The organism is Pseudomonas sp. D4002 (assembly GCF_013385665.1).
Classification (GTDB): domain Bacteria; phylum Pseudomonadota; class Gammaproteobacteria; order Pseudomonadales; family Pseudomonadaceae; genus Aquipseudomonas.
The window spans coordinates 244,108-301,778 of sequence record NZ_JACAPN010000012.1 but is presented as its reverse complement, the minus strand read 5'-3'; the positions used below and the strand labels follow the sequence as shown (position 1 = coordinate 301,778).

The 57,671-nt window shown below is 62.7% G+C and carries 43 protein-coding genes (1 of these 43 running past the window's edge); 16 read left to right on the top strand and 27 right to left on the bottom strand.

Annotated elements, in window-relative coordinates:
• Window positions 1-158: 158 nt before the first annotated feature.
• The 6 genes from HX824_RS06295 (at window position 159) to HX824_RS06270 (ending at window position 12,333) form a co-directional block, all read left to right on the top strand.
• Window positions 159-1,469 (top strand): MdtA/MuxA family multidrug efflux RND transporter periplasmic adaptor subunit, encoded by a 1,311-nt coding sequence (locus tag HX824_RS06295; protein WP_003207498.1) that lies wholly within the window; start codon window positions 159-161, stop codon window positions 1,467-1,469.
• Complete coding sequence (locus HX824_RS06290; RefSeq protein ID WP_087692387.1) at window positions 1,466-4,567, top strand: MdtB/MuxB family multidrug efflux RND transporter permease subunit; 3,102 nt, start codon at window positions 1,466-1,468, stop codon at window positions 4,565-4,567. The genes HX824_RS06295 and HX824_RS06290 overlap by 4 nt, the downstream gene beginning before the upstream one ends.
• Entirely contained in the window at window positions 4,564-7,671 is a 3,108-nt protein-coding gene (locus tag HX824_RS06285) for an efflux RND transporter permease subunit (protein ID WP_177054320.1), read from the top strand. The genes HX824_RS06290 and HX824_RS06285 overlap by 4 nt, the downstream gene beginning before the upstream one ends.
• A complete protein-coding gene (locus HX824_RS06280) occupies window positions 7,668-9,146 on the top strand; it encodes an efflux transporter outer membrane subunit (protein WP_003207503.1) in 1,479 nt (492 codons plus the stop codon). Before HX824_RS06285 ends, HX824_RS06280 begins: the two co-directional genes overlap by 4 nt.
• 274 nt (window positions 9,147-9,420) lie before the next feature.
• The gene (locus HX824_RS06275) at window positions 9,421-11,514 is read left to right on the top strand and encodes a bifunctional diguanylate cyclase/phosphodiesterase (RefSeq protein ID WP_177054319.1); all 2,094 of its coding nucleotides are present in this window, start codon (window positions 9,421-9,423) and stop codon (window positions 11,512-11,514) included.
• Between the two features lie 72 nt (window positions 11,515-11,586).
• Window positions 11,587-12,333: an SDR family oxidoreductase gene (locus HX824_RS06270; RefSeq protein ID WP_008435175.1), complete on the top strand. Its 747-nt coding sequence runs from the start codon at window positions 11,587-11,589 to the stop codon at window positions 12,331-12,333.
• A gap of 49 nt (window positions 12,334-12,382) precedes the next feature.
• Here the strand turns inward: HX824_RS06270 and HX824_RS06265 are convergent, their stop codons facing one another.
• The 4 genes from HX824_RS06265 to HX824_RS06250 all read right to left on the bottom strand — a co-directional run bounded on the left by HX824_RS06265 (window position 12,383) and on the right by HX824_RS06250 (window position 16,363).
• The gene (locus HX824_RS06265; RefSeq protein WP_008435173.1) at window positions 12,383-12,754 is read right to left on the bottom strand and encodes a hypothetical protein; all 372 of its coding nucleotides are present in this window, start codon (window positions 12,752-12,754) and stop codon (window positions 12,383-12,385) included.
• A 188-nt stretch (window positions 12,755-12,942) separates the two neighbouring features.
• Window positions 12,943-14,352 carry a GntR family transcriptional regulator MpaR gene (gene mapR / locus HX824_RS06260; protein ID WP_003207510.1) on the bottom strand — a complete coding sequence of 470 codons (1,410 nt, stop codon included), beginning with the start codon at window positions 14,350-14,352 and terminating at the stop codon, window positions 12,943-12,945.
• 171 nt (window positions 14,353-14,523) lie between these two features.
• Complete coding sequence (gene ccoG / locus HX824_RS06255; protein ID WP_177028187.1) at window positions 14,524-15,939, bottom strand: cytochrome c oxidase accessory protein CcoG; 1,416 nt, start codon at window positions 15,937-15,939, stop codon at window positions 14,524-14,526.
• A 184-nt stretch (window positions 15,940-16,123) separates the two neighbouring features.
• On the bottom strand, window positions 16,124-16,363 hold the full coding sequence (locus HX824_RS06250) for a DUF3203 family protein (RefSeq protein ID WP_003207514.1): 240 nt from the start codon (window positions 16,361-16,363) through the stop codon (window positions 16,124-16,126).
• Window positions 16,364-16,483: 120 nt separating this feature from the next.
• Between HX824_RS06250 and HX824_RS06245 the strand changes: the two genes are divergently transcribed.
• Window positions 16,484-16,978 (top strand): MgtC/SapB family protein, encoded by a 495-nt coding sequence (locus tag HX824_RS06245; protein WP_087692384.1) that lies wholly within the window; start codon window positions 16,484-16,486, stop codon window positions 16,976-16,978.
• A gap of 86 nt (window positions 16,979-17,064) precedes the next feature.
• On the opposite strand, the gene HX824_RS06240 is transcribed toward HX824_RS06245, so the two are convergent.
• A complete protein-coding gene (locus HX824_RS06240; RefSeq protein WP_087692383.1) occupies window positions 17,065-17,901 on the bottom strand; it encodes a hypothetical protein in 837 nt (278 codons plus the stop codon).
• 195 nt (window positions 17,902-18,096) lie between these two features.
• Entirely contained in the window at window positions 18,097-18,255 is a 159-nt protein-coding gene (locus HX824_RS06235; protein ID WP_166742161.1) for a hypothetical protein, read from the bottom strand.
• Between the two features lie 205 nt (window positions 18,256-18,460).
• On the opposite strand from HX824_RS06235, the gene HX824_RS06230 reads away from it, so the two are divergent.
• The 3 genes from HX824_RS06230 (at window position 18,461) to glgB (ending at window position 26,210) form a co-directional block, all read left to right on the top strand.
• Window positions 18,461-20,458 (top strand): alpha-1,4-glucan--maltose-1-phosphate maltosyltransferase, encoded by a 1,998-nt coding sequence (locus tag HX824_RS06230; protein WP_102605565.1) that lies wholly within the window; start codon window positions 18,461-18,463, stop codon window positions 20,456-20,458.
• A gap of 173 nt (window positions 20,459-20,631) precedes the next feature.
• Window positions 20,632-23,979 carry a maltose alpha-D-glucosyltransferase gene (gene treS / locus HX824_RS06225; RefSeq protein WP_177054318.1) on the top strand — a complete coding sequence of 1,116 codons (3,348 nt, stop codon included), beginning with the start codon at window positions 20,632-20,634 and terminating at the stop codon, window positions 23,977-23,979.
• Entirely contained in the window at window positions 23,976-26,210 is a 2,235-nt protein-coding gene (glgB, locus tag HX824_RS06220) for a 1,4-alpha-glucan branching protein GlgB (protein ID WP_177054317.1), read from the top strand. The genes treS and glgB overlap by 4 nt, the downstream gene beginning before the upstream one ends.
• Window positions 26,211-26,339: 129 nt before the next feature.
• On the opposite strand, the gene HX824_RS06215 is transcribed toward glgB, so the two are convergent.
• The 19 genes from HX824_RS06215 to HX824_RS06125 all read right to left on the bottom strand — a co-directional run bounded on the left by HX824_RS06215 (window position 26,340) and on the right by HX824_RS06125 (window position 50,927).
• Window positions 26,340-28,925 carry an autotransporter outer membrane beta-barrel domain-containing protein gene (locus tag HX824_RS06215; protein WP_177054316.1) on the bottom strand — a complete coding sequence of 862 codons (2,586 nt, stop codon included), beginning with the start codon at window positions 28,923-28,925 and terminating at the stop codon, window positions 26,340-26,342.
• Between the two features lie 95 nt (window positions 28,926-29,020).
• On the bottom strand, window positions 29,021-29,782 hold the full coding sequence (locus HX824_RS06210) for a PIG-L deacetylase family protein (protein WP_003207524.1): 762 nt from the start codon (window positions 29,780-29,782) through the stop codon (window positions 29,021-29,023).
• Between the two features lie 187 nt (window positions 29,783-29,969).
• Entirely contained in the window at window positions 29,970-30,629 is a 660-nt protein-coding gene (locus HX824_RS06205; protein ID WP_003207526.1) for a glycosyltransferase family 2 protein, read from the bottom strand.
• A complete protein-coding gene (locus HX824_RS06200; RefSeq protein WP_003207530.1) occupies window positions 30,626-31,225 on the bottom strand; it encodes an SAM-dependent methyltransferase in 600 nt (199 codons plus the stop codon). Before HX824_RS06200 ends, HX824_RS06205 begins: the two co-directional genes overlap by 4 nt.
• Entirely contained in the window at window positions 31,222-31,980 is a 759-nt protein-coding gene (locus tag HX824_RS06195; protein WP_076013886.1) for a PIG-L deacetylase family protein, read from the bottom strand. Before HX824_RS06195 ends, HX824_RS06200 begins: the two co-directional genes overlap by 4 nt.
• Window positions 31,977-32,975, bottom strand: coding sequence for an acyl-CoA dehydrogenase family protein (locus HX824_RS06190; RefSeq protein WP_177054315.1), 999 nt, complete (start codon window positions 32,973-32,975; stop codon window positions 31,977-31,979). The genes HX824_RS06195 and HX824_RS06190 overlap by 4 nt, the downstream gene beginning before the upstream one ends.
• Window position 32,976: 1 nt before the next feature.
• Entirely contained in the window at window positions 32,977-35,136 is a 2,160-nt protein-coding gene (gene glgX / locus HX824_RS06185; RefSeq protein ID WP_003207536.1) for a glycogen debranching protein GlgX, read from the bottom strand.
• Window positions 35,137-35,259: 123 nt separating this feature from the next.
• Complete coding sequence (locus tag HX824_RS06180; RefSeq protein ID WP_003207537.1) at window positions 35,260-35,526, bottom strand: DUF2934 domain-containing protein; 267 nt, start codon at window positions 35,524-35,526, stop codon at window positions 35,260-35,262.
• A 23-nt stretch (window positions 35,527-35,549) separates the two neighbouring features.
• The gene (locus HX824_RS06175) at window positions 35,550-38,306 is read right to left on the bottom strand and encodes a malto-oligosyltrehalose synthase (protein WP_177008558.1); all 2,757 of its coding nucleotides are present in this window, start codon (window positions 38,304-38,306) and stop codon (window positions 35,550-35,552) included.
• Window positions 38,303-40,387, bottom strand: a complete 2,085-nt coding sequence (malQ, locus tag HX824_RS06170) for a 4-alpha-glucanotransferase (protein ID WP_087692374.1) — start codon at window positions 40,385-40,387, stop codon at window positions 38,303-38,305. The genes HX824_RS06175 and malQ overlap by 4 nt, the downstream gene beginning before the upstream one ends.
• Window positions 40,384-42,135 carry a malto-oligosyltrehalose trehalohydrolase gene (gene treZ / locus HX824_RS06165; RefSeq protein ID WP_087692373.1) on the bottom strand — a complete coding sequence of 584 codons (1,752 nt, stop codon included), beginning with the start codon at window positions 42,133-42,135 and terminating at the stop codon, window positions 40,384-40,386. Before treZ ends, malQ begins: the two co-directional genes overlap by 4 nt.
• A gap of 16 nt (window positions 42,136-42,151) precedes the next feature.
• Entirely contained in the window at window positions 42,152-43,711 is a 1,560-nt protein-coding gene (glgA, locus tag HX824_RS06160) for a glycogen synthase GlgA (protein ID WP_177020003.1), read from the bottom strand.
• A 438-nt stretch (window positions 43,712-44,149) separates the two neighbouring features.
• The gene (locus HX824_RS06155; RefSeq protein WP_177054314.1) at window positions 44,150-45,103 is read right to left on the bottom strand and encodes a D-2-hydroxyacid dehydrogenase family protein; all 954 of its coding nucleotides are present in this window, start codon (window positions 45,101-45,103) and stop codon (window positions 44,150-44,152) included.
• Between the two features lie 26 nt (window positions 45,104-45,129).
• Complete coding sequence (locus HX824_RS06150; protein WP_177054313.1) at window positions 45,130-46,143, bottom strand: alpha/beta hydrolase; 1,014 nt, start codon at window positions 46,141-46,143, stop codon at window positions 45,130-45,132.
• 55 nt (window positions 46,144-46,198) lie between these two features.
• Window positions 46,199-46,630, bottom strand: a complete 432-nt coding sequence (locus tag HX824_RS06145; RefSeq protein WP_003207548.1) for a YqaA family protein — start codon at window positions 46,628-46,630, stop codon at window positions 46,199-46,201.
• A 3-nt stretch (window positions 46,631-46,633) separates the two neighbouring features.
• Window positions 46,634-47,080, bottom strand: a complete 447-nt coding sequence (locus tag HX824_RS06140; protein ID WP_003207550.1) for a DUF411 domain-containing protein — start codon at window positions 47,078-47,080, stop codon at window positions 46,634-46,636.
• 154 nt (window positions 47,081-47,234) lie between these two features.
• Entirely contained in the window at window positions 47,235-47,690 is a 456-nt protein-coding gene (locus HX824_RS06135) for an SRPBCC family protein (protein WP_003207553.1), read from the bottom strand.
• Window positions 47,691-47,771: 81 nt separating this feature from the next.
• Window positions 47,772-49,766: a methyl-accepting chemotaxis protein gene (locus tag HX824_RS06130; protein ID WP_177054312.1), complete on the bottom strand. Its 1,995-nt coding sequence runs from the start codon at window positions 49,764-49,766 to the stop codon at window positions 47,772-47,774.
• 165 nt (window positions 49,767-49,931) lie between these two features.
• Window positions 49,932-50,927, bottom strand: a complete 996-nt coding sequence (locus HX824_RS06125; protein WP_102605556.1) for an aldo/keto reductase — start codon at window positions 50,925-50,927, stop codon at window positions 49,932-49,934.
• 118 nt (window positions 50,928-51,045) lie between these two features.
• Here HX824_RS06125 and HX824_RS06120 point away from each other — a divergent pair, with 118 nt between their 5' ends.
• Window positions 51,046-51,963 (top strand): LysR family transcriptional regulator, encoded by a 918-nt coding sequence (locus HX824_RS06120; RefSeq protein ID WP_177054311.1) that lies wholly within the window; start codon window positions 51,046-51,048, stop codon window positions 51,961-51,963.
• Here the strand turns inward: HX824_RS06120 and HX824_RS06115 are convergent.
• Entirely contained in the window at window positions 51,954-52,859 is a 906-nt protein-coding gene (locus tag HX824_RS06115; RefSeq protein WP_177054310.1) for an AraC family transcriptional regulator, read from the bottom strand. The two genes, HX824_RS06120 and HX824_RS06115, sit on opposite strands and share 10 nt — an antisense overlap.
• A 102-nt stretch (window positions 52,860-52,961) precedes the next feature.
• Between HX824_RS06115 and HX824_RS06110 the strand changes: the two genes are divergently transcribed.
• Genes HX824_RS06110 through HX824_RS06090 form a run of 5 tightly spaced genes read left to right on the top strand, consistent with a single transcriptional unit; the run spans window position 52,962 to window position 57,389 of the window.
• Entirely contained in the window at window positions 52,962-53,522 is a 561-nt protein-coding gene (locus tag HX824_RS06110; protein WP_177054309.1) for a carboxymuconolactone decarboxylase family protein, read from the top strand.
• A 52-nt stretch (window positions 53,523-53,574) separates the two neighbouring features.
• Window positions 53,575-54,636 (top strand): acyl-CoA dehydrogenase family protein, encoded by a 1,062-nt coding sequence (locus HX824_RS06105; protein ID WP_003207563.1) that lies wholly within the window; start codon window positions 53,575-53,577, stop codon window positions 54,634-54,636.
• Window positions 54,633-55,436, top strand: coding sequence for an ABC transporter ATP-binding protein (locus tag HX824_RS06100; protein ID WP_102605551.1), 804 nt, complete (start codon window positions 54,633-54,635; stop codon window positions 55,434-55,436). Before HX824_RS06105 ends, HX824_RS06100 begins: the two co-directional genes overlap by 4 nt.
• Window positions 55,423-56,622, top strand: a complete 1,200-nt coding sequence (locus tag HX824_RS06095) for an ABC transporter substrate-binding protein (protein WP_010171568.1) — start codon at window positions 55,423-55,425, stop codon at window positions 56,620-56,622. Before HX824_RS06100 ends, HX824_RS06095 begins: the two co-directional genes overlap by 14 nt.
• A gap of 14 nt (window positions 56,623-56,636) precedes the next feature.
• Window positions 56,637-57,389 carry an ABC transporter permease gene (locus HX824_RS06090; RefSeq protein ID WP_172834573.1) on the top strand — a complete coding sequence of 251 codons (753 nt, stop codon included), beginning with the start codon at window positions 56,637-56,639 and terminating at the stop codon, window positions 57,387-57,389.
• 47 nt (window positions 57,390-57,436) lie between these two features.
• On the opposite strand, the gene HX824_RS06085 is transcribed toward HX824_RS06090, so the two are convergent.
• Window positions 57,437-57,671, bottom strand: the final stretch of a protein-coding gene (locus HX824_RS06085; RefSeq protein ID WP_256346932.1) for a membrane-targeted effector domain-containing toxin. 3,128 nt of this gene lie beyond the right edge of the window; the window shows 235 of its 3,363 coding nt (coding positions 3,129-3,363); its start codon lies off the right edge, out of view; its stop codon occupies window positions 57,437-57,439.

Genomic DNA, 57,671 nt, shown 5'->3' with positions numbered 1-57,671 from the left:
CGTTTTTATTTGTGCTTCAGATGCTTAGCCAGATAGCGAATGGACTAAGCACAGAAGTTAAAAGTTGTAATCCAAGGTAAATAGCCGGTAAAGGCGCTTTTCTTAACGCGCCCCAGTGCTTATCTTTCAGCCTCCCGAAGAAGAAGCTCTCGCACCCAATGGTTGATCACTCCATGCAATCCACCCCTCGTCACTCCCGCCGCTGGCTGTTCGGCCTGCTCGTGCTGCTGGTCATTGCCGGCCTGTGCTGGAAGTTCTGGCCTGGCACCAGCCACAAGGACAGCGCCGAGAAGAAGCCCGCCGGGCATGCCGGCAAGTCGGGGATGATGCGCCCGGGCTTTGGGGGTTCTACTGGCCCGGTGCCGGTGCGTGTGGCGCCGGCGGTGCTGGGCGAATTCCCGGTGTACTACAAGGCGCTGGGTACGGTGACGGCACTCAACACCATCAATGTGCGCAGCCGGGTTGGCGGAGAGCTGGTCAAGATCGCCTTTGAAGAGGGGCAGATGGTCAAGGCCGGTGACCTGCTGGCGGAAATCGACCCGCGCAGTTACCAGAATGCCTTGCTCCAGGCCCAGGGCACGTTGCTGCAGAACCAGGCCCAGCTGAAAAACGCCCAGGTCGACGTGCAGCGTTATCGCGACCTGTATGCCCAGGACAGTATCGCCAAGCAGACCCTGGACACCGCCGAAGCACTGGTGTTGCAGTACCAGGGCACGGTCAAGACCAACCAGGGCGCGGTGGATGACGCCAAGCTCAACCTCGAATTCACCAAGATCCGCGCCCCGATCACCGGTCGTGTCGGCCTGCGCCAGGTAGACGTGGGCAACCTCGTCGCCGCCAACGACACCACCTTCCTGGCGGTGATCACCCAGACCCAACCCATCAGCGTGGTCTTCACGTTGCCGGAAAACACCCTGGAAACCGTGCTGGCGCGTTATCACGCCGGCAACAAGCTGCCGGTGGAAGCCTGGGACCGTGGCGATGTCGCGGTGAAAGCCACGGGGGTGCTGCAGAGCCTCGATAACCAGATCGACGTCACCACCGGCACCCTGAAATTCAAGGCGCGGTTCGATAACAAGGACCAGGCGCTGTTCCCCAACCAGTTCGTGAACGTGCACCTGCTGGCCGACACCCTGCACAACGTGGTACTGGCGCCGTCGGCGGCGATTCAGTTCGGCAATACCGGCACCTTCGTCTACGTTCTCGATGGCGACAAGAAGGTCAAGGTGCGTCCGCTGGTGATCGGTGATTCCGACGGCGACAACACCGTGGTCAAGCAAGGCCTGGCCGCCGGCGACCGCGTGGTGCTGGAAGGCACCGACCGCCTGAAGGACGGCAGTGACATTGAAGTGGTCAACGACAGCACTGAAGTGCCGACCACGCCGACCGAACACCTCCAGGGTCAACCGGCAGCCAAGACGCAACAAGGCCCGGCTGATGCCGCCAAGGCGCAAAAGGGCGGCGCATGAACCTCTCGCGGCTGTTCATCCTTCGCCCGGTAGCCACTACCCTGAGCATGCTGGCCATTGTCCTGGCTGGCGTGATCGCTTATCGCCTGCTGCCGGTCTCGGCCTTGCCCCAGGTGGATTACCCGACCATCCGGGTGATGACCCTGTACCCCGGCGCCAGTCCGGACGTAATGACCAGCGCGGTCACGGCGCCCCTTGAGCGTCAGTTCGGGCAGATGCCCGGCCTGACCCAAATGGCGTCCACCAGCTCCGGCGGCGCCTCGGTGCTGACCCTGCGTTTCAACCTCGACATCAACATGGATGTCGCCGAGCAACAGGTGCAGGCCGCGATCAACGCCGCCACCAACCTGCTGCCCAAGGACCTGCCGGCGCCGCCGGTGTACAACAAGGTCAACCCGGCGGATACCCCGGTGCTGACCCTGGCCATCACCTCCAAGACCATGTTGCTGCCCAAGCTCAATGACCTGGTCGACACGCGCATGGCGCAGAAGATCGCGCAGATCAGCGGCGTCGGCATGGTCAGCATCGCCGGCGGCCAGCGCCAGGCGGTGCGGATCAAGGTCAACCCCGAGGCCCTGGCGGCCAACGGCCTGAACCTGTCGGACGTGCGCACCCTGATCGCCGCCTCCAACGTCAACCAGCCCAAGGGTAACTTTGACGGCCCCACGCGGGTGTCGATGCTCGACGCCAACGACCAGTTGGTCTCGCCCAAGGAATACGCCGAACTGATCCTCGCCTACAACAACGGCGCGCCGTTGCGGCTCAAGGATGTGGCGCAGATCGTCGACGGCGCCGAGAACGAACGCCTCGCGGCCTGGGCCAACGAAAACCAGGCGGTCCTGCTGAACATCCAACGCCAGCCCGGGGCCAACGTCATCGAGGTGGTGGACCGGATCAAGGCGCTGTTGCCAAGCATCACCGACAACCTGCCGGCGGGCCTGGACGTGACGGTGCTTACCGACCGTACCCAGACCATCCGGGCCTCGGTCAAGGATGTACAACACGAATTGCTGATCGCCATTGCCCTGGTGGTGATGGTGACGTTCCTGTTCCTGCGCCGCTTCAGCGCGACCATTATTCCGTCCATCGCCGTGCCGCTGTCCCTGGTGGGCACCTTCGGCGTGATGTACCTCGCCGGTTTCTCCATCAACAACCTGACGCTGATGGCGCTGACCATCGCCACCGGTTTTGTGGTGGACGACGCCATCGTGATGCTGGAGAACATTTCCCGCTACATCGAGGAAGGCGATACACCGCTCAATGCGGCGCTCAAGGGCGCCAAGCAGATCGGCTTCACCCTGATTTCCCTGACCCTGTCGCTGATCGCGGTATTGATCCCGCTGCTGTTCATGGCGGACGTGGTGGGGCGCTTGTTCCGTGAATTCGCGATCACCCTGGCGGTGGCGATCCTGATTTCCCTGGTGGTGTCCCTGACCCTGACGCCGATGATGTGCGCGCGGTTGCTCAAGCGTGAGCCGAAAGAGGACGAGCAGGGCCGTTTCTACAAGGCCAGCGGCGCCTGGATCGACTGGCTGATCGAGGCCTACGGGCGCAAGTTGCAGTGGGTGCTCAGGCATCAGCCGCTGACCCTGCTGGTGGCCATCGCCACCCTGGGCCTGACCGTGGTGTTGTACATGGTAGTGCCCAAGGGCTTCTTCCCGGTGCAGGACACCGGCGTGATCCAGGGCATTTCCGAAGCGCCACAGTCGATTTCCTTTGCGGCGATGAGCCAGCGCCAGCAGGAACTGGCGAAGATCATCCTCGAAGACCCGGCGGTGGAGAGCCTGTCGTCCTATATCGGGGTAGACGGTGATAACGCCACCCTCAACAGTGGTCGCCTGCTGATCAACCTCAAGCCCCACGGCGAACGGGACCTGAGCGCGGCGCAGATCATCACGCGCCTGCAGCCGCAACTGGACAAGCTGGTGGGGATTCGCCTGTTCATGCAGCCGGTGCAGGACCTGACCATCGAAGACCGCGTCAGCCGTACCCAGTACCAGTTCAGCATGTCCTCGCCGGACGCCGAGCTGCTGGCCTTGTGGAGTGAAAAGCTGGTACACGCCCTCAGCCAGTTGCCGGAACTCTCCGACGTCGCCAGCGACCTGCAGGACAAGGGCTTGCAGGTGTACCTGGTGATCGACCGTGACGCCGCATCGCGCCTTGGTGTGTCGGTGTCGACCATCACCGACGCGCTGTACGACGCGTTCGGCCAGCGGCAGATATCCACCATCTACACCCAGGCCAGCCAGTACCGCGTGGTATTGCAGGCCCAGTCCGGTGAAACCCTCGGCCCGGACGCCCTGAACCAGATCCATGTGAAAACCACCGACGGCGGCCAGGTGCGGCTGTCGAGCCTGGCCCATGTGGAACAGCGCCAGGCCCAGTTGGCAATCGCGCATATCGGTCAGTTCCCGGCGGTGATGATGTCGTTCAACCTGGCCCCCGGCGTGGCGCTGGGCAAGGGCGTCGACCTGATCAACCAGACCCAGAAAGACATCGGCATGCCGGTGGGCGTGCAGACCCAGTTCCAGGGCGCGGCCCAGGCATTCGAGGCTTCGCTGTCGAGTACCTTGCTGCTGATCCTGGCGGCGGTGGTGACCATGTACATCGTGCTCGGGGTGCTCTACGAGAGCTACATCCACCCGATCACCATCCTCTCGACCTTGCCCTCGGCAGCGGTGGGCGCCTTGCTGGCCTTGCTGCTCAGTGGCAACGACCTGGGGATGATCGCGATCATCGGCATCATCCTGCTGATCGGCATCGTGAAGAAGAACGCGATCATGATGATCGACTTTGCCCTCGACGCTGAGCGCAACCAGGGCCTGGACCCGCAAACCGCGATCTACCAGGCGGCGCTGTTGCGCTTCCGGCCGATCCTGATGACCACCCTGGCGGCGCTGTTCGGTGCCGTGCCGTTGATGCTCGCCACCGGCTCGGGCGCCGAGTTGCGCCAGCCGCTGGGCCTGGTGATGGTGGGCGGGTTGCTGGTGAGCCAGGTGTTGACCCTGTTTACCACCCCGGTGATCTACCTGTATTTCGACCGCCTCGGCCGTCGCTGGCGCAAAGAGCCGGTGCGCCTGGAGCCGGTTGAGTCATGAACCTGTCCGGACCTTTCATTCGCCGGCCGGTAGCCACCATGCTGCTGAGCCTGGCGATCATGCTGCTGGGCGGCGTCAGCTTCAACCTGTTGCCGGTGTCGCCATTGCCGCAGATCGATTTCCCGGTGATCGTGGTGTCGGCCAGCTTGCCGGGGGCCAGCCCCGAGGTGATGGCGTCTACGGTGGCCACGCCGCTGGAGCGCTCCTTCGGCGCGATTGCCGGCATTACCACCATGAGCAGTTCGTCGAGCCAGGGTTCGACCCGGGTGATCCTGGCGTTCGACTCCAATCGCGACATCAACGGCGCGGCGCGGGAAGTGCAGGCGGCGATCAACGCCTCGCGTAACCTGCTGCCCAGTGGCATGCGCAGCATGCCCACCTACAAGAAGATCAACCCGTCCCAGGCGCCCATCATGGTGCTGTCCCTGACTTCGGACGTGTTGCCCAAGGGCCAGCTGTACGACCTGGCCTCGACCATCCTGTCCCAGAGCCTGTCCCAGGTGCCGGGCGTGGGTGAAGTGCAGATCGGCGGCAGCTCCTTGCCCGCCGTGCGTATCGAACTGGAACCCAAGGCCCTCGACCAGTACGGCGTGGCCCTGGACGATGTGCGTAATACCATCGCCAATGCCAACGTGCGCCGGCCCAAGGGTTCGCTGGAGGACAGCCAGCGCAACTGGCAGATCCAGGCCAACGATCAGCTGGAAAAGGCCAAGGACTATGAACCGCTGCTGATCCGCTACCAGAATGGCGCGGCCTTGCGCCTGGGGGATGTGGCGAAGATCAGCGACGGCGTCGAGGACCGCTACAACAGCGGCTTCTTCAACAATGACTCGGCGGTGCTGCTGGTGATCAACCGCCAGTCCGGCGCCAACATCATCGAGACGGTGAAGCAGATCAAGGCACAACTGCCGGCCTTGCAGGCGGTGTTGCCGTCCAGCGTCAAGCTGAACCTGGCGATGGACCGTTCGCCGGTGATCACCGCCACCTTGCACGAAGCCGAGATGACTCTGCTGATTGCCGTGGCCCTGGTGATCCTGGTGGTGTACCTGTTCCTCGGCAACTTCCGCGCCTCGCTGATTCCCACCCTGGCGGTGCCGGTGTCGCTGGTGGGCACGTTTGCAGTGATGTACCTGTTCGGCTTTTCCCTGAACAACCTGTCGCTGATGGCGCTGATCCTCGCCACCGGCCTGGTGGTGGATGATGCCATCGTGGTGCTGGAGAACATTTCCCGGCACATCGACGAGGGTGTGCCGCCGATGAGGGCGGCGTACCTGGGGGCCCAGGAAGTCGGCTTCACCTTGCTGTCAATGAACGTCTCGCTGGTGGCGGTGTTCCTCTCGATCCTGTTCATGGGCGGTATCGTTACCAGCCTGTTCCGCGAGTTTTCCATCACCCTGGCAGCGGCGATCATCGTCTCGCTGGTGGTGTCGCTGACCCTGACCCCGATGCTCTGCGCCCGCTGGCTCAAGCCCCATGTCAAAGGCCAGGAGGCAGGCTTGCAGCGCTGGAGCCAGAAGATAAACGACCGCATGGTGGCAGGCTACGCCCGCAGCCTGGACTGGGTGCTGCGCCACAAGCGCCTGACACTGCTCAGCCTGTTGGTGACCATCGGGGTCAACGTCGCGCTGTATGTGGTGGTGCCGAAAACCTTCATGCCCCAGCAGGACACCGGGCAACTGATCGGCTTTGTGCGTGGCGACGACGGGCTGTCATTCAGTGTGATGCAGCCGAAGATGGAAATTTTCCGCAAGGCCGTCCTGCAGGACCCCGCGGTGTTGAGCGTGGCAGGCTTTATTGGCGGCAACAGCGGCACCAACAACGCGGTGATGCTGGTGCGGCTCAAGCCCATCAGCGAACGCAAGATTTCTGCCCAGGCGGTGATCGAGCGCATGCGCAAGAATGTGCCACTGGTGCCCGGCGGGCGCCTGATGCTGATGGCTGACCAGGACCTGCAATTCGGCGGCGGCCGCGACCAGACCACCTCGCAGTATTCCTACATCCTGCAAAGCGGTGACCTGGCGGCCTTGCGCCTGTGGTACCCGAAAGTGGTTGCCGCGTTGCGTGAGCTGCCGGAGCTGACCGCCATCGATGCCCGTGAAGGACGTGGGGCGGCCCAGGTGACGTTGATTGTCGACCGCGACCAGGCCAAGCGCCTGGGCATTGACATGGACATGGTCACTGCCGTGCTCAACAACGCCTACAGTCAGCGGCAGATTTCCACCATCTACGACAGCCTCAACCAGTACCAGGTGGTGATGGAGGTCAATCCGAAGTACGCCCAGGACCCGATCACCCTCAATCAGATGCAGGTGATCACGTCCACCGGTGCGCGCGTGCCGCTGTCGGCCATCGCTCACTATGAGAACAGCCTGGCGGACGACCGGGTCAGCCATGAAGGCCAGTTCGCCTCGGAAAACATTGCCTTTGATATGTCGCCCGGCGTCACGGTGGAGCAGGGCACGGCTGCCATTGAGCGGGCGATTGCCAAGGTCGGCCTGCCGGAAGAGGTGATCGCGAAGATGGCCGGTACGGCCGACGCCTTCGCCGCCACCCAGAAAGGCCAGCCGTTCATGATCCTCGGTGCACTGGTGGCGGTGTACCTGGTATTGGGGATTCTGTATGAGAGCTATATCCACCCGCTGACCATTCTGTCGACCTTGCCGTCGGCGGGGGTGGGCGCCTTGCTTTCGATTTACCTGCTGGGGGGCGAGTTCAGCCTGATCTCGCTGCTGGGGCTGTTCCTGCTGATCGGGGTGGTGAAGAAAAACGCGATCCTGATGATCGACCTTGCGCTGCAACTGGAACGCAAGGACGGCATGAGCCCGCTGGAATCGATCCGCGCCGCCTGCCTGGTGCGGCTGCGCCCGATCCTGATGACCACGCTGGCGGCGATTCTTGGCGCCGTGCCGCTGCTGCTCAGCACGGCCGAAGGCGCGGAAATGCGCCAGCCCCTGGGCCTGACGATTATCGGCGGGCTGGTGTTCAGCCAGATCCTGACCCTCTACACCACGCCTGTGGTTTACCTTTATCTCGACCGCCTGCGCCACCGTTTCAACGGTTGGCGCGGAGTGCGTACCGATGCTGCCCTGGACACTGCGCTATGACCGATTCAACGTTTCCCACCGTGCAACGTCTGGCGATGACTCGCGGCTCAAAGCTGCTGAGCCTGGCCCTGTGCGGCGTGATGCTCAGCGCCTGCGCCGTCGGCCCGGACTACAAACGCCCCGAATTGACCGAGCCTGCCCAGTACAAAGAGGCCCAGGGCTGGCGCCAGGCCGCGCCCAGCGACTCGCTGGCCCGGGGCGCCTGGTGGGAGCTGTACGGCGACAAACAACTGAATGAGCTGGTAGAAAAACTCAACAGCTCCAACCAGACCGTGGCCCAGGCCGAGGCGCGTTATCGCCAGGCTGCCTCGCAGGTGCGCAGTGCCCGTGGGGCGTTCTTCCCCACGGTTGACCTGAGTGCCTCGAAAAGCCGGGCCAGCCAGGGTACCGGCAGCAGTAACGCCAGCCTCAGCAGCTCCAGCAGCGGTATTCGCGACACCCTCAACACCCAGTTGGGCGTGAGCTGGGAAGCCGATATCTGGGGCAAACTGCGCCGGGGCCTGGAAGCCAATGAAGCCAGCGCCGAAGCCAGCGCGGCGGATCTCGCGGCGATGCGCCTGAGCCAGCAATCGGAACTGGTGCAGGATTACCTGCAACTGCGGGTCATGGACGAACAGACCCGTTTGCTGCAAGCCACGGTGGACACCTACCAGCGCTCCCTGCAGATGACCCAGAACCAATACCGCGCCGGTGTCTCGGGCAAGGACGCCATCGCCCAGGCCCAGACCCAGCTGAAAAGCACCCAGGCCAGCATGATCGACCTGATCTGGCAGCGGGCGCAGCTGGAAAACGCAATTGCCGTGCTGATCGGTGTGCCGCCGGCCAACTTCAACCTGGCGGTGAGCAAGGACATTCCGGCGCTGCCGCAGATTCCGGTGAGCCTGCCGTCGCAACTGCTGGAGCGCCGCCCGGATATCGCCCAGGCGGAGCGCTCGGTGATCGCGGCCAATGCCAACATCGGCGTGGCCAAGACCGCTTACTACCCGGACCTGACCCTGAGCCTGGCCGGCGGCTACTCCAGCAGCACCTACGCCGACTGGATCAGCCTGCCGAACCGCTTCTGGTCGGTGGGGCCGAAACTTGCCATGACCCTGTTCGACGGGGGCCAGCGTTCGGCCGAAGTTGACCGCGCCGAGGCGTCCTACGATGAGACCGTGGCCAAGTACCGCCAGACCGTACTCGATGGGTTCCGCGAGGTGGAAAACTACATGGTCCAGCTCAAGGTCCTGGAAGACGAGGCGGTCGTGAGTAACGAGGCCCTCGAAGCGGCCCGGGAATCCCTGCGCCTGACCCAGAACCAGTACAAGGCCGGGTTGATCGCCTATCTCGATGTGGTCACCGTGCAAGCCACTGCCCTGAGCAACGAGCGTACGGTGCTGACCCTGCTGCAAACCCGGCTGGTTGCCAGTGTGCAACTGATCGCTGCACTGGGCGGTGGTTGGGATGGCCAAATGCAGCTGAGCGACAAGAAGTAAACCCCGCTCTGGCTGGTGTACGGGCTTGTGTGGGAGCGGGTTTGCTCGCGAAAACGGTGGGTCAGTCAACTGTGTATGAACTGACCCGCCGCTTTCGCGAGCAAGCCCGCTCCCACAAGGGTTCTGCGGTGTTTTTGAGCCAGCGGATTGGCGTCAAATTTTGAATGATGGCTATACGACAATATTTCAGGTGTACAAGATTTATTCTCGCTACAATCCCTGACTTTTCAGCCCGGCACGGATGCCGTTCGGCCCATAGGTCACGAGAAGTCCCATGCTCACCGGTAGTTATTCCCCCGCCCTGGTCCTGATTTCCCTGTTCGTCGCGATCCTCGCATCCTATACGGCGTTGGACCTGACCGGCCGCATCGCCACTGCCAGGGGCCGCGCGGTGTACCTGTGGATGGGCGGCGGCGCGCTGGCGATGGGCGTGGGCATCTGGTCGATGCACTTTATCGGCATGCTCGCCTTCCGCCTGCCCATCAGCCTCGGCTATGACGTCGGCATCACGGCGCTGTCGTTGTTGATCGCGATCCTGTCCAGCGGTTTTGCCTTGTGGCTGGTGAGCCAGCCGAGTTTGCCGGCGTGGCAACTGGCATTTGGCGCATTGATCATGGGCGCCGGCATCAGCGCCATGCACTACACCGGCATGGCCGCCATGCGCATGACCCCCGGCATCGACTACGACCCCACGCTGTTCACCGCCTCGTTGCTGATTGCCGTGGGTGCGTCGGCGGCGGCGTTGTGGATTGCCTTCAACCTGCGGCGCAACACGCCGTATGTGCGGTTGGCCCGAGGCGGGGCGGCGATGGTGATGGGCGTGGCGATTGTCGGCATGCACTACACCGGCATGGCCGCCGCGCGTTTCGCCGATGGCAGCTTCTGCGGCGCGGCCCTGGACGGCTTGAGTGGCAAGGGCCTGGATAACCTGGTGCTGGTCACCACCCTGGCAGTGTTGATCATCGCGCTGCTGACCTCCCTGGCCGACGCCCGCCTGGAAGCCCGCACCGCGGTGTTGGCCGACTCCCTGACCCAGGCCAACCAGGAACTCACCCACCTGGCCCTGCACGACATGCTCACCGGCTTGCCCAATCGCACCCTGCTCGCCGACCGGATCCAGCAGGCGATACAGCGGGTGAACGAAGAGGGCGGCTGCTTCGCGCTGATGTTTATCGACCTGGACGGCTTCAAGCCGGTGAACGACGCTTTTGGTCACCACATGGGCGACCAGCTGTTGCAGCAAGTCGGCCTGCGCCTGCGCGAAGACTTGCGCAGCCAGGACACCCTGGCCCGCATCGGCGGTGACGAGTTTGTATTGCTGGTGCAATTGGGCCAGCCCGACGATGCGTTGCGCCTGGCCGAGCGCCAGGTGGGCATGATCAACCAGGCCTTCCACGTCGCCGAGCATGAGCTGAAAATCTCCGCCAGCATCGGCATCGCACTGTTCCCCGGCAACGGCGCCACGCCCCAGGAACTGCTGATGAACGCCGACGCGGCGATGTATCACGCCAAGGGCATGGGCAAGAACGGCTACAGCTTTTTCGACGTGTCGATGAACACCAATGCGCGCAAGCAACTGCAACTGCTGCAGGACTTGCGCAATGCCGTGGAGCACGAGCAGTTCCGGCTTTATTACCAGCCCAAGTTCGACGCCATCAGCGGCCGCCCGGTCGGTGCCGAGGCGCTGCTGCGCTGGGAACACCCGCAACAAGGCCTGTTGTTGCCGGACAAGTTTATCGAGCTGGCGGAAAAGACCGGGCTGATCATCCCCATCGGCGAATGGGTACTCAACGAAGCCTGCCGCCAGATGCAGGTGTGGTATGCCCAGGGCTATCACGACTGGCGCATTGCCGTGAACCTGTCGGCGTTGCAGTTCTGCCACGCCGGGCTGGTCAAGAGTGTCGCCGCTGCCCTGGAACGCCACCGCTTGCCAGCCAACAGCCTGACCCTGGAAATCACCGAAACCACCGCCATGAGCGATGCCGACGCGAGCATGACGGTGTTGCAGAAGCTTTCGGACATGGGCGTCGACCTGTCCATCGACGACTTCGGTACCGGCTATTCGAGCCTGATGTACCTCAAGCGCCTGCCGGCCAATGAGCTGAAGATCGACCGGGGATTTGTGCGTGACCTGGAGCACGACAGCGACGACGCGGCTATCGTCTCGGCCATCGTCGCCCTCGGTCAGGCCCTGGGCCTGCGTATTGTGGCCGAGGGTGTAGAGACCGACTCACAGCAGAGCTTCCTCACCCGGCTGGGCTGCGATTCGCTTCAGGGGTATCTGCTGGGGCATCCGTTGCCGGCCGAGGGTTTCATGGCCGACATCCAGCGCGCCGAGCAGGTGGTGAGTGTGCATTCGGTGATGTGAGCCCATGCAAAACCTGCAGGGCGCAGGTAGTATTGGATCCATCAGCTCACGTTGAACCAGGAGACCTTACACATGGACAAAGTCGTCGTCATCACCGGTGGCAGTCGTGGGATCGGCGCCGCCACGGCGCTGCTGGCCGCCGCCCAGGGCTATCGCATCTGTATCAATTACCAGGCCGATGAAGACGCCGCCCACCGCGTACTTGAGCAAGTGCGTGCCCTCGGCGCCCAAGCGATTGCCGTGCGGGCTGATGTCAGCATTGAAGACGAAGTGATTGGCCTGTTCCACCGGGTCGATACCGAACTGGGCCGGGTGACGGCACTGGTCAACAACGCAGGTACCGTCGGGCACAAGTCGCGGGTCGATGAGATGTCCGAGTTCCGCATCCTGAAGACCCTCAGGACCAATGTGTTGGGGCCGATCCTGTGTGCCAAGCATGCGCTGCTGCGCATGTCGCCCAAGCATGGCGGGCAGGGCGGCAGCATCGTCAACGTTTCATCGGCCGCCGCGCGGTTGGGCTCGCCGGGGGAATATGTGGATTACGCCGCGTCCAAGGGCGCGCTGGATACCTTCACTCTCGGGCTCTCCAAGGAAGTGGCGGGCGAGGGGATCCGGGTCAATGGCGTGCGTCCCGGGTTTATTTTCACCGACTTCCACGCCCTGAGCGGCGACCCGGATCGGGTCAGCAAGCTTGAACCGGGCATCCCCATGGCCCGTGGCGGGCGTGCAGAGGAAGTCGCGGAAGGGATTATCTGGCTGCTCTCGGACAAGGCGTCCTATGCGACGGGAACCTTTCTTGACCTGGCGGGCGGTCGTTAGTTTTGTACCGCCTGTGGCGAGGGGCACGCCGCTCGCCACAGCCCAGGTATCAGGCGCCGCGCAGCGCTTCATAGCCCCTGAGGGAAAACGCCTTGAGCAGGCTGGCCTCCGAGTCTGGATGAATGGCGTAGCCGTGATTCGAAAAACCGTCCAGGACACCGTTGCGGCTATGGCTGGCGCTTAATTTGAGATCGTCCACGTTGTCGATAAATCGCAGTACCTTATCCAGGTTGTAGGTGGCGTCGGCGCGAGAGTCCGGGTCTTGGTTGGCCGCGCTCCAGTCACCCACCTGGCGCTTCAGGTCATCGCTCACTTCGTAGTGGTCGCGGTTATCCAGGAAGTTCTTCAGCACAGGGCTTTGTTCGGTAATCTGGTCACTCGATCGATGATCTCCCGCGGGGCGCCCGGTAGCGCCTGTCATTTCGCGCACCTGTTGCTGCTCTGCGGCACGCATATAGTGGGGGGGAACGGGAAGGGGTCGCAGGCCGGCAGCTGAAGAAATAGTCATAAGGCATCTCTGATGTGAACCAAGTGAATGCGCTCTTTCTATCGTAAGAAATAGCGCACTCCTGTGTGGTTCTTAGCCCGGCTACGGTTCCCATCCGTAGGTTAAAACGACCGCACAATCTTCCCCAGCGTCTCCATCGCCTTCTCACACGACTCATCCCACGGGCTGCCGTAGTTCAAGCGAATGCAGTTCCTGAAGCGCTGTGTCGGCGAGAAGATCGGTCCCGGTGCGATGCTGATGCCCTGGGCCAGCGCCATCTGGAACAACTTCAACGAGTCGGTCTGCTCCGGCAATTCCAGCCACAGGAAGTACCCGCCGGCAGGCTGGCTGACCCGTGTCTGCGCCGGGAAATAGCGCGCGATGGCGGCGAGCATGGCGCTTTGCTGTTCTTCCAGCGCGTAACGCAATTTACGCAGATGCCGGTCGTACCCGCCGTGTTGCAGGTAATCGGCAATCGCCGCCTGGGCGGGCATCGAGGCACACAGCGACGTCATCAATTTCAGCCGCTCGATCTTCTGCGCATAACGTCCGGCGGCGACCCAGCCGATGCGGTAGCCCGGAGCCAGGCTCTTGGCGAACGAGCCGCAATGCATCACCAGACCTTCGGTGTCGAACGCCTTCGCCGGTTTGGGCGCCTGTTGACCGTAGTACAACTCGGCGTACACGTCGTCTTCGATCAGCGGCACCTGGTGGCTGCGCAGTAACTCCACCAGTTCCTGTTTCCGGGCCTCGGGCATGGTTGCGCCCATCGGGTTCTGGAAACTGGTCATGCACCAGCAGGCCTTGATCGGGTAACGCTCCAGGCTTTGCGCCAGCACCTTGAGGTCGATGCCATCGCGTGGGTGTACGGGGATTTCCACCGCCTTGAGTTTCAGGCGCTCGAGGATTTGCAGGCTGGCGTAGAACGCCGGTGCTTCGATGGCCACCAGGTCGCCCGGCTCGGTCACGGCTTGCAGGCACAGGTTCAGTGCTTCAAGGGCGCCGTTGGTGATCAACAGTTCTTCCATGGGCAGCATCAGCCCGCCCACCATGTAGCGCAAGGCAATTTGCCGGCGCAGTTGCGGGTTGCCCGGCGACATGTCGGTGACCACCATGCGCGGGTCCATTTCCCGGCTGGCGCTGGCCAGGGAACGGGCCAGGCGTTGCAGCGGGAACAGCGTCGGGCTGGGGAAGGCCGAGCCGAAGGGCACGGTTTGCGGGTCCTTGATGGAATCGAGCACCGAGAACACCAATTCGCTGACGTCCACCTCGGTGGACTCGTGCACATGGGCACTCACCACCGGCTCGGAAAACGGGCTGGGCGCATGGGTGTTGACGAAGTACCCGGAGCGCGGCCGGGCGCGGATCAGCCCGCGTCGCTCCAGCAGGTAGTACGCCTGGAACACCGTGGACGGGCTGACACCGTAGGTCTGGCTGGCATAACGCACCGAAGGCACGCGCTGGCCGGGCCCGAGCACGCCGGAGCGGATCAGTTCTGCGATGTCGTCGGCGAATTTCTCGTAGCGTTTCATTGGGGCTCAGTGCTTTGAACAGATTTTGCTGATTGAACACAGATCAAACGGTGGGAGCGGGCTTGCTCGCGAAAGCAATCTTTCAGTTGATGTATCCATTGACTGGCACACCGCTTTCGCGAGCAAGCCCGCTCCCACATTTTGATCTCCAGTGTTGCTGAAAGCTTGGGCTCAGCGATTCAATGGCGCCACAAACCGGCTGTCCGCCGCGCTGTAAATCCACGGCTCATCCACGTCCGAGACCTTGAAGCGGATCGTCTGCGAACTGCTGGCGGGCTTCTCTGCGGTCATCGCCACCGACACCGGCACATCGGTAATCTCACCTGGTGCCAGGCTGATCTCGGTCTTGCCCTGCAGCTGGAAGCCGTCGCCGTCCATCAGCTCCAGGCGGTAATCCTGGCGCTGCTGGGTCTTGTTGATGACCTTGAGGCTGTAGATGTTCTCGATCAAGCCGTCACTGTTCTCGCGAAACATCCCCCGGTCCTTGGTCACGTCCAGCGACACCATCGGGCGTTCCACCAGCGCCACCACCAGCGCGCCGATCATCACCAGCAGCACGGCACTGTAGCCGATCAGGCGTGGCCTGAGCAGATGGGTCTTGCCACCTTGCAACTGATGCTCCGAGGTGTAGCTGACCAGGCCGCGGGCATAGCCCATTTTATCCATGATCGAATCACAGGCATCGATACACGCGGCGCAGCCGATGCATTCCATTTGCAGGCCGTCACGGATGTCGATGCCGGTGGGGCATACCTGTACGCACAGCTGGCAGTCGATGCAATCACCCAGGCCGACGTCCGCCGGTTGCACGTCTCGTTTGCGCGGGCCACGGTTCTCGCCGCGGGCTACGTCGTAGGAAATGGTCAGGGTGTCCTTGTCGAACATCACACTCTGGAACCGCGCATACGGGCACATGTGCATGCACACCGCTTCACGCAGCCAGCCGGCGTTGATGTAGGTGGCGCCGGTGAAGAACAGCACCCAGAACAGGCTTACGCCGCCCATTTGCCAGGTCAGCAGCTCCTCGGCCAGCGGCCGGATCGGCGTGAAGTAGCCGACAAATGTCAGCCCGGTCAGCACGCTGATCCCCAGCCACAGCGTGTGCTTGGCCGAGCGCCGCGCCAGCTTGTCCAGGCTCCAGGGCGCAGCTTGCAGCTTGATGCGTTGGTTTCGCTCGCCTTCAGTGACCTTTTCGCACCACATGAACAACCAGGTAAACGAGCTTTGCGGGCAGGTATAGCCACACCACACCCGCCCTGCGAATACGGTGATGGCGAACAGGCCGAACGCGCAGATGATCAACAGCGCCGACAGCAGGATGAAATCCTGGGGCCAGAACGTGGCACCGAAGATGTGGAATTTGCTTTCAGCCAGGTCCCATAACACCGCCTGCCGTCCGCCCCAGTTCAGCCACACGGTGCCGAAAAATGCCAGGAACAGAAAGCCTGCGCCTGCCACGCGCAAGGTACGGAACAGGCCGGTAAAACTGCGGGTGTGAATCAGGTGGTCGCTGGATTTGGCCTTCATCTTCTTTGGATGTGCAGGCTCAAACACTTCTACGGTTCGGACGGGGATTCTATCGCTCATGGTCTTTCGCTCATCAGCCTCCATCAGGCAGATGAACTATGACCGGCGCTCTGTTTGCATAACAGACTCAGGTATGGCGATAAAAAGCGGATCAGATGGGCCGCCCGTGCATGCCTGCGACAATGTGCTGCACCCGGTGGTGCGCGGGGTGCAGCGCTTTTGAGGCGGGGCTGATCCAGGTCAATCAAATCACCGAATCACCGTCGGTAGCTTTCAAGTGCTTACGGCCGTCTTTGGCACCCGCTACGGTCAATGCGTCGGCTTCGGCTTCGGTGATATAGGTGCGGTCACCGTTCAGCTTCACGAACGACATGGATTTCTCGCTGTCGGTTTCGACCGTGACATGGGTGGCTTCCAGTTGTTTCTCGTGGCCGTCCACATCGACGGTGAAGAAACATTGCTGACCTTCGATACGTACGGGCATATCGATCTCCTTTTTGTGGGCTATTACTGATTAGGGTGGGATGCGCAGGCAATGGTTCTGCGCAACTGACTGACGGTCGATGCTGTCCATGTTCTATCGACCCCCAACAAGGAAACGTCCATGGACGCCTGGTGGCATGAAGTCTGGGTAACCCTGCAAGCGGAATTTGCCGATATCGGCGATGCCCGGCAACTCACGCAAATCACCGTTCGGCTGCTGATTGCGGCGATATTGGGCGGGATCCTGGGTTACGAGCGCGAACAGAAAGGCAAGGCCGCCGGGGTACGCACCCACATGCTCGTGGCCCTCGGCGCCGCGCTGTTCGTGTTGGTGCCGAGCATGTCCGGCTCCCAGGCAGACGCCATGAGCCGTGTGCTGCAGGGCGTGATCGCGGGTATCGGCTTTCTTGGCGCCGGCACCATCCTAAAGGGCAAGGAAGACGAGGAGGGTCAGCACGTCAAAGGGCTGACCACCGCCGCCGGCTTGTGGATGACCGCCGCCATTGGGGTGGCGGCGGGAATGGGGCGGGAATCCACGGCGGTACTCAGCACGTTGTTGGCCTTGGCGGTGTTCAGTGTGATGCCAAGAATCGTCAGGCTATTGGAAAAGAATTAGTCGCCGTATGTTTCATCAGGTCGCGCGTGAATGGGCTGACAGCGTGATATCGAGGCGTGTGCAACTTCACGCTCCTGCTGGACTGATCACTGTACCGGAATGGTGATTTGATCTTCTTTGTGATACGCGAATATGCGTTGGTCTTGAGCGAGCAAGTCAACACGAACCACCGGAAGCAGGCGCTGCGTATAGCCGTAATACTCGCGCTGAAGTTTCTTGGCCGCATCTCTTCCTGGCAAGTTGGCAGCGTTATAGAAGAAAGCCTGGAAGGGGACTTTATCAATCTCGGACACTGTCCAGGCTGAGGTGACGACTTCATTCCAATCTTCAATATAGTTTGCCGGCATCAGTTTTCTGACAGTGATGCTTAGAGAAAACTGCTGCACCGATCCACGAAACGCACACATAAAAAAATAAGCCGGTTTGACTTTGTTGAAGTGGGCCAGCCAGGTGGGGCCATCCACCACGCCTTGCTCATCGCAGTGCCGGCTCCATTCACGCTGGTAGCCTGGCAGCTCCCTGGAAGTTTCGCCGCATCCATCCGGGCGGTCACCCGTCGCACCATTGGTGGGAAAAGAGCAGCGCACGCTGATTGGGCCCGCTGCGGTGGAGGGCAATGCCGACATTATTACGCCAGCGTCCCGTGCAAACAGCTTCCTGATACCCAGGTCGGCTCGCAGGTAAGAGAATGCGGCGGCATTGCGCTCAAGCTCGCCGGGCGATGCTATGAGGCTGTCAGTGACGCGAATAAGCACCCCATTGCAGTGATACAGGGCCAGGCCATCGGCACACTGAGCAGCGGTGTCCTGGTAGCGGTTGTTTAATTTGCTTGCGATTTCCGTATCGAGCGGGCCGGAGGGTTCGGTGGTGCAGGCGGTCAAGGTGCAAAGGGAAAGCAGCAGGTAGGCGGCTGTTCTTTTCATGAGGTAGCTCCGAGAGGTTTTATTGTTCTGTTGTTCGCGCGTCGCACACTTTGATCATGGGCGGCGTTCGTCTCGGCTGATAATGTCGGTTTTGACAGTTCTTTATAATTTTTTGTGAATGAAGTTGCAGCTTATAGATTCAAGTAAACGCGGAAGCCTGAAGCTTCCGCTTTTTACTTCCTGTGATCGGTATCTTCAGACAATCACCGGCGGCATCGTCGTCGGTGGTTCCTCCACCGGTGGCGGCTGTGTGCCTGGCGGTTCCTGCTCTGGAACCGGATCGGGTTCGGTCGGCGGTAATGTGGGCTTATCTATATTGGGATCAGGCGTTTCAGCCGGAATAGGGATATTCATCGGTATGGCCTCCTTTGTGCTTTGCTCTATCGGTGGACAATCGCGTGGTGGATTTGATTCCCCGCCCGATGGCGGGATATCCGCCTGAACTTTTCACTCGTCGGCATGCTCGGAACCTAGACGGCCCTGCTCAGGGAGAGTGGCGTCGTTTCAGAATTTGAATCAAGCACAAGAGCGTCCACTGGGCGTTAAGGGGAGATGCTCGATGACTGCTGAAACACTGACTCAAGACGATTCAACCTCCACATTACCGCTGTCCCAGGCACTGTTGCTGCCAAGGATCGCGATTGAAAGCACGACCCCGGTGATCGATGGCGGCGAGTTCGCGGTCAAGGCTGTGGTTGGCCAGCGCGTGCAGGTTGCCAGCAAAGTGTTCGCTGATGGCCACGACAAGCTTGCGGTGATGATCCGCTGGCGCCCGCGCAGTGAAGAAAGCTGGCACAGCGTGGTCATGACCGATGTCGGCAACAACGGCTGGGAGGGTGCATTCACCGTGACCGCCCAGGGCCCGCATGAGTATTGCATCGAAGCCTGGATCGACACGTTTGCCAGCTTTCGCTACGAACTGAGCAAGAAACACGAGGCCGGGGTGCCGGTCAGCCTGGAGTTGCAGGAAGGCCGCAGCCAGGTCCTGCAAGCCGCCGAGCGCAGTGACAATGAGCTGCGTGACCGCTTGATGTTGCTGCACCACGAACTCTCCGGTTTGCTGGAAACCGAGCAGGTCGCGTTGTTCCTGCACGAAGACAGTGCACACCTGATGACCCAGGCCGATCACCGCGCCTATTTGAGCATCAGCCCGGTGTATCCGATTGATGTAGAGCGCGAGGCTGCGCAATTTGCCAGCTGGTACGAGTTGTTTCCCCGCTCGATCACCGACGATCCCGCCCGCCATGGCACATTCAACGATGTGCACTCACGGCTGTCGATGATCCACGACATGGGCTTTGACGTGCTGTACTTCCCGCCGATCCATCCGATCGGTCGCAGCCACCGCAAGGGCAAGAACAATTCCCTGACCGCCGGGCCGGACGACCCGGGCAGCCCGTATGCCATCGGCAGCGAAGAGGGCGGCCACGAGGCGATCCATTCGCAGTTGGGCACCCGTGAGGATTTCCGCAACCTGGTCAAGGCCGCCGCCGACCATGGCCTTGAAATCGCCCTGGATTTTGCCATCCAGTGCTCCCAGGACCACCCGTGGCTCAAACAGCATCCGGGCTGGTTCAACTGGCGGCCCGACGGCACGATCAAATACGCCGAGAACCCGCCGAAGAAATACCAGGACATCGTCAACGTCGACTTCTATGCGGCCGACGCGATTCCCAGCCTGTGGGTCGAGTTGCGCGACATCGTGGTCGGTTGGGTGGAAGAGGGCGTGAAGACCTTTCGGGTCGACAACCCCCACACCAAGCCGCTGCCGTTCTGGCAATGGCTGATCAGCGATGTGCGTTCTAAATACCCCGAAGTGATCTTCCTCGCCGAAGCCTTCACCACCCCGGCGATGATGGCGCGCCTGGGCAAGGTTGGTTACTCCCAGAGCTACACCTACTTCACCTGGCGCAACACCAAGGCCGAGTTGAGCGAGTACCTGAGCGAACTGAACGAGTCGCCGTGGCGCGAGTGCTTCCGGCCGAACTTCTTCGTCAACACCCCGGACATCAACCCCGGCTTCCTGCATGAATCCGGCCGCGCCGGCTTCTTGATCCGCGCCGCGTTGGCCACCATGGGCTCAGGTCTGTGGGGCATGTACTCGGGTTTTGAACTGTGCGAAGCGGCACCGGTGCCGGGCAAGGAAGAGTACCTGGACTCGGAGAAGTACGAGATCCGCCCACGAGACTTCACGGCGCCGGGCAACATCATTGCCGAGATCGCCCAGCTCAACCGCATCCGCCGGCAGAACCCGGCCTTGCAGACGCACCTGGGGCTCAAACTCTACAACGCGTGGAACGACAACATCCTGTACTTCGGCAAACGCAGCGAGGATGGCAGCAACTTTATCCTGGTGGCCGTGAGTCTCGACCCGTTCAACGCCCAGGAGGCCAATTTCGAGTTGCCGCTGTGGGAGCTGGGCTTGCCGGACGATGCCCAGACCCAGGGCGAAGACCTGATGACCGGCCACCGCTGGACCTGGTACGGCAAGACCCAGTGGATGCGCATCGAACCGTGGCATCAGCCGTTTGGCATCTGGCGCATTACCGTTTCCTGAATCGACACCGATCTCCAAACCACTGGAGATCAAAGGTGGGAGCGGGCTTGCTCGCGAAAGCGGAGTGTCAGTCTCCGAATCGGTCCACTGATATACCGCTTTCGCGAGCAAGCCCGCTCCCACATTGACCGAGTTCCTTCAGGCAGAATTTTTCGAATTCCCAGGAGTTTCCAATGGCGAAGAAACCCAAGGCTGCCACCTTTATCAAAGATCCGCTCTGGTACAAAGACGCGGTGATTTATCAGGTTCACGTCAAATCCTATTTCGACTCCAACAACGACGGCATCGGTGATTTTCCCGGGCTGATCGCCAAGCTCGACTACATCGCCGACCTTGGTGTGAACACCATTTGGCTATTACCGTTCTACCCCTCGCCACGCCGTGACGATGGCTACGACATCGCCGAATACCGCGGCGTGCACAGCGACTACGGGACCATGGCCGATGCCAAGCGCTTTATCGCCGAAGCCCATAAACGCGGGCTGCGGGTGATCACCGAGCTGGTGATCAACCACACCTCCGACCAGCACCCATGGTTCCAGCGGGCCCGCAAGGCCAAGCCCGGCTCGGCGGCGCGGGATTTCTATGTATGGTCCGATGACGACCAGAAATACGACGGCACCCGGATCATTTTCCTCGACACCGAAAAGTCCAACTGGACCTGGGACCCGGTCGCCGGCCAATACTTCTGGCACCGCTTTTACTCCCACCAGCCGGACCTCAACTTCGACAACCCGCAGGTCATGAAAGCCGTCCTGTCGGTGATGCGCTACTGGCTCGACATGGGCATCGACGGCCTGCGCCTGGACGCGATTCCGTACCTGATCGAGCGCGACGGCACCAACAACGAAAACCTCCCCGAAACCCACGACGTGCTCAAGCAGATCCGCGCCGAGATCGACGCCAACTACCCCGACCGCATGCTCCTGGCCGAAGCCAACCAATGGCCGGAAGACACCCAGCTGTACTTCGGGGACAAAAAGGGCGACGACGGCGATGAGTGCCACATGGCGTTCCACTTCCCGCTGATGCCGCGCATGTACATGGCGCTGGCCCAGGAAGACCGTTTCCCGATCACCGACATCCTGCGCCAGACCCCGGAGATCCCGGCCAATTGCCAATGGGCAATCTTCCTGCGCAACCACGATGAACTGACCCTGGAAATGGTCACCGACAAAGAGCGCGACTACCTCTGGAACTATTACGCTGCCGACCGCCGTGCACGTATCAACCTGGGGATTCGCCGCCGCCTGGCGCCGCTGATGGAACGCGACCGCCGGCGCATCGAGCTGCTCAACAGCCTGCTGCTGTCGATGCCGGGCACGCCGACCCTGTACTACGGCGATGAGATCGGCATGGGCGACAACATCTACCTCGGTGATCGCGACGGCGTGCGTACGCCGATGCAATGGTCCATCGACCGCAACGGCGGCTTCTCCCGCGCCGACCCGGCCAGCCTGGTATTGCCGCCGATCATGGACCCGCAATACGGCTACCAGTCGGTCAACGTCGAAACCCAGACCCAGGACCCGCACTCGTTGCTGAACTGGACGCGGCGCATGCTCGCGGTGCGTAAACAGTCCAAGGCGTTCGGTCGCGGCAGCCTGAAAATGCTCTCGCCCAGCAACCGCCGCATCCTGGCGTATACCCGCGAATACGCAGGCGCCGATGGCAAGAATGAAATCATCCTGTGCGTGGCCAACGTGTCCCGCAGTGCCCAGGCCGCAGAACTGGACCTCTCGGCGTTTGCCGGCATGGTTCCGGTGGAGATGCTCGGTGGCAATGCCTTCCCACCGATTGGCCAGCTGAATTTCCTGCTGACCCTGGCGCCGTATGGCTTCTACTGGTTCGTGCTGGCGGCGGAAAACCAGATGCCAAGCTGGCACGTGGAACCGGCACAAAGCATCCCGGACTTCACCACCCTGGTGCTGAAGAAACGCATGGAAGAATTGCTCGAAGCACCGTGCCGCACCACCCTGGAACAGAATGCGTTGCCGGCGTGGCTGCCCAAGCGCCGCTGGTTTGCCAGCAAGGATACGGCAATCGACAGCGTGCACATCGCTTATGGCGTGCGCTTCGGCGACCCGCAGCATCCGGTGCTGCTCAGTGAAATCGAAGTCACCAGCGCCGGCCAGGTCAGCCGCTATCAGCTGCCGTTCGGCTTCCTTGGCGAAGACCAGTTCACCAGCGCCTTGCCGCAACAACTTGCGCTTGCCCGTGTACGGCGAGTGCGTCAGGTAGGTTTGGTGACCGATGCCTTCAGCCTCGACACTTATATCCGCGGCGTGATCCAGGGCCTGCAGGCCAAAACCGTCCTCGACTCCACCGATGGCGAGATTCGCTTCGAGCCCACGGCGCAACTGGCCAAGCTGGAATTGAACGACGAGTCGGAAGTGCGCTACCTCGCGGCGGAGCAGTCCAACAGTTCCGTGGTGGTGGGCGGCAGCCTGGTGCTCAAGTTGATCCGAAAAGTCAGCGCCGGGGTTCACCCCGAGCTGGAAATGGGCGCCTACCTGACCGAGGCCGGCTACGAGCATATCTCGCCGCTGCTGGGCTCGGTGATCCGCCACGACGCCGATGGCCAGGACAACCTGCTGATGATCGCCCAGGGTTACCTGAGCAACCAGGGCGACGCGTGGGGCTGGACCCAGAATAACCTGGAGCGAGCGATTCGCGACGAACTGGCCGAAGCCATGTCCGAGCAGGAACAGCACTACAACGCCCTTGGCGAGCTGGCGGATTTCGCCGGCTTGCTCGGCCAGCGCCTCGGTGAAATGCACCAGGTGCTGGCAGCACCTACCACCAACAAGGCCTTCAAGCCCGAGGTCACAACCCTCAAGGACAGCCAGGGCTGGGCCAGGCACGTAGGCGCACAAATCGACCACGCCTTGCAGTTGCTCAAACAGCATCAAACCAAGTTGAACCCTGCCGATCAGGCGTTGGTCAGTGCTTTACTGGAGCAGAAAAAGGCCATCGCCAGTCACGTTCAGGACCTGGCGAAAGCCACGGTGGGCGGGTTGCGCATTCGCGTGCACGGCGACCTGCACCTGGGCCAGGTACTGGTGGTCAAGGGCGATGCCTACCTCATCGACTTCGAGGGCGAACCGGCGCGGCCGTTGCCTGAGCGTCGCGGCAAACACAGCCCGTACAAGGATGTGAGCGGGGTGCTACGGTCGTTTGATTACGCGGCGGCCATGGCGGTGAATGTGCAGGGCGTCGACCAGTCGCCCGAGGCCAATGCGTCCCGGCAACGTGTGGCGGATCGCTACTTGCATGAGGCCAGGCAGGCATTTATCCAGGCCTATCACGCTGCCACGACTACACTGGCCCATGACTGGCAGGATGCCAAAGGCCAGGACGCAGCGCTGGCGTTGTTCAGCCTGGAGAAGGCCGCGTACGAAGTGGCCTACGAAGCAGAGAATCGCCCGAGCTGGTTGCCGGTGCCGTTGCAAGGTTTGCACGGGCTGCTCAGCGGGTTGAAACCAATATCGAAAACTGCACGCGGTGGGGAGACGTCATGAGTTTTACAAGCAAAGAACCGCTGCAGGAAAAGTTGAGTGTGATGCCCAAGCCTGCTGATATCGAAGCCCTGGTGCGGGCCGAGCACCATGATCCATTCTCGATCCTGGGTCCCCATGACGACGAGCAGGGCGGCCAGTTCATTCGCGCCTTCCTGCCGGAAGCACTGAGTGTCCAGGTCCTGGCCCGCGACAGCGGCGACCACATCGGCAGCCTCGATACGACCCAGGTGCCAGGCTTGTTTGTCGGGCATTTCGGCAGCCGTCAGGCGTACTTGCTGAAGATCCAGTGGGCCGGTGGCGAACAGATCACCGAAGACCCTTACAGCTTCCAGCAACTGCTGCTGGGGGAGATGGACCTGTATCTGTTTGCCGAAGGCAATCACCGCGACCTGAGCAGTTGCCTCGGGGCACAAGTGACCAGCGTCGACGGGGTCCAGGGCGTGCGTTTTGCGGTATGGGCACCGAATGCCCGCCGTGTCTCGGTGGTGGGCGACTTCAATATCTGGGACGGGCGCCGTCATCCGATGCGCCTGCGCCATCCGTCCGGTGTGTGGGAGATTTTCATCCCGCGCCTGCAGCCCGGCGCGGCCTACAAGTATGAAATCCTCGGTGCCCACGGGATTCTGCCGCTCAAGGCCGACCCCATGGCCCTGGCCACGCAGTTGCCGCCGGATACTGCGTCCAAGGTCGCTTCGCCGCTGCAGGTCGACTGGCAGGACCACGACTGGATGCAATCGCGCAGCGAGCGACAAAAGCCCAGCGCACCCTTGTCGATCTACGAGTTGCATGCCGGTTCCTGGCAGTGCGAGCTGGATGAAGTCGGCGAGGTGTCCCGCCAGTACAGTTGGCGCGAGCTGACCGAGCGGTTGATCCCTTATGTACAGCAGTTGGGCTTCACCCATATCGAACTGATGCCGATCATGGAGCACCCGTTCGGCGGCTCATGGGGTTATCAGGCGCTGTCGCAATTTGCCCCGACGGCACGTTTCGGCTCGCCGGAGGATTTCGCATTTTTCGTCAACGCCTGCCATCAGGCCGACATCGGCGTGATCCTGGATTGGGTGCCGGCGCATTTCCCCACCGATACCCACGGCCTGGCGCAATTCGACGGCACCGCGCTGTACGAATACGCCAACCCGCTGGAAGGCTTCCACCAGGATTGGGACACCCTGATCTACAACCTCGGCCGCACCGAAGTCCACGGCTTCATGCTGGCGTCGGCGTTGCACTGGCTCAAGCATTTCCATATCGATGGCCTGCGGGTGGATGCGGTGGCCTCGATGCTGTACCGCGACTATTCGCGCAAGGCCGGTGAATGGGTACCCAACCGCCACGGCGGGCGGGAAAACCTTGAGGCCATCGACTTCCTGCGCCACCTCAACGATGTCGTTGCCCTTGAGGCTCCCGGCGCGCTGGTGATCGCCGAGGAGTCCACCGCATGGCCGGGCGTAAGCCAGCCGACCCAACAGGGCGGCCTGGGGTTCAACTACAAGTGGAACATGGGCTGGATGCACGATTCGCTGCACTACATCCAGCAGGACCCGGTGTACCGTGCCCATCACCACAACGAGCTGAGTTTCGGCCTGGTGTATGCGTGGTCCGAGCGTTTTATCCTGCCGATTTCCCACGATGAAGTGGTGCACGGCAAACACTCGTTGATCGACAAGATGCCCGGCGACCGCTGGCAGAAATTTGCCAACCTGCGGGCGTACCTGAGCTTCATGTGGATGCACCCGGGCAAGAAGCTGCTGTTCATGGGCTGCGAGTTCGGCCAATGGCGCGAGTGGAACCACGATCAGCAACTGGACTGGTACCTGCTGCAATACCCCGAACACCGGGGCGTGCAGAAACTGGTGGGCGACCTCAACCGTCTGTACCGCGAAGAGCCGGCGCTGCATGACCAGGACGACGCACCACAGGGCTTCCAGTGGTTGATTGGGGATGACGCGATCAACAGCGTCTACGCCTGGTTGCGCTGGAGCAAGGACGGCAGGCCGGTGCTGGTGGTGGCCAACTTCACACCGGTACCGCGCGAGGCCTACAAGGTCGGCGTGCCGTTTGCCGGGCGCTGGAGCGAGGTGATCAACAGCGATGCCGACACCTATGCCGGTTCCAACTTCGGCAACGGTGGCGGGGCGTTTACGGAGGAGGAGCCCAGGCATGGGCAGCCGTTGTCGCTGTCGCTGAACCTGCCGCCATTGGGCGTGCTGATCCTGCGACCGGACGCCTGACTTCCAGCCGATGAAGACCCCATGTGGGAGCGGGCTTGCTCGCGAATGCGCAGTACCAGTGCCAGATTTTTTGGCTGACACACTGCATTCGCGAGCAAGCCCGCTCCCACAGTGGGGATGTGTTGTGGCTTAGAAGTCGACCCTTATGCCAATCGTGCCTTTGCGCCCATTCAGCTGATTACTGTCCAGATTGGTGTTGTACCCCACCTCGCCATACACACTGACCGTACTCGATACCTGCAGCGTTGCCCCGGTGCTGACGTCCAGCGTGGTGGACTTCTGTTCGGTGCTGATGTCCGTGCTGTCATTGAACCTGACAGTGTTATTCCCGGCGCTGGCGTGCCACACGTTGGTACGCACATAAGGCAGCAGGGGCATGCCGCTCACGCTGTAGCTGCCCTTGAGGCGGACACCGAGACGGGTGACGACGTTAGTGTCGGCGTGGAATGAGACATCCGAGATTCCGTCGTTCTGGCTGTCCACATAGCTTCGATCGACAATCACCTGGGCCTGCGGCTCGACCTCCCACTGTTCAGACACCGCAAACGGCATTCCCACCTCCACAGACCCCAGCACGTTGTGGCCCTTGGTTGGGAGTTTGACGCCCCGGTCGGATTCACTGTGGCCATCGAACCGTGTACCCATCAGCACGACATCGATATAGGCGCGGTTGGCGCCGATGAGCGTCCAATACGCGCCCAGGCTGTCACCGCGCAGGGTGGTGTTGCCGGCGTCCTTGCCCTGAAAACCGCCATTGAAACCCGCCACATTGCCGGTCAGGCGGCTGTGGCCGACAAAGAAGCCGAAGCGTTGGGTCAGGCCAGCGTCGTTGGTCCAGGCATACAGGTCAGTGCCAACCTGGAAACCGGACAGGGAGCTGTCCAGCGACGGGCTGACGGTGCCGGCGAATGATTGCCGCGTGCTGCTGCCATACACCCGGCCCCAACCGGCCGGTAAAGCGCCAGGTTGACGTTGCAGGCTTTGATCGCCCGTGCGTTCGTGGTAGGTGCCCAGCATGCCCTGGACCATCTGCTGCACGGCGGGAAACAACACGGCATATACCGGGACTTCCGGGCGATAGATGGGTATGGGTTCTTCTCCCGGGAAAATCCCCGGGAGGTCCGGCGTGCCATCGGCGGGGACGGGGGGGAGAATGCCCACTGGGTCGTCAGGATCCTCAGGGTTGGGCAGCGGCGGCGCCACCACCGAGGACCGCAGGAACCAGTTTTGCCCGGTGCCCGGCGTTACGCCTCCTTTGAACAGGTAGTACTCATAGGCGCCTGCGGAAACGGATCCACCGCGCAGGGTAAACGCCAGGTCGCTGCTCGTGGCACCGTTAAGCGCTTCAACCACCTGGATGCCGTTCTGCAGGGTCATGGCGCCGGGGCCGGCAAGGTTGGTGACGGTGATGGTGGTGCCGCCTTGCAGCGTGCCCTGGCTGACTACCAGCTTGTCACTGGCCGAGCCGTCGGCGCCGAGTACCGATTGCAGCGCCAGTTCGCCACCATTGCCGGTGTAGTTGCCGTTGACCGTCAGGCTGTCGGTGGCGCTGGAACTGCCGGTGGTCATGTCGATCAGGCCGCCGTTGTTCAGGTTGGCTGGTTGCCCGGCCGTGAAGGGGCTGATGCTGCCCTGTGTTACCTGCAGGGCGGCGCTGCCAAAAATATTCAGGGTACCGGTGGCCGTAGCGCTGTCACCGAGCTTGAAGTCGCCGCCCAGGGGCAGGCGCGAATTGTTGTCCAGGTTGACGGTTTCCCAGTTGACATAGCGGGTTGGCGTGGCGGATCGGGTGTTGTCGAAGGTCAGGGTGTCGTTACCCAAACCACCATCCAGAAGTGGTGTGGAGGCCAGGGTGGTTTCGGTCAGGTTGAGCAGGAAACCCCTGTCAGCGCCATCACCCATGAGGATTTCCTTATGGATCAGACCGCCGCCTTCCCAAGTGAACTCATCGTTGCCAAAGCTGGCGAGGATCTGCCCACTTATTTCCCCTCCGCTGACTTTGATGATGTCGTCGCCGCCGCTGACGCTGATGTTGCCACCAACCGTTCCTCCGGAAACCAGGATGGTGTCGTTTCCGAAGCCAGTAACGAGGTTGCCGATGATCGCTCCACCCCGCAGGTCAAACAGGTTGTTGTCGAGCTTCATGTCGACCCGTCCGATGCTGCCACCGGTCATCAGCGCTACATCTCCATCTTCAAAAGCGCCGACAATCCTGCCACTGCTCATGGTGAACTCGTCACGGCCGTCGCCCTGAGCCAGTGAGGCGACGGTGCCACCGCTCTGGAAGTACTGGTCTACCCCGTCACCCTGAGAGATTGCACCGGAGCTGCCGCCGCTGATTTGCGCAATATCACCGCCCGCGCCTTGCGTCACCGTGCCGGAGATATTGCCATTGAACAGCTGGAAAATATTTCTTCCGTCACCTTGGTTGATCGCGCCATTGATCGCGCCGGAATCCATCGTGACCCGATCATCTCCCGCGCCATAAGTCACGTTGCCGACGATGATGCCGGTGCCGCCGACGGGGAACTCAAGGATGTTGCTTCCTTGCAAATCCGTCAGCGCGCCAGCACTGCCATCGCTGCACAGGGTGGTGTCGTTGCCTGCGGTTATGACCAACGTACAGGCTGCCTGCGCGGGGAGAGGCCAATTGAGCAACAGCGTCGTCACGCTGCAGACGCTCAGATACGTCACTGATGAAAACCGCGTGCTCATGATTCGCCCTCCCTGCAAGCCGGTGTTCCAAGCTAGCCACACAGAGAGTGCGTACGCTACTGTCAGAAGTTACAGGTATAGACGAGTGGGTGCGCCTACAAAAATACAATCTCATAGGGCTCGCGCATGCGCTCCAGCAGCACCTGCGCCAGGATCGGCGCCAGGCCGATTTCCGGGTCGCCTGCCAGTTGGCTGGCATAGGCGTGGGCGGCGTGCAGCTTGCGGGCGACGCTCCAGGTGTCGAGCCGCACCTTGCGCGCGCGCTGCCAGGGGATGGCGGCGGTTTCCCGAAGCGGCCAGTGCCACGCCCAGATCGGCAGTTCGTGCAAGCGCACGCCCTTGACTGCGCAGGCTTTGGCAGCGGCACGGCCGACGGCGTCGTGGTCGTCATTGCCGTCGTTGCGCCAGGTGGTGAACACCACGTCGCCGGGCTGCAGGTAGCGCGCAATGAACTGGCTCATTTGCTGTTCCCGCGCGGCCAGGGCGTTGTCGGCGAAACCGCCGCGGATCCATTTCAGGCTGTGCAGGGGCACGCCCAGGCGGCGCAGGGCTTCGACACTTTCCTGGGGCCGCACCACGCTTAAGCGTTTGGCCGGCCACACGGCAGACCCCGGATGGCTGGCGCTGCCGTCGGTGATGGAGATCAGTTGCAGGGAGTATTCAAGGGTGCTGAGCAATTGCAGCAGACCGCCGCAGGCGATCACTTCATCGCCGGGATGCGGGGCGATGATCACCACGCGGGCGCCCTTGGGCACCAGGGTTGCGGGGTTGATGGCAGGGATTTGCGCGAGTTGCGGGGCGCTGTTCCAGATTTGCGCGGGGCCCCGGCGGTTGTCACTTAACAGTGCAGGCTTCATGGGTGTCACTTCCTTGTTTATCGGTGGTGCAGGCCGTACCCCGTTGACGGGACGGCTCTTGTGGTACGCGAGCGTCAGGTACTGCACGCTCGCGGCGCGACGGCGTTCCAACCCTGGATTGCCGTGCAAGGAATAGTGATGATAGTTATGAATCGCCGCTTTAACACCGCCGGGTGTCGCAATTTTTTCAGGAGGCCTGCATCAGGCTCTTCAGGTAATCACCGAAGCCGCCCTGGGCGCGACAATCCAGGCGGGCACTGGTAATCACCTGGGGCGAGTGGCTCCAGGCAATGGAAGCCCCGCAGCGCTCCAACTGGCGCACCAGCTCCACGTCTTCATGGCAGGGCAGGGGCTCGAAACCGCCGGCCCGCACGTAGGCGCCGGCACTGACGCCCAGGTTGGCGCCGTGGATATGCCGATGCCCGTCCCGGGCGGTGTAGGCCTGGTGATAACGGATCTGCGCCGCCGGGTCGAAGCCCTCGCTCCAGGCGTCCACCGTCACCGTGCCGCACACCGCATCCACGCCCAGGGCCAGTTGCGCCACCAGCCAATCGGGAGCGACGCGGCTGTCGGCGTCGGTGCAGGAAATCCAGCGCGCGCCGTTATTAAGCAGGTGCCGCGCACCCACGCCGCGCACGTGGCCCACGTTTCGCGCCTGCACTTCCAGGCTGTGCACCTGGTATTCGCGGGCGATCATGGCGCTGCGGTCGCTGCAGCTGTCGAGCACTGTCAGAATCTGCACCTCTTCACCCAGCAGGCCCGGATGACTGGCGGCGACCATCGCAGCCTTCAGGCATTCGGGCAGCAGTTTTTCTTCGTTATGCACGGGTATCAGGATGCCGATCATCGCAGTCCCTCCAGGGTCGCAACCGTGGTGCCGTCGCGGCTCCATAAATCCAGTAGAAAATCGCTTTCGTGATGCTGCGCCAGATGTGGCATGCCCAGGCGCTGGCCGAGGCGCGCATGCACCTGTTCGGCGGTCTGCGGGCAGCCTTCGATGATCGGGCGCCAGTGGCAGGCGAGGATTTGTCCATCAGGCGTCAGGGAGGCGAGGGCGCGATCGATCAGCCCATCGAAATCCTTCGGGTCCAGGTAGTAGCAAAGCTCGCTGAGCACGATCAGCTCGAAGGTTTCGCTGGGCCATTGCTGCGGCAGGCGGCTCTGCTGCACGGTGGCATGGCTGAAACCCCGCAGCCGCGCCTGTGCCAGGCTGACCGCCGCTAGCGCCGTGTCACAGCAGAGCAGGCGGTCACAGCGCGGGGCCAGCTCGAAGCTCAGCTCGCCGTTGGCGCAGCCGGGTTCAAAGATCGAGGCATAGCGCGGCCGGGTCAGCAGCGCCAGGGTCAGGGCCCGCTTGCGCTGTTCATACCAGCGTTGCCGAAAGGCCCAAGGGTCGTCGTTGCCGGCAAACAGCTCGTCGAAATAGGGCGTGGCGACACTCATACGAACACCACTTCAAAAGGTTGCAGCAGGCGCTCCAGCACATAGGGCGCGAGCACCGGCGGCAGGCCGATCTGCGGGTCGCCTTCCAACTGGCTGGCGAAGGCATGGATGGCGTGCCGTTTACGGGCCACGGCTTCAGGTGTCAGGAGGATTTTGCGAGCACGATCCCAGGGCACCTGGCTGTCTTCCGGGGTTGCCCAATGCCAGGTCCAAACGGGCAACTCCAGCAAGGTTGCGCCCACCGCCCGGGTCGCCTTGGCACTGGCACGGCCCACAGCCTCGTGGTCGCAATGGCCGTCTTCGCGCCAGGTGGTGAAGACCACGTCGCCGGGCTTGAGGTAACGCTCGATAAAGCGGCTCAGGTCTTCTTCACCTGCGGCGACCTGGCTGTCGCTGAACCCGGCCCGCAACCATTTCAGGCTGTGCAACGGCAATCCCAGCCGGTGCAGGGCCTGCGCCGACTCTTGCGGCCGCACCACGCTCAGGCGTTCCACCGGCCAGCGGCGCGAGCCGGGATGACTGGCGCTGCCGTCGGTGACGGAGATCAGCAGGATAGGGCGATCCAGCGCGGCAAGGCCTTGCAGCAGGCCGCCGCAGCCCAGGACTTCGTCATCCGGATGTGGCGCGATGATCACGGCGCGGCTGCCTTCAGGCACCAGTTCGGCAATGTCTACGCAAGGCAGCTCGGCCAGTCGCGACGAGCTTTGCCACAAATGCAAGGGCGTGCCCTGGCCGACGATTGGATTGATCTTCATAGTTCCCATCTCCCTGGGCGCTCATCGGCGACTTGTTGACCAAGGGCGGCCAGGTCGCGCTCGGCGTGACTTTGCCGCAGGTACACCGGCAAGTCGGCCATCAACTGGGCAAAATGCGGGTCCTTGCAATACGGCCCGGCGCCCAGTGCGCGGCCGACATGGTGAATCACCTGGTCGACGGTTTCTTCGATACAGGCCCGTGCCTGTTGTGCCAACAGCCGGGCATCTGCCTTGGGCTGCCGGTCGATATGGGTGGCGCTGTCGCGCAGCACACAGGCCGCGCAGTGCAAGGCACTGTCGACGCTGCCAAGGTGCGCCAGGGCGTGGGGCTCCGGGCGTTTTGCACACTGCTCGCGCAAGGCCTCCGCCAGGCGTTGTGCCGCGCCGTACCAGCAGGCGGCGATGCCGATGCCGCCTTGCCAGAAGCCCGGGCGCGCCAAATAGTCCCCAGGCTTGCCGATGGCCAGGCCAACGGCGTCGTGGAAAAGCACTTCAACGCTGCCCGTAGCGGCCATGCCCACGGCGGCCCAGCCCTCATCGGTGACGGTTACACCGGGCTGGTGCATTTGCACTGCAACCAGTTGCTGGCGATCCTCTTCATCCCACGCCGTGAGCAACCCGTGGCTGACCACCGCCGCGCCCGAGCACCAGGCCTTGCGGCCCTCCAGCCGCACACGTTGGCCGTCACGCCGGATCCGCACCTTGGCGGTGGGCGGCTCGGCCGCCCACATGCCCCACGTGCTGCCAACCGGCGGCAAGGGGCTGTCGAGTTCAGCGATGATCGCCAGGGCGTCCGTGTGGCCCTCGAACAACTTGCACAACCGCAGGTCATGGCCGGCGACTTGCGCCAGCCGGCTGAAGCGTTCCAACGTTTGCCCGCTGCCCGGCAAGGGCAACTGGTCCAGGCCTTCCTCCACCAAAGCCCTCAGCGCAGCGCCAAGGGCCTGGGTGTCCGGGTAATCCCGGTAGCCGCGAAGAAACTCATGCAAGGCCATGTCACACCTCGTCCTCATGCTGCAATTCAAACAGCAGCAGCGAACGCCCGGTGACCGCGTATTCGTGATCGAAATCGAAGCGCTCCTGGCCACGCACTGCCGGCTGGTTGGTGTCGAGCATGCAGGTCCAGAAGCCGCCATCCGGCACCGGTGGCAGGCGGAAATTGACCATGTCGTGGTGTGCATTGACCACCAGCAACAACGTGGCATCGGCCCCCGGGCGGCGAATCCCGGTTTCCTGGGCGCGGCCATCCATCAGCATGCCCAGGCAACGGCCATGGCTGTCCTGCCATTGCTCGATGGTCATTTCATCGCCGCTCGGCGCGAGCCAGGTGACGTCCTTGACCCCGATATCTTCGTTGTAGTCGCCCACCAGGAAGCGCCCGCGACGCAGGATCGGGTACGCCAGGCGCAACTTGATCAGGCGCTTGACGAACTTGAGCAGGGCCTTGCCGTCTTCATCCAGTTCCCAATTGATCCAGCCGATCTCGCTGTCCTGGCAGTAGGCGTTGTTGTTGCCGTGCTGGGTCCGGGCGAACTCGTCACCGGCTACCAGCATTGGCGTGCCCTGGGCCAGCAGCAGGGTGGCGAAGAAATTGCGCATCTGGCGCAGGCGCAGCGCGTTGATTTCCGGGTCGTCGGTAGGGCCTTCGACACCGTGGTTCCACGACAGGTTGTTGTTGCTGCCGTCCTGGTTGTTCTCGTCGTTGGCTTCGTTGTGTTTGTCGTTGTAGGACACCAGGTCGTGCAGGGTGAAACCGTCGTGGGCGGTGATGAAGTTCACCGAGCTGTACGGCCGGCGGCCGCGCTGGTTGAACATCTCGCCCGAGGCGGTCATGCGTCCGGCGAAGTCGGCCAGTTGGCCGTCGTCACCTTTCCAGAACGAGCGCACGGTGTCGCGGAAACGGTCGTTCCATTCCACCCAGCCCGGCGGGAAACCGCCGACCTGATAGCCGCCGGGGCCACAGTCCCACGGCTCGGCAATCATTTTCACCTGGCGCAGCACCGGGTCCTGGCGGCAGGCCACGAGGAAGCTGTGGCGCTCGTCGAAACCGTCGCGGTAGCGGCCAAGGATGGTTGCCAGGTCGAAGCGGAAGCCGTCGACATGCATCTCGGTCGCCCAGTAGCGCAACGAGTCGGTGACCATTTGCAGCACGCACGGGTGGCTCAGGTCGAGGGTGTTGCCGGTGCCGGAATCGTTGATGTAGAAGCGCTTGTCATCGGGCATCAGGCGGTAGTACGAGGCGTTGTCGATGCCGCGCATGGACAGCGTCGGGCCTTGCTCGTTGCCTTCGGCGGTGTGGTTGTAGACCACGTCCAGGATCACTTCCAGCTTGGCTTCGTGCAGGTGCGCGACCATTTCCTTGAACTCGGCGATCTTGCCGCTGGCCAGGTAGCGCGGGTCCGGGGCGAAGAAGGCGATGCTGTTGTAGCCCCAGTAGTTGGTCATGCCTTTTTGCAGCAGGTGCTGGTCGTTGACGAAGGCGTGCACCGGCAGCAACTCGACCGATGACACACCCAACTGGCGAATGTGCTTGAGCACATCGTCGACCATCAGCCCGGCGCAGGTGCCGCGCACTTCCTCAGGCACCGAAGGGTGGCGCATGGTGATGCCGCGCAGGTGGGTTTCATAAATGATCGTGCGATCCCACGGCGTGCGCACTGGCTGGTCGTTGCCCCAGGTGTGGGCCGGGTCGATGACTTTGCACTTGGGCACGAAGGGCGCGCTGTCGCGTTCGTCGAAACTGAGGTCGGCGTCCGGATGGCCGATGGTGTAGCCAAACAGGGCCTCGGACCATTTGAGCTCGCCCACCAGCTGTTTGGCGTAGGGGTCGATCAGCAATTTGTTGTGGTTGAAGCGATGACCGTTGGCCGGGTCATAGGGACCGTACACGCGGTAGCCGTAGATCAGCCCGGGGTGGGCGTCGGGCAGGTAGCCGTGGAAGGTTTCGTCGGTGTATTCCGGCAGTTCGATGCGCTCCAGCTCGACTTCGCCGCTGTCGTCGAAGATGCACAGTTCGACTTTGGTGGCGTTGGCCGAGAACAGCGCAAAGTTGACCCCCAGACCGTCCCAGGTCGCGCCGAGAGGGAAGGGCAAACCTTCACGAATCCGCGACGGCTCGTTTTCCGGCGTCGAGTTGGGCTTGTTGGGTTTGCTCATTGAGATGCTCCTGCAAAAGGGTTTTTCCGGGCCGAACGGGGCCATTCCGGCATGATGCCGGGTAGATATCGGTAGTTGGATAGCCTCCTGCGGTGCGGGCGCACCTGCAGGAGGATCTTTGGGTCAGGGTGCCTTGGGCTTCTTCGCAGCAGGCTTCTTCGCCGCCGGCACTGCGCTTGGCTTGGCTGCCGGTTTGGGCGCTGCCGCTGCGGGCTTGGCTTTTGGCTTGGCCTTGGCGGCGGCCTTCGGTGCCTTGGATGGCGTCAGCGCTTCGGCTTCCGCCAGTTTGCGCGCCATTTCCCAGTGTCGTGCGTCCTCGCCATGGGGTTTACCTTCAGATTCCCAGATCTGATGCGCCAGTTCGCGAATACGTTTGTCTTCAGTACTCATCGCAATGCTCCTCACAGAAAATTTCAGCTTTCTTGATCATCAGGATTGATAAAGACATTGACCGGGAAATCCCCCAGGGCAGCGCTGATCATGAGCTCCTTGTTTGGTGTGACTGCGCCTGTTCGGAAAAGTCCCTTCCAATTTTGGGTTGGAGCGGCGAACGGTAATCGGACCCGGGTATCGCCCCAAATCTGCGCGTTGATCAGGGGATACACACCGTTTTCAAGCAGCCGGTGAGGCCAGCGTGGCACCACCACCAGCAGCTGTTTGCCCTGGTATTCGCGGTAGAAAGCGACCACCCGCTCGGCGTGTTCGCCCACCACTTCCAGAGGCTCGTACGTGCCCTGGCGAAACAGTTGCGGATGCGCCTTGCGCAACCCCAGGACCTGGCTGATCAACGCCTGTTTTATACGCCCGTCATGCCAGTTGAACATCAGCTCGCCGATGTCCGGCGGCGTGTGCAGCCCCTGTTGCCGTGCGGGGTAGTCCACCGGGCGGCGGTTGTCAGGGTCTACCAATGTGAAGTCCCAGAACTCATCACCCTGGTACAGGTCCGGCACGCCCGGCACGGTGAGGCGAAGCAAGGATTGCGCCAGCCCGTTGAGCGCGCCGGCCGGGGCGATGGCCTGGGCGGCCTCGCCGATGGCATCGCGCAGGGTCTTGCCGGCGTCCTCCAGCAGCAGCCGTGACAGGAACGCTTCGACACCTTGCTCGTACAACTCGTTGGGTGCGCTCCAGCTGCTGTTGAGCTTGGCTTCACGCAGGGCTTTCTGCTGCCACTGCCACAGGCGCTGGTGATAGTCCGCCAGGCCCTCGGTATCGTCGCGGTGCAGGTCCAGCGGCCAACTGCCCAGCAGCACCTGATAGAGGATCAGTTCGTCACCCGCGGACGGCGTGTTGGCATCGCTGCGCAGGCGGGCGGCGAGGGGGCGCCATTGCTCCACCTGCTCGGCATACCAGTCGGCGGCCTCGCTGAGCACCGCCAGGCGCGCACGGGTATCTTCGCCGCGCTTGTGGTCGTGGGTGGCGGTGGCCAGCAGGTTGTCGGGGAAGGTGCGCAGTCGTTGCTGGTTGACCGCGTGGAAGTCTTCCAGCGGGGCGCTGAATTGTTCGGTGCTGAAACCCACGTCATTGCGCGACAACAACACACCCGAGCGGTAGAACGCAGTGTCTTCCACGGCCTTGGCCGCCGCCGGCGAGGTCAGTTGCTGGAAGCGTACGCAGGCGTGCTTGAGCATCTTGCGTTTGCGGCCCAGGGGGCGGTCGCGCCAGGGTTGGCCGCCGAGCCATTTTTCCAGGTAGTCGAGCACCGGCCAGTCGCCTTCGCTCAAGGTGCTGCGGGCACCGGCCAGGGCTTGCAGGAAAAACACGTCATCCAGTTCGCTGCGGCCCCGGGCGCTGATGTAGGTGCGGTACACCGGGAAATGCACGATCAGTTCCTGCAACGCGCGGCGAATTGCACCCAGGGTCAGGTCGCGGCTCATCACATCGTCCCGGGCCACTTGCAGCAGGGCCTGGGCCACACTTTCAAAATCCCCGGCCAGGGAACCGTTGAGGATCTGCTGCCGGGCCAGCCAGGCTTCTTCGATAAATGAAGACGGGCGTTCGGTATGGCGGGTCCATAACTCGGCCAGGGGTTCGAAGCCCTTCGGGTCATGTTGCAGCAATGACAGCTGGTTCATGAATTCGTAGCCGGTGGTGCCGTCCACGCGCCAGTCTTCACGCAAGGTTTCGCCTTCGCCGAGGATCTTCTCGACGAAGATCGGCAAGTGCCGCCCACTCGCCAGCGAGTCCACCCGGCGGCGCAGCTTGCGGCAGTAACCGCGCGGGTCGGCGAGGCCGTCGATGTGGTCGATGCGCAGGCCGTCGATCAGGCCTTCGCTGATCAGCTGGAAGATCTTGCCGTGGGTCGCTTCGAACACTGCGCTGCGTTCAACCCGCAGGCCGCCCAGCTCGTTGACGTCGAAGAACCGCCGCCAGTTGATATCGTCCGCTGCCGTACGCCAGCTGGCCAGGCGATAGCTTTGTTGTTCCAGCAGGTGGTGCAGGCGGGCGAAACCTTCGGGCTGGCGGGCGTCGTAGAGGTCGAGGTTCGCTTCGATGGCCTTCAGGGTTTCGGGATCGCGGGCGGCCTCGATCAGTTCCTGTTTCAGCGCGGCGGCCTGGGGATAGGCGTCCGGCTGGTAGGCCAGGCTGCTGAAGCGATCGGCCAGTGACTTGACGGGCACCAGCTCGCCGTATTCCCGCGGGCAGATCGGGAAGCGATGTTCGTAATGCTCGACGTAGAAGCTGCCGTGCTGCGGGTCGAAGCGCAGCGGCAGGGCACCCGACTGCAGGGCTTCGCCGTAGTCGCTGCCCAGGAACGGCATCAGCAGTTGGCCCTTGAGCAGCGGGTCTGGCGAGTGCCATTGAATGTCGAAGAATTCGCTGTAGGGACTCAGGCGACCCCATTCCAGCAAGTCCAGCCACCACAGATTATCGGCACCGCCGACCGCCATGTGGTTGGACACGATATCGAGGATCAGCCCCATGTCATGTTCGCGCAACGCCGCAACCAATCGCCGCAGCGCCGGTTCGCCGCCCAGCTCGGGATTGACGGTGGTGGGATCGACTACGTCATAGCCGTGCATCGAACCGGCGCGGGCGCTCAGCAATGGCGAGGCGTAGAGGTGGCTGATGCCCAGTTCGGCGAAGTACGGCACCAGTGGCACGGCGTCGTCGAGGGTGAAGCCCTTATGAAATTGCAGGCGCTGGGTAGCCCGTAGCGTCAATGCTTTCATCGGTCACGCTCTTGGGCCTGGATGCGCGCCACGGCCAGCAGCTCAAGGCGGCGGGCGGCATTGTCGTCATCGAGCAGGGTGGCGGCATCGCCCGGCAGGCGGCGGCGCCAGTTCGGGTGGGTGTCGGTGGTGCCGGGCAGGTTGGATTGTTCCTCGACCCCCAGGGCGTCCTCCAGCGGCAGCAATACCAAGGGTGCGCGGGTGTGGCCCAGGTAGCGCACGCTGGCGTCGATGACGTGGTCGGTTTCGTTGCGCACTTCGTCGATGAAGTTCTGCGGGTCCTGGCTCAAGGCCTGGCGCAGTGCTTGGCGTTCCCGCAGGCGGTGTTCGCTCCATTGCTCGACGGTGGGTGCATCGATCAGGCCCAGCTGGACATTCCAGTCGATATCGCGGCTGTGCCACCAACCGTTGAGGGTCGGCAGGTCGTGGGTGCTGGTGGTGGCCAGCGCGTTGTCCGGCCAATCGAGGATCGGCTTGAACTGGCCGCCGTGGTCTTGTTCGAACAGCAGCACGCGCATGCCGAGGATCGAGCGCGCGATGAGTTTTTCCCGCAGGCCGTCGGGTACGGTGCCGAGGTCTTCACCGAGGACGATCGCCTGGTGGCGGCTCGACTCCAGGGCCAACAGCCGCAGCAGGTCATCCACCGGGTAATACAGGTAGGCGCCGTCCCGTGGCGAGGCGTCCATCGGGATCACCCACAGGCGTTGCAGGCCCATCACATGGTCGATGCGCAAGCCGCCGGCGTGGGCGAAGTTGGCCCGCAGCATTTCGATAAACGCGCGAAAGCCGTTGCGCTTGAGGCCTTCGGGGGAAAACGCGGAGATACCCCAGCCCTGGCCGGCACGGTTGAGGATGTCAGGTGGCGCACCCACGGTCAGTTCCGCCAACAGTTCATCCTGGCGGCTCCAGGCCTGGCTGCCGCCGCCGTCGGCGCCCACTGCGAGGTCGGCGATCAGGCCGACACCCATGCCGCTGCCGCGCGCCGCTTGTTGCGCGCGTTCCAGGCACCGGGCAATCAGCCATTGGCTGAAGGCGTAGAAGCCGATTTCGTCCCGATTGGCTTCGGCAAATTGCACCAGGGCCGGGCTTTGCGGGCTGTGCCAGTCCTCTGGCCAGTGGCGCCAGTCGAGGCTCTCGCCGTTGGCCGCGCGTTCGGCTTGTACGGCTTCGAAGCGGCAGTGGTTTTCCAGGGCTTCACCGCCAGCCTGGCGGAAGCTCAGGAAGTCGGCATGTTGCGGGTGGTCGCCCTGGCGGAAGTCGTCATACAGGGTGCGCAACAGGCGCTGCTTGGCTTTGGCCGCGGCCGGCCAGTCGATCAGGCTTTGTTGCTCAAGGTCATTCAATTCGTCGGCCAGCCCGCTGGCCTCGATGGCAGTTTGCACCGCACGTTCGCCGAGGATGCAGCCGGGGGACGCGTACAAACTGTTGAGGAACAGGCGGCTGGACGGGGAATAGGGGCTGAAGCGCTCGGTGTCGGCGCTGAACATCGCGTGCATCGGGCTGATGGCCAGGGCGTCGGCGCCGCGTTCGGCGGCGGCGCGGGCCAGTTGTTCCAGGGCCTGGGTATCGCCAAAGCCGCCGTCGCCGCTGCGGCGCAGGGAATACAGCTGGGCGCTCAGGCCCCAGGCGCGGGCGGTCTGGGTGTCGACCGCTTCTGCAACGGTGTAGCAATGCGTCGGTGCCACGGCCAGGGTGAAATGCTGGTCGGCAATATGCACTTGTTGGTAGCCGACCGGAATCGAGCCGGGCAACACCGCGTTCTCGTCCAGGCTCAGGTCCAGCACGCTGGAATCTTCGAGGTGAATCTGGCACGGCGTACCGGGGGCGAAGTAGCGCGCCAGGTCCAGGCCGGCGCCGCTGTCGACGGTCATCAGGGGCGGCAGATGCTTGTCTTGTTGCACGCGTTCGAGGTCCAGCAGGCTGGCTTCGATCTCGGCGTCGCTGTCGGCCGGGTGGCCCAGGCCTTTGAGCACGGCGCGCAGGGCGTCGGGCTTTACATGTTGCGGGCGGCCATTCGCGTCGATCCAATCGACGGCCAGGCCCGCTCGGCTGGCGAGTATTTCCAATTGCGCGTCGCTCAAGGGTGCTCTCCAACAGGGGAATGGGTGAGGCTGACGCGGGCGCTGAGGGGAGCCAATTGTTCGGCCCCGCTGGCCTGCGTCACAAATAGGAGGTGCTCGGCAGCCGGGTAGTTCAGAGAATCGGCGCTCAGGTTGAGGTCGATCTGCAACAGGCTGCCATTGCCCAGGCGCCAGCGCGCCGTGACCGCGCCCTCCGCCAGCACGTGCGCACCCAGGGCCATGCTGCCGGGCAGGTGCGGCACGATATGTTGGTGGCGCAGGCTCAACAGGTGCCGGTAGAGCTGCGAGTCGCCGCAGTCGGCGAGGGCGGGTGCCGAGCGGCGAAAGGTCTGCAGGGAGTTGGGGTCGGGAATGCGTTCGCGGCGTTCGGGGTCGCTGAACGCGGCGAAGTCGGCAAACTCATTGCGCCGGCCTTCACGTACCGCCTCGGCCAGTTCGCCGTGATGGTCGGTGAAGAACAGGAACGGCTCCTCGGCATTGACTTCATCGCCCATGAACATCAGCGGGATCATCGGCGACATCAGCAGCAAGGTCGTCGCGGCGCTCAGGGCCTGGGGCGAACACAGTTGATGCAGGCGTTCGCCCAGGGCGCGGTTGCCGATCTGGTCGTGGTTCTGCAGGAACAGCACAAAGGCGCTGGGCGGCAGGTGCCCGCTGGGCTCGCCGCGCGTGTGGCCGTGGCGCGTGGTGTGGCCCTGGTAGATAAATCCTTCGCTCAGGCAGCGCGCCAGTTTTCCCGTGGGGTCCTGGGCGAAATCGCTGTAGTAGGCGTCGGTTTCGCCGGTGAGCAGCACGTGCAGGGCGTTGTGGCCGTCATCGTTCCACTGGGCGTCGAAACCGCTTTCCAGCAGGCTGGCCTGGTTGAATTCGTTTTCCAGCACCAGCCACACATGCCGCCCCGTGTCGACTTGCTGGCGTACTTTTTGCGCCAGCTCCTGCAGAAATTCGGGATCGTTGATGGCGTGCACGGCGTCCAGGCGCAGGCCGTCGAAGCGGTATTCCAGCAGCCACATCAGGGCGTTGTCGATGAAGAAATCCCGGACCTCCCGGCGATCAAAGTCGATGCCCGCGCCCCAGGGCGTGTGCACGTCTTCGCGAAAGAAACCCTTGGCGTAGGTGCCGAGGTAGTTGCCGTCGGGGCCGAAGTGGTTGTAGACCACATCGAGGATTACCGCGAGGCCATAGTGGTGCGCACTGTCGATCAGCTGTTTGAGCTGCTCGGGCGAACCGTAGGAGGATTGGGGAGCGTAGGGCAGGACACCGTCGTAACCCCAGTTACGTTCGCCGGGGAATTGCGCGATGGGCATCAGCTCAATGGCGGTGACCCCCAGTTCGGCGAGGCGCGGCAGTTGTTTCTCGACCTCGGCGTAGCCCCCCAGTACGCCCACGTGTATCTCGTAGATCACCGCTTCGTGCCACGGCCGGCCTTGCCAGTGGCTTTGGCGCCACTGATAGGCCAGGGGGTCGACCACCACGCTGAAGCCGTGAACGTCCGTGGCCTGTGCCCGGGAAGCCGGGTCGGGAACGTCCTGTTCGCCGTCGATGTTGTAGCGGTAGCGGGTGCCCGGCGGGCATTGCAGCTGCACCACAAACCAGCCATCGGCCTGGGGCAGCATCGCTACCGATTTTCCTTCCTCAAATTCAACGCTGACATAAAACGCGTCTGGCGCCCATAACGCGAAGCGGGTGTGTTCCGCATCCAGCATGATCGCGCCGTGGGGCCAGGTTTCCAGAGTCCGTGACGGCATCTATGAAGACCTCTTTTTACTGTTTCCCCGATCTTCCCAGCGCTTTCGCTACCAGTTGCTCATAAAGTTCGGCATAGGGTTCCACTGCCTGGCACCAGTTGAACGGTGCGGCCATAGCCCGGCAACGCATGGCGTTGAGCAAGCCTGGGAAGGCGAAGACCTTGAACGCGCGGCTCAGGGCCGCTTCGTAGCTTTCGACAGTGGATTCGTTGAACAGGAAGCCGGTGACGCCATCCTCGATGGTGTCGGCCAGGCCGCCGGTGTTGCGAGCGACCGGCAACGAGCCGAAGCGCTGGGCGTACATCTGGCTCAGGCCGCAGGGTTCGTAACGGGATGGCATCAACAGGAAGTCGCTGCCGGCGAACATGCGCCGGGCGTCGGTCTCGTTGAAGCCGATGCGCACGCCGATCTGGCCGGGAAAGCGCAGGGCCAGGGCACGCATGGCTTGTTCTTCTTCCGGTTCACCACGACCGATAATCGCGATCTGGCCGCCATTTTCGACGATGAAACTGGCGACCGCCTCGGTCAGGTCCAGGCCTTTCTGGTAGACCAGGCGCGATACCACGGCGAACAGCGGGCCGGTGGAGTCGTGCAAGCCAAACAGGTTGCGCACATGGGCGGCGTTCAGGGCCTTGCCTTCCCAGTCACCAATGTTGAAAGGGTGGGTCAGGTGCGGGTCGGTGGACGACTCCCAGCTTTCATCAATGCCGTTGGGAATGCCGCTGAGCAAGCCTTGCTGGGTCTTGCTGGCGAGAAAGCCATCCAGACCGCAGCCAAATTCGGGGGTGGTGATTTCCTGGGCGTAGGTGGCGCTGACCGTGGTGATATGGCTGGAATACGCCATGCCGGCTTTCAGGAATGACAGCTTGCCGTAGAACTCCATGCCTTCCTGTTGCAAGGCGTGTTCGGGAATCCCCAGCTCCGGGCACGAGGCGAGGCTGACCACGCCCTGGTAGGCGAGGTTATGAATGGTGAACAGCGTTGGAGTGCGTGACCCACGCCAGTGCATATAGGCTGGCGCCAGGCCTGCAGGCCAGTCATGGGCGTGCACCAGGTCCGGGCACCAGTGGATCTGCGCCAGGTTGGCGGCAATATCGGCGGCGGCCAGGCCCAGGCGGGCGAAGCGGATATGGTTGTCGGGCCAGTCGCGGCCGTTGTTGGCGCCGTAGGGCGTACCTTCGCGCTCGTAAAGCTCGGGGCAGATCAGCACGTAGATAACCAGGCCGTCCTTGAGGTCCATGCGCCCGATCTTGCACGGTGGCAGCGCGGCGTGGCCCCCCAGCTCACCGATGATATGAATCGGGTTGTCGCTGTCCAGCACCTGCGGGTAGCCGGGGATCAGCACGCGCACATCGTGCAGGTGCGCCATGGCGCGGGGCAGTGCGGCGGAAACGTCGCCCAGGCCGCCGGTTTTCACCAGGTCGGCCAGTTCGGAAGTGACAAACAGCACTTTTTTGCGATTGGGATTCACACGTGGGACCGGCCGCACCGTGTTGGGAAGGTCGGCCAATGAGGTCGGCCCGCCAACCGGCTGACTAAAACGCTCTCCCTGAGTATCTACAGCGGCACTGATCATAGTTCTCTCCCGAGTTCTGGTCGGCTGATGGCATATGGCAATCAGCGAAGGTTGACCGCGTCCTGCGGCCAGGCGCACAAGCGCTACACAGACTGGCAAGCCTTATGCCAGTTGTGCTGGAGTCTTAAATAGAGTGGATGGACGGGCGTTCGGTATGAACCGTCAGCACTCGCCTTACCTTAAACCTGACCTGTGGCAGAGTTGGAAAGTTTCGATTTTTTGCGGGGTTTTTGTTTTGGATCGGACCCATCGGTCATGAGTCTAGGACAGATCCCAGAGCCTGTGGGGTCTGTGGGGTATTTTTGTAGGACAAATTTTTTCATGAGCCCGGTAGCAGCTGTCGAGCGCGCTCCGGTTCAGGATCGGCAGTGCGCCCGACGCAGCCTCGCTGAGGCTCGACAGCTGCTACGGGGGGGAGTGGGAGGTGAAATGTGTGCACTAGCTTAGTGCGCGAAGGGGCACTCCTTTGGCCCACGCTTGGATGTCTTCGATCATTTGCTGGTAGAACTGGCGGTAGTTCTGCTCGCTGACGTACCCCACATGAGGGGTGGCCAATACGTTGGGCAACTGGCGGAATGGATGCCCGGCTGGCAGCGGCTCCTGGGCGTACACGTCCAGTGCCGCGCCCGCCAGCCGGCCATTGGCCAGGGCGTCAATCAAGGCGGCCTCATCGACAATCGGCCCGCGTGCCGTGTTCACCAAATGCGCCGTAGGTTTCATCCAGCCCAACGCTTCGGCGTCCACCAGCCCGCGGCTGCGGTCGCTGAGCACCAGGTGAATCGACAACACGTCCGCCTGTTCAAACAACTCGCGCTTGCTGACCCAGGTCACGCCGCTTTCGGCAGCGCGCTCTGGGGTAAGGTTTTCGCTCCAGGCAATCACGCGCATGCCGAAGGCCTGGCCAAATTTGGCGACCTTCTGGCCAATGCTGCCCAGCCCGAGAATCCCCAGGGTCTTGCCGTACAAATCGCCGCCCAGGCCCACTTGCCAACCCCCGGCGCGCAGGGAATTGGCTTCGGCCAGCAGGTTGCGGGTAGACGCCATGATCAGTGCCCAGGTCAGTTCCGGGGCCGCGTGCTTGTAACTGTCAGTGCCGCATACCTGGATACCCAGGGCCTTGGCCGCAGGAATGTCGATGGCGGCGTTGCGCATGCCGCCGGTCACCAGCAACTTGAGCCTGGGCAAGCCTTGCAACAGAGACTGGTCGAAGGTGGTGCGTTCGCGCATCACGCAGATCACCTCGAACCCCTGCAAACGCTCGATCAACGTGGCGGTGTCCGCCGGGTAATCGTGGAGGAAGTGCACCTGGCCGACCGACGCCAGGACTGACCAGTCCACCACGCCACTGGCCACATTCTGCCAATCATCAATCACTGCGATCTGTACCGACATTCACGCATGCCTCGAAAAAGGTTGGATTAAAGGGCGTTCAGCCCTTGCAACAGTGCCTTGTGAAACTGTGCCGGCTCTTCCATTTGCGGTGCATGGCCCAGGCCCGGGAATTCCACCAGGGTGGCGTGGGGAATCAACTTGGCCACTTGCTTGCCCAGCACCGCGTAGTTGCCGAGCTTCGCCTTGACCGCCGGTGGCGCCAGGTCTTTGCCAATGGCGGTGTTGTCGGAAGTGCCGATCAGCAGCAGGGTGGGCATCTGCAGGTCCTTGAACTCGTAGTACACCGGCTGGGTGAAGATCATGTCGTAAATCAGCGCCGAGTTCCACGCCACCTGGGTGTGGCCGGGGCCTTTGTTCATGCCGGCGAGCATATCGACCCAGCGGTCGTATTCAGGCTTCCAGCGGCCGACGTAGTAGGTGTCGAGCTCGTATTGGCGGATGCCTTCGGCGGTCAGTTTCAACTCGCGCTCGTACCATTGGTCAACGCTGCGGTAGGGCACGCCGATGGCCTTCCAGTCTTCCAGGCCAATAGGGTTTACCAGTGCAAGTTGTTCGGTTTGCTGCGGATAGAGCAGGGCGTAGCGTGTGGCAAGCATGCCGCCGGTGGAGTGGCCGAGCAGGGTAGCCTTCTGAATACCGAGTTTTTCCAGGAGTTGATGGGTGTTGATCGCCAGTTGCTGGAAGCTGTACTGGTAATTGTCCGGTTTGCTGGAGGTGCAGAAACCGATCTGGTCGGGAGCGATCACCCGGTAGCCGGCGTCGCTCAGGGCCTTGATCGATTCATCCCAGGTGGCGCCGCAGAAGTTCTTGCCGTGCATCAGCACGATGCTGCGCCCGTTGGCCTTGCCTTTGGCCGGCACGTCCATGTAGCCCATCTGCAGGGATTTGCCCTGGGACTGGAAGGTGAAGTGCTCTACCGGGTACGGGTATTTGAAGCCTTGCAGCTCGGGGCCGTAGGTCGGACCTTCTTCGGCGGCGAAGGCGGGCAGGGCGCTGCCGAGCAACAGGCTGGCGACGCACAGAGAGCGGATCTTGGACATGGTTAGAGCTCCGGGAACAGTGCCCGGATGCTGTGGCGAGGGGATTAACGGGAGATTAAATCCAGTGCAGGGTGAGCATGGCCAGTACCCCGTAGCGCGCCCCTTTTGCAAGGGTCACCAGCACCAGGAACCGCCAGAACGGTTCGCGCATGACCCCGGCCACCAGGGTCAGCGGGTCACCAATGATCGGCACCCAACTGAGCAGCAACGACCAATGGCCCCAGCGCTGGTAATGAGTACGGGCGTTTTCCAGGTGCCTGGGGCTGACCGGAAACCAGCGTCGATCCTTGAAGCGCTCGACCGAGCGGCCCAGCAGCCAGTTCACCACCGAGCCCAATACGTTGCCGGCCGTTGCAACCCCGAGCAGCAGCCACACGCTGTAATGCCCGCTGATCATCAGCCCTACCAGCACCGCCTCCGATTGCATCGGCAACAGCGTGGCTGCGCCGAAGGCGGCGAAAAACAGTCCCAGGTAACCGGCAAGCATCAATCAGCGTGCCGGATAGTCAGCCACTACCACGTCTTTGCCATCGCGGGTCAGGCCGATGACCTGATAGGCATCGCTGCTGCCGTCCATCTCCATGCCAGGCGAGCCCATGGGCATGCCCGGTGCTGCAATGCCCAGCAAGTCGTCGCGCTTGCGCAGGGCCAAGACCTGGTCGGCTGGCACATGGCCTTCGACGAACTTGCCGTCGATCACGCCGGTATGGCAAGACGCCAGGCGCGGCGCAACGCCCAGGCGTTGCTTGACCTCGCTCATGTTGCTTTCCACATGGTCGTTGACCTTGAACCCGTTGCTTTCCAGGTGGGCAATCCACTTTTTGCAGCAACCGCAGTTGGCATCACGGTGCACGTCAATCGGGATCAGCTCGGCAGCCTGGGCCAGGGTGCTCATGAGCAGGGCCGACAGTGCGGCCAGTCGCAGGGTGGTTTTCATCGTCATCTCGTCGGATAAAGGGCAACAGCGGGGCATTCTCCCTGCTTTTTGGAAAAGGGTTTCCCGGGTGTGTTACGAAGTTTTACGAAAAACCGACAGCACCAGAATAACCGCCTGGTGCTGTCGGAAAACTGAGAGGGATATGACGGTTTTGTCAGGCTGGCGGGGATTCCAGGCGCTGCTTGAGCTGATCAAGGGCCTGGTTGGACAGTGCGATCATGCGCTCATGCAGGGTGGTCAGTTGCAGTTCGGTTTCATAGGTGAGGATGCGCTTGAACAGCGTGCCGTTGCCCTGTACTTGCAGCAGATAATGAATACAGCCATCGACCGCCAATGAGGTGAACGCGGTCTTGAACTCCCGCGGTCGCTGCGCAATCTGCACGCGATAGCTCATGGGAACCCGCACACCCAGCAGGTCGATGGTTTCAGTGAAACGATGACCGGCAGGCAATGAGCCGGCGATACCGGTGTCGGCGCCCAGGGATGTCGGATGCCATTCATGCCAGCGATCCGGTTGGGTAACGTAGTCGTAAACATCGTCGATAGAGGCTTGTATATAGCGTTCCTGACTGATCCGCTCCAGACGGATCGGGTGCTCAACTGCGTGCATGACACACCTCCTGTGTGGCGGAGCGAACTGTCAGAATAGTCCGGCTCCCGCGCATTGCACGGGAGCTTTCAGGCTATTTTTTCAACGCACCTTGAAGCGACCCATCAATGCAATAACCCGGCCATTGGCATCCAGCAGGCTCTGGGTGTTGTGCTCGGTGGCGTGGCCGCTTTGCACCAGCTCTTCGACCATGTGGCGGATGTGCACCATGCTGCGGTTGATTTCCTCGGTCACTGCGCTTTGCTGTTCGGCGGCGGTGGCGATCTGGGTGCTGAGGTTGTTGATATGGCTGACGGAGCCGGCCATCTCGTCCAATCCCGTGTTCACCCGGGCCGTGGCGTCAGCCGCAGACTGGCAGCTGGCCTGGGTGGCTTCCATGGCCGTCACCGAGGAACTCACGCCCGTGGTCAGGCGCGCCAGCATCTCATTGATCTGCGAGGTGCTGGCCTGGGTGCGGGCGGCGAGGGCGCGGACTTCGTCGGCCACCACCGCAAAACCCCGGCCTTGTTCGCCGGCCCGGGCGGCTTCGATGGCCGCGTTGAGTGCCAGCAGGTTGGTCTGGCCCGCGATGGCGCCGATCACGCCGAGGGTTTCGGTGATGCGCGCGGCATCCTGGCGCATGTTTTCCACGGTGTGGGTGGCGCTGGAGACCTCGCCGATCAACGCGCTGACGCTGCGGGAAGCTTCCCCGACCACCACCCGCGAACGGTCGGCGTGCTCATTGGCGCGCTGGGTGAGCGCAGCCGTTTCGGCGGCGTTCTCGGCCACGGTGTCGGCGGTGGAACTCATCTCGGTGATGGCCGTGACGGTCTGGTCGGTTTCCGAGGCATGGCGCACCAGGATCTGGTTGGTCTGGGCCGACGTCTGCTGCAATTGCGCCAGGCTCGACGACATGGCGCCGGTGGCCAGGGTCACTTCTCCGATCATGTTTTGCAGGTAGACGATAAAGCGGTTCACCGAATGGCCAATCGCCCCCAGTTCATCCTCGGCGCGGATGGTGATGCGCCGGGTCAGGTCGGCATCGCCGTTGGACAGTGCGTCGATATTGGTCTTCAGCGCGGTCATCCGGTGCACCAGCTGGCGGATGGCGTACACCGCCAACAGCACCAACAGCAGGATCATCGGGATTTGCAGCATCGCCAACGTGCCCAGTACGTCATCACGTTGGGCGGTGATCAGCGAGGTCGGCAGCGCAGTGGCGAGGAACCACGGGGTGCCTTCGATCGGGCGCATGAAGAACGTGCTGGCCACGCCCTGGTTGTCGAACTCGCTGCGTTGCAGGGTTTGATCACGATGAGCCAGGCCGGCGCTGACCTGGGCGGCAAAGGCCGAGGTGCCGGCCAATTCGCTGATGTTCTTCAACACCACGGGGCCGCTGATGCGCGTGCTGTTGCTGATGATCTTGCCGTCGCCTTCGACGATCAGCATTTGCCCGCCGAGGTCTTTTTCCTTGCTGGCCACCAGGTCGTTGAAGAAGCCCAGGGTCACGTCGATGGTGGCGACGCCATAGGCTGCGCCGTCACGCTGGATCGCCATCGCGCAGTTGGTACGCGGTTCCTGGCTGGCGTCATCCTTGTAGGCCGCCGCCCAGGCGCACTGGCCGCGGGGCGAAGCGAGGCCGCCCTTGTACCAGCTCTGGTCGTAGTAGTTGGGGGCCGCGTCGCTGTTCCAGAAGGTGTTCACCGCCAGCTTGCCCGAGGCATCGCGGTGCCAGAAGGTGCTGTGCTTGTTGCGTCCCGGGGTGCGTTGGTTGGGCAGGGGCCAGATGCCGCCGCCGAACACTTTCAATTCGCCGTACTGGTCCACCAGGCCTGGTAGCACCTTGTCGATGGCGTCGCTGTCCAGCAGCGGGATGGTTTGGGTGATGCTGCGTTGCTGGGCCTGAACCTTGTTCAGTTCGCCCTGGATCTGCTCGGCCACTTCGGCAATGCGATTGAGGGCCACCTGTTCTTCGGTGTGGCGCAGCTTGGGGGCCACCAACTGTCCGATGCCCACCACCGTCAAGACGAATAACAACAGGACGAACAGCACCAGGAACAGGGTGTAGCGGGCTTGGATAGAGCGCAATGAGGGCATGGGGTCGTCCTTACGAAGCGTTTATTGTGCGACGCGGCTTTGTTAGAGCTTCGAAGGGCTATCGGCTTGGGACGGGCGAGCTTGAGGCACTATCGTGCAAGAAAACCCAGGGCAGGGATTCAAGGCGCGGAGCTGGCGGGCCAGCCCCGATCCGGCGTGGCAGGATTATTTGTCCAGCATCTGCATGACCGCTTCCGGGTAGCGCAGCCCGGCTGTGGCGTTGGCCGGGAAGATGGCCTCTAGCGCCGCCAGCTCGGTCGGGCTGAGCTTGACCTCCAGTGCCGCGACGTTTTCTTCCAGGTATTTGCGTTGCTTGGTCCCCGGGATCGGGATCAGGTAATCCCCTTGCGCCAGCACCCAGGCCAACGCCAGTTGCCCGGCGGTCACGCCCTTGTCGGCGGCCAGGGCTTGTACCTGTTTCACCAGCAGCAGGTTCTTCGCGAAGTTTTCACCCTGGAAACGCGGGCTGAACCGGCGATAGTCATCCGCCGCAAAGTCATCCGGGCTTTTCAGCGCGCCGGTCAGGAAGCCGCGGCCCAGTGGGCTGTAGGGCACAAACGCGATTCCCAGGCGTTGGCAGGCCGCGAGGCAACCGTTGTCTTCCTGATCGCGGCTCCATAACGAATATTCGCTTTGCAGGGCGCTGATGGGATGCACCTTGTGAGCGCGCTCCAGGGTAGCCGCCGACGCTTCACTCAAGCCCAGGTAACGCACCTTGCCTTGCTTGACCAACTCGGCCATGGCGCCAACGGTTTCTTCAATCGCCACTTCGGGGTCGATGCGGTGCTGGTAATACAGGTCCAGGGTTTCCACGCCCAGGCGCTTCAAGGTGCCGTCGATGGCCTCGCGAATGTATTCCGGGCGGCCGTTGACGCCACGCAGTGCCGGGTTCGCCGGGTCGCGCACGATGCCGAACTTGCTGGCGAGGAACACCTGGTCGCGCTTGCCGGCGATGGCCTTGCCAATCAGTTCTTCGTTGGTATGGGGGCCGTACATGTCGGCGGTGTCCAGCAGGTTGATCCCCAGTTCCAGGGCGCGGTGCAGAGTGGCGATGGCTTCGGTGGTATCGGTGCCGGTGGTGTAGAAATCGGTCATGCCCATGCAGCCGAGGCCGATGGCGGACACCTGGGGACCATTTTTACCGAGTTGACGTGTGTGCATGGGTCCAGCTCCTGTGTGGGAAGGCCTCCATTGTTGCCCTCGACAAAAGCGGGATAAACCGGCTAAAACCGCTATCACTATTATGAAATTCTAAATAATCCCTGAAGGAAACCGGCCCGTGGACCGTTTTAATGCGATGCGAGTGTTCGTACGGATTGTCGAACTGGGCGGGTTTGCCAAGGCGGCTGACAGCCTGCAACTGCCGCGTGCCTCGGTGACCATCCTGATCAAGCAACTGGAGGCGCACCTGGGGGTGCAACTGTTGCAGCGCACCACACGCCAGGTCAGCCCGACCCTGGACGGTGCCGCCTACTACCAGCGTTGCGTGAGCCTGCTGGCGGACCTTGAGGAAACCGAGGCGGTATTCTCCACCAGCCGACGAAACCCGCGCGGCACGTTGCGTATCGATATGCCGTCCGGGATCGGGCGTTTCCTGGTGATTCCGGCAATGCCCGAGTTCACCACACGTTACCCGCAGATTGATCTGGAAATCGGCCTCAACGACCGCCCGGTGGACCTGATCCGCGAAGGCGTTGACTGCGTGTTGCGCGGCGGCCTGGCGCTGGACGAGTCGCTGGTGGCCCGGCCGCTGGCGATGATGGATCAGGTGACCTGCGCCAGCCCCGGCTACTTGCAGCGGTTCGGCGTGCCATCGACGCTGGATGAGTTGGCCGGCCATCAAGTGGTGGAGTATTTCTCCAGCACCAGCGGCAAACGCTATGGCCTGGAGTTTCAGATCGGCAGCGACATCCGCTTGGTCGACCTGCCCAAGCAAGTGGCGGTCAACAGTGCCGATGGTTACCTGGCGGCCTGTGAGGCGGGTTACGGCCTGGTACAGACGCCGTACTACCACGCCGTTCGCCAGTTGGAAGCGGGCACGCTGGTGGAGGTGCTGGCGCATCAGCCGCCGCCGAAGTTGCCGCTCACTGCGTTGTACCCGCCGCATCGCCAGCTGTCGCAACGGGTGCGGGTATTTGTCGATTGGCTGGTGGAGCTTTGCGCCCGGCCGGGCAACGGGTTACAGCGTCAGCCTTGAGCCTTGCGGTAGGCGCCGGGCTGGATGCCGGTGACTTTATGGAAGGCGCGGGTAAAGGCGGCGACCGATTGATAACCCACGGCGAGGGATACGTCCGCCACCGTCTGGTCTTGCTTGAACAGCTGGCAGGCGTGGCGTACGCGCATCATCAGCAGTACTTGCCCCGGCGACTGCCCGCACAGTTCATTGAAGCGCTTGAAGAACGCCGAGCGCGACAGGCCGGTGCAGGCGGCCATGCTTTCCAGGGTCCAGGGCTCGGCTGGGCGTGCGATCAACTGCTCCAGCAGGTTGGCAAATGCCGGTTGCCGAGCCAGCGCCGCCAGGCCGCCGAGGTCGGTGTTGTCCAGCACCTGTTGGCGCAGCACATACAGGAACAGCAGGTGGCACAGGCGCTCCAGCAGGGCGGGCGAGGGCGCCGGCGTGCGCTCGCATTCCTGCAGGATCAGTTCGAACAGGTTGCGCGCGGCGGTCAGCGATGGGTCACCGGCCCGCAGGATGATCCAGGCGGGCAGGGTGTCGACAATCATCGCCGACAGCCCGGACTGGAAGTGAAAGAACCCGCACACCAGGCCCACGCCGTCACTGGCCTGGCTGTCCAGTGGCAGCATCGGTTTGCGCGGGCATTCCTGGGCGCCGGCGGCAGTGCCATCGCTGGACAAGCGGTACGCCAGGTCCCGCAGCAGGAAGACTGCATCGCCGTTGTTCAATGGGTAAGGGGTCGAGTCGCCGTCAATGTGCATCCAGCACTGCCCTTGCACCACCAGATGAAAACTCGCGCTTGCCAGGCCATGGGTGCTGGCGTGCCAGTCGCCGCAGTAACGCCCGACGTGAAACAGGCTGGTGTTGAGTTCAAGGCTATCTAATAACCAATCGACGAGTGAACTGGACGAATTCATCTAACGGAAAGACTCTAGAGCAAGTAATCGCTACTTTAGACTATTGAGCGGATTTTTTATAACCAACAGACTTGGTACACGAATCCATGAGGAGACCACTCCATGTCCCGCGTACCGATGCTAACCCTGGAAACCGCTCCTGAGGCGGCCAAGCCCTTTCTGGAAAATGCCCTGAAGGGTTCCGGGTTCATCCCCAATCTGTTGGCGGTGCTGGCCAACGCCCCGGCAGCCCTGGAAACCTACATCACCGTGTCGGGCCTGAACGCCAAGTCTGACCTGAGCCTGGCCGACCGCGAAGTGGTGCAACTGATTGCCGCCACCAATCACGGTTGCGATTTCTGCGTCGCCGGGCACACTGCCGTAGCGCGCAACAAGGCCAAGCTGCCGGAAGACGTGATCGACGCCCTGCGCCAGCGCGGTGAACTGCCCAACGAGTGTTATGAGACACTGGCAGCGTTCACCCGTGAAGTGATCGCCACCCGCGGTGATGTCAGCGACGCCGGCTACACCGCGTTCCGTGAGGCAGGCTACACCGACGGTCATGCCCTTGAGGTTATTCTGGGTGTGAGCCTGGCCACCCTGTGCAACTTCGCCAACGTGTTTGCCCGTACCCCGTTGAACCCGGAACTGGCGCAATACCGTTGGGAAAAACCGGCTAGCTGAAGGCGCGCAAGCGTTCGCGATGGTAAACATGCTGCAACAAGGAGAAACATGAATGCTTGACCCAATCTTGAGCCGTTGGCTCGATGTTCAAGCGCAGGCCCTGGATGTGGGCAGTTGCGATCCGCAGGAAGTGCTGCCACGGCTGGCAGAGGCCAATGTATTACGTATCGGTGTGCCCAAGGACCTCGGTGGCCTGGGCGGCGATGTCACCGGCGCGGTGGAAGCTATCGCCGATGTGGCGAGCCATTCCCTGGCGTCGGCATTTGTATGCTGGGGCCAACGCTCGTTTATCGAATACCTGCTGCAAAGCCCGAACCAGCGCCTGCGCGAGCAACTGCTGCCGGACCTGCTGAGCGGCAAGCTGGCCGGGGCGACCGGGCTGTCCAACGCGATGAAGTTTTTGTCGGGCATCGAGTCGCTGCAAATCAGCGCCGAGCCGACCGACGACGGCTGGAACCTCAATGGCCGCCTGCACTGGGTGACCAACCTGCGCAAGAACGGGTTTGTGGTGGCTGCCGCCATCGAGCATGCCCAGGGCGGCGCGCCGTTTATCCTGGCGATCCCGGACTCGGTGTCCGGCCTGCAACGTTCCCGCGACCTGGAACTGCTGGGCCTGCAATCGAGCAATACCGCGGCCCTCGGCTTTGAAGCCGTGGAGCTGAGCCGCGACTGGTTGTTGCATGAGGATGCACGCAAGTTCCTGCCGGCCGTGCGCCCGGCGTTTCTGGGCTTGCAATGCGGCATGTCCATCGGCCTGGCGCGGCGCTCGCTGGCGGAGGTGGCCAATCACCTGGGCTCCAGCCGCACCGTATTGCGTGAAGAGCTGGAAGTGTTGCGTACCTCCTTGGAACAGGCGGTCAACGACCTGAAGAAAGGCCTGCTGGCCGGCCGCTTCGGCACTGAGCCGGTACCGTTGTTCCGCCTGCGCATCGCCCTCGCGGAAATCGCTGCCAGCGCTGTGCAACTGGAGCTGCAAGCCAGCGGCGGCAAGGCCTACCTGACGGCCCACGGCAGCGGTTTTGCCCGGCGCTGGCGCGAGTCGGCATTTGTGCCGATCGTGACCCCGAGCCTGGTGCAGTTGCGCACCGAGTTGAACCGTCAGGCCAATCTATGAGCCAGGCGGTATTGCACGCCCAGGGAATTTGCCTGGGCTATGGGGGCAATTCGGTGCTGGAAGGTTTCGACCTGCAATTGCAGCCCGGCGAAGTGGTGTCGATCCTCGGCCCCAGCGGCGTTGGCAAGTCCAGCCTGCTGCGGGTGCTCGCCGGTTTGCAAGCGCCCCAGGGTGGCAGCATCCGCCTGCTGGGCGAGCCGTTGAATGGCCCGCACCCGCGCGTGGCGGTGGCGTTCCAGGACCCCAGCCTGCTGCCGTGGCTGAGCCTGGAAAAGAACGTCGCCTTCGGCCTGGACTTTGCCCGCCAGCCGCACCTCAGCCCTGAAGAGCGTCGCAGCCGGGTCGACCATGCGATCCACGCCGTAGGCCTGGAACACGCCCGCCAGCAATTCCCGGCGGCGCTGTCCGGCGGCATGGCCCAGCGCACGGCGCTGGCCCGTTGCCTGGCACGCCAGCCGCAGGTATTGCTGCTGGACGAGCCCTTCGGTGCCCTGGATGAAGTGACCCGTGCCGACATGCAGCACCTGCTGCTCAAGGTCAATCGCGAGCAAGGTTCGGCGGCGGTGCTGATCACCCACGATATCGACGAAGCGCTGCTGTTGTCCGACCGGATTCTGCTACTGGGTAACCGCCCGGCGCGGACCCTCGGCGAATGGCGCATCGACTTGCCGCAACCGCGGGAAGAACAGGTGGAAGCCATCGGTACCCTGCGCATCGAGATTCTCAAAACCCTACGGCGGGCGAGCCGCACTGACCCCCAACCCCCTGAACTGCTGGAGCCTTGCCATGTGTCTGGATGACCTCACTCACTCGCGCCGTGACTTTCTCAAACTCTCGGCCGTGCTCAGTGCCGCCGGAGCCTTGCCACTGCTGAGCAGCTTGCAGGCCCGGGCGGCCAGTGAGCCGGACGCACCGGTACGCATCGGCTATTTGCCGATCACCGACGCCACGCCGTTGCTGGTGGCCCACAACAATGGCCTGTTCGAGGCCGAAGGCATCAAGGCCGAGCGCCCGGTGCTGCTGCGCAGTTGGGCCCAGGTGATCGAGGCGTTCATTTCCGGGCAGGTCAACGTGATTCACCTGCTGTCGCCGATGACCGTATGGGCGCGGTATGGCAGCAAGGTCCCGGCCAAGGTCGTGGCCTGGAACCATGTGGGTGGCTCGGGCTTGACCGTGTCGCCGGGCATTACCGACGTGAAGCAACTGGGCGGCAAGTCGGTGGCGATTCCGTTCTGGTACTCGATTCACAACGTGGTGGTGCAGCAGTTGTTCCGCGACAACGGCCTGACCCCGGTGGCCCGTGCCGCCGGCAGTGCGATTGCCGCCAACGAGGTCAACCTGATCGTGTTGCCGCCCTCGGACATGCCGCCGGCCCTGGCCAGCAAGCGCATCGACGGCTACATCGTCGCCGAGCCATTCAACGCCCTGGCGGAAAACCTCAACGTGGGCCGTGTACAGCGCTTTACCGGCGATGTGTGGCGCAACCATGCGTGCTGCGTGGTGTTCATGCACGAGCACGACCTGACCAACCGCCCGGAATGGTCGCAGAAGGTGGTGAATGCGATCGTCAAGGCCCAGGTCTGGACCCGTGACAACCGTGAAGAGGCGGTGAAGCTGCTGTCCAAGGACGGCGAGAACCGCTACACCCCACATGCCGAACCGGTGCTGCGCAAAGTCCTGGCGCCGGCTGCCAGCGACCGTGCGGCTTACCTGGCTGACGGCGCGATCCAGCACGCCAACTGGGATGAGCATCGCATCGACTTCCAGCCGTATCCATTCCCCAGCTACACCGAGGAGCTGGTACGCCGCCTGAAAGACACGCTCATCGAGGGCGACAAGAAATTCCTCGCCGACCTGGACCCCGCGTTTGTCGCCAAGGACCTGGTGGACGACCGCTTCGTGCGCAATGCGATCGCGGCGGTGGGCGGCATGAAGACCTTCGGCTTGCCTGAGGGCTTTGAGCGAAACGAGGAGATTGGCGTTTGAACAACGGCAAAACCTTGGGGTTGCCGGGCTGGTTGCTTGGCTTGAGCGGGTTGGCGGGGTTGTTGTTGCTCTGGTGGCTGGGGGTGAAGGTCTTTGGCAGCGCGGACGGTTTGTCTGCGCGGTTTTCGCTGTCGGCGACCCTCGCCAGCCTGTGGGAGTTGCTGGGCCGCAGCGAGCTGTACCTGAACATAGCCGTGAGCCTCAAGCGGATCTTCGTCGGGCTGTTCCTGGCATTGCTGATTGGTGTACCGCTGGGCTTGCTGGTGGGTAGTTCGCGCAAGCTGGAGGCGGCGACCACGCCGGCGTTCCAGTTTCTGCGGATGATCTCGCCGCTGTCGTGGATGCCCATCGTGGTGATGTTGATGGGCGTGGGCGACCAGCCGATCTACTTCCTGCTGGCGTTCGCAGCGGTGTGGCCGATTCTGCTGAATACGGCGGCGGGTGTGCGTCAGCTCGATCCGCGCTGGTTGCAACTGAGCAAGAGCCTGAGCGCCACGCGCTGGGAAACCTTGCGCCGGGTGATTATTCCCGGGGTGATGGGGCACGTGCTGACCGGCGTGCGCCTGGCCATCGGGATCCTGTGGATCGTGCTGGTGCCGTGCGAGATGCTCGGGGTCAGTGCCGGGCTGGGTTATTACATCCTCGACACTCGCGACCGGCTGGCCTACTCGGAGCTGATGGCGATGGTGCTGCTGATCGGCTTGTTGGGGTTTGCCCTGGATGCGTTTGCGCGCTGGTTGCATCAGCGCTGGGTGCATGGAGGGTGAACACCTCATGCAAAGGCTCGGAGGCTTTCCGGGCCTTTGCGATGTGCTCAGGGTTTCACGTAGATGCGCAGGTCGCCTGGAATATCGTTGGGCTGTAATGGCCGGTTCGGGTCTGGCGCAGGGTTTTTTGCTTTAAGCCCGATGCTGCTGTGGGTCATGTTCCTGTTGTCAAAAACCCCGATGCCGATGCTTTCCGTCAGTTCCGCCAGGCCCGGAACACCTTCGGAGGTGTTCATGTGCGCGCTCCCCACTAACGCGACCCACTTTTCGGTGCCCGAGTTT

Coding starts and splice junctions, on each gene's coding strand:
- HX824_RS06295 (WP_003207498.1), top strand. CDS start 159: ATGGTTGATCACTCCATGCAATCCACCCCTCGTCACTCCCGCCGCTGG.
- HX824_RS06290 (WP_087692387.1), top strand. CDS start 1,466: ATGAACCTCTCGCGGCTGTTCATCCTTCGCCCGGTAGCCACTACCCTG.
- HX824_RS06285 (WP_177054320.1), top strand. CDS start 4,564: ATGAACCTGTCCGGACCTTTCATTCGCCGGCCGGTAGCCACCATGCTG.
- HX824_RS06280 (WP_003207503.1), top strand. CDS start 7,668: ATGACCGATTCAACGTTTCCCACCGTGCAACGTCTGGCGATGACTCGC.
- HX824_RS06275 (WP_177054319.1), top strand. CDS start 9,421: ATGCTCACCGGTAGTTATTCCCCCGCCCTGGTCCTGATTTCCCTGTTC.
- HX824_RS06270 (WP_008435175.1), top strand. CDS start 11,587: ATGGACAAAGTCGTCGTCATCACCGGTGGCAGTCGTGGGATCGGCGCC.
- HX824_RS06265 (WP_008435173.1), bottom strand. CDS start 12,754: ATGACAGGCGCTACCGGGCGCCCCGCGGGAGATCATCGATCGAGTGAC.
- mapR (WP_003207510.1), bottom strand. CDS start 14,352: ATGAAACGCTACGAGAAATTCGCCGACGACATCGCAGAACTGATCCGC.
- ccoG (WP_177028187.1), bottom strand. CDS start 15,939: ATGAGCGATAGAATCCCCGTCCGAACCGTAGAAGTGTTTGAGCCTGCA.
- HX824_RS06250 (WP_003207514.1), bottom strand. CDS start 16,363: ATGCCCGTACGTATCGAAGGTCAGCAATGTTTCTTCACCGTCGATGTG.
- HX824_RS06245 (WP_087692384.1), top strand. CDS start 16,484: ATGGACGCCTGGTGGCATGAAGTCTGGGTAACCCTGCAAGCGGAATTT.
- HX824_RS06240 (WP_087692383.1), bottom strand. CDS start 17,901: ATGAAAAGAACAGCCGCCTACCTGCTGCTTTCCCTTTGCACCTTGACC.
- HX824_RS06235 (WP_166742161.1), bottom strand. CDS start 18,255: ATGAATATCCCTATTCCGGCTGAAACGCCTGATCCCAATATAGATAAG.
- HX824_RS06230 (WP_102605565.1), top strand. CDS start 18,461: ATGACTGCTGAAACACTGACTCAAGACGATTCAACCTCCACATTACCG.
- treS (WP_177054318.1), top strand. CDS start 20,632: ATGGCGAAGAAACCCAAGGCTGCCACCTTTATCAAAGATCCGCTCTGG.
- glgB (WP_177054317.1), top strand. CDS start 23,976: ATGAGTTTTACAAGCAAAGAACCGCTGCAGGAAAAGTTGAGTGTGATG.
- HX824_RS06215 (WP_177054316.1), bottom strand. CDS start 28,925: ATGAGCACGCGGTTTTCATCAGTGACGTATCTGAGCGTCTGCAGCGTG.
- HX824_RS06210 (WP_003207524.1), bottom strand. CDS start 29,782: ATGAAGCCTGCACTGTTAAGTGACAACCGCCGGGGCCCCGCGCAAATC.
- HX824_RS06205 (WP_003207526.1), bottom strand. CDS start 30,629: ATGATCGGCATCCTGATACCCGTGCATAACGAAGAAAAACTGCTGCCC.
- HX824_RS06200 (WP_003207530.1), bottom strand. CDS start 31,225: ATGAGTGTCGCCACGCCCTATTTCGACGAGCTGTTTGCCGGCAACGAC.
- HX824_RS06195 (WP_076013886.1), bottom strand. CDS start 31,980: ATGAAGATCAATCCAATCGTCGGCCAGGGCACGCCCTTGCATTTGTGG.
- HX824_RS06190 (WP_177054315.1), bottom strand. CDS start 32,975: ATGGCCTTGCATGAGTTTCTTCGCGGCTACCGGGATTACCCGGACACC.
- glgX (WP_003207536.1), bottom strand. CDS start 35,136: ATGAGCAAACCCAACAAGCCCAACTCGACGCCGGAAAACGAGCCGTCG.
- HX824_RS06180 (WP_003207537.1), bottom strand. CDS start 35,526: ATGAGTACTGAAGACAAACGTATTCGCGAACTGGCGCATCAGATCTGG.
- HX824_RS06175 (WP_177008558.1), bottom strand. CDS start 38,306: ATGAAAGCATTGACGCTACGGGCTACCCAGCGCCTGCAATTTCATAAG.
- treZ (WP_087692373.1), bottom strand. CDS start 42,135: ATGCCGTCACGGACTCTGGAAACCTGGCCCCACGGCGCGATCATGCTG.
- glgA (WP_177020003.1), bottom strand. CDS start 43,711: ATGATCAGTGCCGCTGTAGATACTCAGGGAGAGCGTTTTAGTCAGCCG.
- HX824_RS06155 (WP_177054314.1), bottom strand. CDS start 45,103: ATGTCGGTACAGATCGCAGTGATTGATGATTGGCAGAATGTGGCCAGT.
- HX824_RS06150 (WP_177054313.1), bottom strand. CDS start 46,143: ATGTCCAAGATCCGCTCTCTGTGCGTCGCCAGCCTGTTGCTCGGCAGC.
- HX824_RS06145 (WP_003207548.1), bottom strand. CDS start 46,630: ATGCTTGCCGGTTACCTGGGACTGTTTTTCGCCGCCTTCGGCGCAGCC.
- HX824_RS06140 (WP_003207550.1), bottom strand. CDS start 47,080: ATGAAAACCACCCTGCGACTGGCCGCACTGTCGGCCCTGCTCATGAGC.
- HX824_RS06135 (WP_003207553.1), bottom strand. CDS start 47,690: ATGCACGCAGTTGAGCACCCGATCCGTCTGGAGCGGATCAGTCAGGAA.
- HX824_RS06130 (WP_177054312.1), bottom strand. CDS start 49,766: ATGCCCTCATTGCGCTCTATCCAAGCCCGCTACACCCTGTTCCTGGTG.
- HX824_RS06125 (WP_102605556.1), bottom strand. CDS start 50,927: ATGCACACACGTCAACTCGGTAAAAATGGTCCCCAGGTGTCCGCCATC.
- HX824_RS06115 (WP_177054310.1), bottom strand. CDS start 52,859: ATGAATTCGTCCAGTTCACTCGTCGATTGGTTATTAGATAGCCTTGAA.
- HX824_RS06110 (WP_177054309.1), top strand. CDS start 52,962: ATGTCCCGCGTACCGATGCTAACCCTGGAAACCGCTCCTGAGGCGGCC.
- HX824_RS06105 (WP_003207563.1), top strand. CDS start 53,575: ATGCTTGACCCAATCTTGAGCCGTTGGCTCGATGTTCAAGCGCAGGCC.
- HX824_RS06100 (WP_102605551.1), top strand. CDS start 54,633: ATGAGCCAGGCGGTATTGCACGCCCAGGGAATTTGCCTGGGCTATGGG.
- HX824_RS06095 (WP_010171568.1), top strand. CDS start 55,423: ATGTGTCTGGATGACCTCACTCACTCGCGCCGTGACTTTCTCAAACTC.